This window comes from Sphingomonas sp. RIT328, assembly GCF_000632225.1.
GTDB classification, from domain to species: domain Bacteria; phylum Pseudomonadota; class Alphaproteobacteria; order Sphingomonadales; family Sphingomonadaceae; genus Sphingomonas; species Sphingomonas kyungheensis.
On the sequence record NZ_JFYV01000034.1, the window covers coordinates 57,672 to 114,329 of the forward strand.

49 protein-coding genes and 1 tRNA gene (2 of these 50 running past the window's edge) are annotated in these 56,658 nt (G+C 69.9%); 18 read left to right on the forward strand and 32 right to left on the reverse strand.

The window, feature by feature from the left end:
* The 3 genes in view from BW41_RS14240 to fliS are tightly spaced (at most 49 nt apart) and all read left to right on the forward strand, a layout consistent with a single transcriptional unit that may run on beyond the window.
* On the forward strand, positions 1-411 hold the 3' end of the coding sequence (locus BW41_RS14240; RefSeq protein ID WP_037535178.1) for an EscU/YscU/HrcU family type III secretion system export apparatus switch protein. 729 nt of this gene lie to the left of the window's left edge; 411 of the gene's 1,140 nt are visible here — the last part of the coding sequence; the start codon falls outside the window, past its left edge; it ends in the stop codon at positions 409-411.
* Between the two features lie 49 nt (positions 412-460).
* Complete coding sequence (gene fliD, locus BW41_RS14245) at positions 461-1,960, forward strand: flagellar filament capping protein FliD (RefSeq protein WP_037535179.1); 1,500 nt, start codon at positions 461-463, stop codon at positions 1,958-1,960.
* Position 1,961: 1 nt separating this feature from the next.
* On the forward strand, positions 1,962-2,360 hold the full coding sequence (fliS, locus tag BW41_RS14250; protein ID WP_037535180.1) for a flagellar export chaperone FliS: 399 nt from the start codon (positions 1,962-1,964) through the stop codon (positions 2,358-2,360).
* A gap of 12 nt (positions 2,361-2,372) precedes the next feature.
* Here fliS and BW41_RS14255 read toward each other — a convergent pair whose 3' ends face one another.
* Positions 2,373-3,224 carry a LysR family transcriptional regulator gene (locus tag BW41_RS14255; protein WP_037535181.1) on the reverse strand — a complete coding sequence of 284 codons (852 nt, stop codon included), beginning with the start codon at positions 3,222-3,224 and terminating at the stop codon, positions 2,373-2,375.
* A 104-nt stretch (positions 3,225-3,328) separates the two neighbouring features.
* Between BW41_RS14255 and BW41_RS14260 the strand changes: the two genes are divergently transcribed.
* The gene (locus tag BW41_RS14260; protein WP_152542324.1) at positions 3,329-3,979 is read left to right on the forward strand and encodes a hypothetical protein; all 651 of its coding nucleotides are present in this window, start codon (positions 3,329-3,331) and stop codon (positions 3,977-3,979) included.
* On the opposite strand, the gene BW41_RS14265 is transcribed toward BW41_RS14260, so the two are convergent.
* Genes BW41_RS14265 through argH form a run of 5 tightly spaced genes read right to left on the reverse strand, consistent with a single transcriptional unit; the run spans position 3,946 to position 8,569 of the window.
* Positions 3,946-4,899, reverse strand: a complete 954-nt coding sequence (locus BW41_RS14265; protein ID WP_037535182.1) for a CorA family divalent cation transporter — start codon at positions 4,897-4,899, stop codon at positions 3,946-3,948. The genes BW41_RS14260 and BW41_RS14265 overlap by 34 nt on opposite strands.
* Positions 4,896-5,660, reverse strand: a complete 765-nt coding sequence (locus BW41_RS14270; RefSeq protein WP_037535183.1) for a precorrin-2 dehydrogenase/sirohydrochlorin ferrochelatase family protein — start codon at positions 5,658-5,660, stop codon at positions 4,896-4,898. The genes BW41_RS14265 and BW41_RS14270 overlap by 4 nt, the downstream gene beginning before the upstream one ends.
* Positions 5,657-6,934: a diaminopimelate decarboxylase gene (gene lysA / locus BW41_RS14275; RefSeq protein WP_037535184.1), complete on the reverse strand. Its 1,278-nt coding sequence runs from the start codon at positions 6,932-6,934 to the stop codon at positions 5,657-5,659. Before lysA ends, BW41_RS14270 begins: the two co-directional genes overlap by 4 nt.
* A gap of 22 nt (positions 6,935-6,956) precedes the next feature.
* The gene (locus tag BW41_RS14280) at positions 6,957-7,205 is read right to left on the reverse strand and encodes a hypothetical protein (RefSeq protein ID WP_037535185.1); all 249 of its coding nucleotides are present in this window, start codon (positions 7,203-7,205) and stop codon (positions 6,957-6,959) included.
* The gene (argH, locus tag BW41_RS14285) at positions 7,202-8,569 is read right to left on the reverse strand and encodes an argininosuccinate lyase (RefSeq protein ID WP_081793126.1); all 1,368 of its coding nucleotides are present in this window, start codon (positions 8,567-8,569) and stop codon (positions 7,202-7,204) included. The genes BW41_RS14280 and argH overlap by 4 nt, the downstream gene beginning before the upstream one ends.
* A 16-nt stretch (positions 8,570-8,585) precedes the next feature.
* On the opposite strand from argH, the gene BW41_RS14290 reads away from it, so the two are divergent.
* Positions 8,586-9,179: a TlpA family protein disulfide reductase gene (locus tag BW41_RS14290; RefSeq protein ID WP_037535186.1), complete on the forward strand. Its 594-nt coding sequence runs from the start codon at positions 8,586-8,588 to the stop codon at positions 9,177-9,179.
* A 292-nt stretch (positions 9,180-9,471) separates the two neighbouring features.
* On the opposite strand, the gene BW41_RS14295 is transcribed toward BW41_RS14290, so the two are convergent.
* From BW41_RS14295 to BW41_RS14305, 3 genes are all read right to left on the reverse strand, one after another.
* Entirely contained in the window at positions 9,472-10,029 is a 558-nt protein-coding gene (locus tag BW41_RS14295) for an isochorismatase family protein (protein ID WP_037535187.1), read from the reverse strand.
* Between the two features lie 7 nt (positions 10,030-10,036).
* Positions 10,037-10,861, reverse strand: coding sequence for a DUF429 domain-containing protein (locus BW41_RS14300; RefSeq protein ID WP_235199778.1), 825 nt, complete (start codon positions 10,859-10,861; stop codon positions 10,037-10,039).
* 47 nt (positions 10,862-10,908) lie between these two features.
* Positions 10,909-10,982 (reverse strand) — tRNA-Gln (locus BW41_RS14305).
* A 174-nt stretch (positions 10,983-11,156) separates the two neighbouring features.
* Between BW41_RS14305 and BW41_RS14310 the strand changes: the two genes are divergently transcribed.
* Both BW41_RS14310 and BW41_RS14315 read left to right on the forward strand, forming a co-directional pair.
* Entirely contained in the window at positions 11,157-12,179 is a 1,023-nt protein-coding gene (locus tag BW41_RS14310; protein WP_037535188.1) for a Ppx/GppA phosphatase family protein, read from the forward strand.
* Positions 12,180-12,192: 13 nt separating this feature from the next.
* Complete coding sequence (locus BW41_RS14315) at positions 12,193-12,879, forward strand: RlmE family RNA methyltransferase (RefSeq protein WP_037535189.1); 687 nt, start codon at positions 12,193-12,195, stop codon at positions 12,877-12,879.
* Between the two features lie 518 nt (positions 12,880-13,397).
* Here BW41_RS14315 and rpoZ read toward each other — a convergent pair.
* Positions 13,398-13,742, reverse strand: a complete 345-nt coding sequence (gene rpoZ, locus BW41_RS14320) for a DNA-directed RNA polymerase subunit omega (protein WP_037535190.1) — start codon at positions 13,740-13,742, stop codon at positions 13,398-13,400.
* A gap of 123 nt (positions 13,743-13,865) precedes the next feature.
* Between rpoZ and BW41_RS14325 the strand changes: the two genes are divergently transcribed.
* Positions 13,866-15,035: a phospholipase D-like domain-containing protein gene (locus tag BW41_RS14325; protein ID WP_037535191.1), complete on the forward strand. Its 1,170-nt coding sequence runs from the start codon at positions 13,866-13,868 to the stop codon at positions 15,033-15,035.
* Between the two features lie 9 nt (positions 15,036-15,044).
* On the opposite strand, the gene BW41_RS14330 is transcribed toward BW41_RS14325, so the two are convergent.
* Both BW41_RS14330 and BW41_RS14335 read right to left on the reverse strand, forming a co-directional pair.
* Positions 15,045-15,530, reverse strand: a complete 486-nt coding sequence (locus tag BW41_RS14330; RefSeq protein ID WP_037535192.1) for a MarR family winged helix-turn-helix transcriptional regulator — start codon at positions 15,528-15,530, stop codon at positions 15,045-15,047.
* Positions 15,531-15,620: 90 nt separating this feature from the next.
* Positions 15,621-16,232 (reverse strand): class I SAM-dependent methyltransferase, encoded by a 612-nt coding sequence (locus BW41_RS14335; RefSeq protein WP_037535324.1) that lies wholly within the window; start codon positions 16,230-16,232, stop codon positions 15,621-15,623.
* 185 nt (positions 16,233-16,417) lie between these two features.
* Between BW41_RS14335 and BW41_RS14340 the strand changes: the two genes are divergently transcribed.
* The gene (locus BW41_RS14340) at positions 16,418-16,741 is read left to right on the forward strand and encodes an antibiotic biosynthesis monooxygenase family protein (protein ID WP_037535325.1); all 324 of its coding nucleotides are present in this window, start codon (positions 16,418-16,420) and stop codon (positions 16,739-16,741) included.
* Between the two features lie 317 nt (positions 16,742-17,058).
* Here BW41_RS14340 and BW41_RS14345 read toward each other — a convergent pair whose 3' ends face one another.
* Positions 17,059-19,350, reverse strand: coding sequence for a CDC48 family AAA ATPase (locus BW41_RS14345; protein WP_037535193.1), 2,292 nt, complete (start codon positions 19,348-19,350; stop codon positions 17,059-17,061).
* A gap of 255 nt (positions 19,351-19,605) precedes the next feature.
* Here BW41_RS14345 and BW41_RS14350 point away from each other — a divergent pair, with 255 nt between their 5' ends.
* The gene (locus tag BW41_RS14350; RefSeq protein ID WP_037535194.1) at positions 19,606-20,493 is read left to right on the forward strand and encodes a LysR substrate-binding domain-containing protein; all 888 of its coding nucleotides are present in this window, start codon (positions 19,606-19,608) and stop codon (positions 20,491-20,493) included.
* A 135-nt stretch (positions 20,494-20,628) separates the two neighbouring features.
* On the opposite strand, the gene BW41_RS14355 is transcribed toward BW41_RS14350, so the two are convergent.
* A complete protein-coding gene (locus BW41_RS14355; protein ID WP_037535195.1) occupies positions 20,629-21,087 on the reverse strand; it encodes a peptidylprolyl isomerase in 459 nt (152 codons plus the stop codon).
* A 124-nt stretch (positions 21,088-21,211) separates the two neighbouring features.
* Here BW41_RS14355 and mgtE point away from each other — a divergent pair, with 124 nt between their 5' ends.
* Both mgtE and BW41_RS14365 read left to right on the forward strand, forming a co-directional pair.
* Entirely contained in the window at positions 21,212-22,615 is a 1,404-nt protein-coding gene (gene mgtE, locus BW41_RS14360; protein ID WP_037535196.1) for a magnesium transporter, read from the forward strand.
* Positions 22,616-22,631: 16 nt separating this feature from the next.
* Positions 22,632-23,033: a DUF1489 family protein gene (locus BW41_RS14365; protein WP_037535197.1), complete on the forward strand. Its 402-nt coding sequence runs from the start codon at positions 22,632-22,634 to the stop codon at positions 23,031-23,033.
* A 10-nt stretch (positions 23,034-23,043) separates the two neighbouring features.
* Here BW41_RS14365 and BW41_RS14370 read toward each other — a convergent pair whose 3' ends face one another.
* From BW41_RS14370 to BW41_RS14395, 6 genes are all read right to left on the reverse strand, one after another.
* Positions 23,044-23,736, reverse strand: a complete 693-nt coding sequence (locus BW41_RS14370; protein ID WP_037535198.1) for a GIN domain-containing protein — start codon at positions 23,734-23,736, stop codon at positions 23,044-23,046.
* A gap of 37 nt (positions 23,737-23,773) precedes the next feature.
* The gene (locus BW41_RS14375; RefSeq protein ID WP_037535199.1) at positions 23,774-24,493 is read right to left on the reverse strand and encodes a head GIN domain-containing protein; all 720 of its coding nucleotides are present in this window, start codon (positions 24,491-24,493) and stop codon (positions 23,774-23,776) included.
* 153 nt (positions 24,494-24,646) lie between these two features.
* The gene (locus BW41_RS14380; protein WP_037535326.1) at positions 24,647-25,180 is read right to left on the reverse strand and encodes a CarD family transcriptional regulator; all 534 of its coding nucleotides are present in this window, start codon (positions 25,178-25,180) and stop codon (positions 24,647-24,649) included.
* A 214-nt stretch (positions 25,181-25,394) separates the two neighbouring features.
* Positions 25,395-25,736 (reverse strand): ferredoxin FdxA, encoded by a 342-nt coding sequence (gene fdxA, locus BW41_RS14385; RefSeq protein ID WP_037535200.1) that lies wholly within the window; start codon positions 25,734-25,736, stop codon positions 25,395-25,397.
* A 91-nt stretch (positions 25,737-25,827) separates the two neighbouring features.
* The gene (locus BW41_RS14390; protein WP_037535201.1) at positions 25,828-26,118 is read right to left on the reverse strand and encodes an RNA-binding S4 domain-containing protein; all 291 of its coding nucleotides are present in this window, start codon (positions 26,116-26,118) and stop codon (positions 25,828-25,830) included.
* Complete coding sequence (locus BW41_RS14395; RefSeq protein WP_037535202.1) at positions 26,111-28,591, reverse strand: helicase-related protein; 2,481 nt, start codon at positions 28,589-28,591, stop codon at positions 26,111-26,113. The genes BW41_RS14390 and BW41_RS14395 overlap by 8 nt, the downstream gene beginning before the upstream one ends.
* A gap of 210 nt (positions 28,592-28,801) precedes the next feature.
* On the opposite strand from BW41_RS14395, the gene BW41_RS14400 reads away from it, so the two are divergent.
* Complete coding sequence (locus BW41_RS14400; RefSeq protein WP_037535203.1) at positions 28,802-30,271, forward strand: M23 family metallopeptidase; 1,470 nt, start codon at positions 28,802-28,804, stop codon at positions 30,269-30,271.
* 15 nt (positions 30,272-30,286) lie between these two features.
* On the opposite strand, the gene BW41_RS14405 is transcribed toward BW41_RS14400, so the two are convergent.
* The 8 genes from BW41_RS14405 to pdxH form a co-directional block, all read right to left on the reverse strand.
* A complete protein-coding gene (locus BW41_RS14405) occupies positions 30,287-31,969 on the reverse strand; it encodes an ATP-binding protein (protein WP_037535204.1) in 1,683 nt (560 codons plus the stop codon).
* Positions 31,970-32,037: 68 nt separating this feature from the next.
* The gene (locus BW41_RS14410) at positions 32,038-32,760 is read right to left on the reverse strand and encodes a TIGR02186 family protein (protein ID WP_051583523.1); all 723 of its coding nucleotides are present in this window, start codon (positions 32,758-32,760) and stop codon (positions 32,038-32,040) included.
* Between the two features lie 32 nt (positions 32,761-32,792).
* Entirely contained in the window at positions 32,793-33,707 is a 915-nt protein-coding gene (locus BW41_RS14415; protein WP_037535206.1) for a sulfite exporter TauE/SafE family protein, read from the reverse strand.
* Between the two features lie 101 nt (positions 33,708-33,808).
* A complete protein-coding gene (locus BW41_RS20650) occupies positions 33,809-34,885 on the reverse strand; it encodes a hypothetical protein (RefSeq protein ID WP_235199779.1) in 1,077 nt (358 codons plus the stop codon).
* A gap of 14 nt (positions 34,886-34,899) precedes the next feature.
* Entirely contained in the window at positions 34,900-36,261 is a 1,362-nt protein-coding gene (locus BW41_RS14425; RefSeq protein ID WP_327195599.1) for a glycosyl transferase family protein, read from the reverse strand.
* 183 nt (positions 36,262-36,444) lie between these two features.
* A complete protein-coding gene (locus tag BW41_RS14430; protein ID WP_037535207.1) occupies positions 36,445-37,242 on the reverse strand; it encodes a PhzF family phenazine biosynthesis protein in 798 nt (265 codons plus the stop codon).
* 23 nt (positions 37,243-37,265) lie between these two features.
* Complete coding sequence (locus BW41_RS14435) at positions 37,266-38,213, reverse strand: cation diffusion facilitator family transporter (protein WP_037535208.1); 948 nt, start codon at positions 38,211-38,213, stop codon at positions 37,266-37,268.
* On the reverse strand, positions 38,210-38,800 hold the full coding sequence (gene pdxH / locus BW41_RS14440; protein ID WP_037535209.1) for a pyridoxamine 5'-phosphate oxidase: 591 nt from the start codon (positions 38,798-38,800) through the stop codon (positions 38,210-38,212). The genes BW41_RS14435 and pdxH overlap by 4 nt, the downstream gene beginning before the upstream one ends.
* Positions 38,801-38,917: 117 nt before the next feature.
* On the opposite strand from pdxH, the gene ku reads away from it, so the two are divergent.
* Positions 38,918-39,769 (forward strand): non-homologous end joining protein Ku, encoded by an 852-nt coding sequence (ku, locus tag BW41_RS14445; protein ID WP_037535210.1) that lies wholly within the window; start codon positions 38,918-38,920, stop codon positions 39,767-39,769.
* 15 nt (positions 39,770-39,784) lie between these two features.
* Positions 39,785-42,364, forward strand: a complete 2,580-nt coding sequence (ligD, locus tag BW41_RS14450) for a DNA ligase D (RefSeq protein ID WP_037535211.1) — start codon at positions 39,785-39,787, stop codon at positions 42,362-42,364.
* Positions 42,365-42,562: 198 nt separating this feature from the next.
* Here ligD and BW41_RS14455 read toward each other — a convergent pair whose 3' ends face one another.
* The 3 genes from BW41_RS14455 to BW41_RS14465 form a co-directional block, all read right to left on the reverse strand.
* Positions 42,563-43,441: a transglutaminase family protein gene (locus tag BW41_RS14455; protein ID WP_037535329.1), complete on the reverse strand. Its 879-nt coding sequence runs from the start codon at positions 43,439-43,441 to the stop codon at positions 42,563-42,565.
* Between the two features lie 23 nt (positions 43,442-43,464).
* Positions 43,465-45,936: a circularly permuted type 2 ATP-grasp protein gene (locus tag BW41_RS14460; protein ID WP_037535212.1), complete on the reverse strand. Its 2,472-nt coding sequence runs from the start codon at positions 45,934-45,936 to the stop codon at positions 43,465-43,467.
* Positions 45,937-46,027: 91 nt separating this feature from the next.
* A complete protein-coding gene (locus BW41_RS14465) occupies positions 46,028-47,101 on the reverse strand; it encodes a LacI family DNA-binding transcriptional regulator (RefSeq protein ID WP_037535213.1) in 1,074 nt (357 codons plus the stop codon).
* A gap of 210 nt (positions 47,102-47,311) precedes the next feature.
* Here BW41_RS14465 and BW41_RS21285 point away from each other — a divergent pair, with 210 nt between their 5' ends.
* The 3 genes from BW41_RS21285 (at position 47,312) to pbpC (ending at position 56,057) form a co-directional block, all read left to right on the forward strand.
* Positions 47,312-47,578 carry a hypothetical protein gene (locus tag BW41_RS21285; RefSeq protein ID WP_153810806.1) on the forward strand — a complete coding sequence of 89 codons (267 nt, stop codon included), beginning with the start codon at positions 47,312-47,314 and terminating at the stop codon, positions 47,576-47,578.
* A 137-nt stretch (positions 47,579-47,715) separates the two neighbouring features.
* The gene (locus BW41_RS14475) at positions 47,716-53,445 is read left to right on the forward strand and encodes an alpha-2-macroglobulin family protein (protein WP_037535214.1); all 5,730 of its coding nucleotides are present in this window, start codon (positions 47,716-47,718) and stop codon (positions 53,443-53,445) included.
* Between the two features lie 491 nt (positions 53,446-53,936).
* On the forward strand, positions 53,937-56,057 hold the full coding sequence (gene pbpC, locus BW41_RS14480) for a penicillin-binding protein 1C (protein WP_037535215.1): 2,121 nt from the start codon (positions 53,937-53,939) through the stop codon (positions 56,055-56,057).
* Positions 56,058-56,245: 188 nt separating this feature from the next.
* On the opposite strand, the gene BW41_RS14485 is transcribed toward pbpC, so the two are convergent.
* Positions 56,246-56,658, reverse strand: the 3' portion of a protein-coding gene (locus BW41_RS14485) for an outer membrane protein assembly factor BamE (protein ID WP_051583524.1). 82 nt of this gene lie beyond the right edge of the window; only the last 413 of its 495 coding nucleotides appear in the window; the start codon falls outside the window, past its right edge — the gene reads right to left on this strand; its stop codon occupies positions 56,246-56,248.

A 56,658-nucleotide genomic window follows, 5' to 3' on the forward strand; every position in this document is an offset into this window, starting at 1 on the left:
ATGCAGCGCGCGCTGGCGAGCGGCGGCGTGCGCAAGGCGGTGGCGGAGGCGCATGTCGTGCTGACCAACCCGACGCATTTCGCGGTCGCGCTGCGCTATGATCGCGGTCAGGACCAGGTGCCGGTGGTCGTCGCCAAGGGCCGCGGCGCGATCGCACTGGCGATCCGCGAGGCGGCGGGTGAGATGCGCGTGCCGGTGCTCGAATATCCGATGCTCGCCCGCGCGGTCTATTACACCAGCCGCGAAGGCCAGGAGGTGCGCGACGACCTCTATGTCGCGATCGCCACCGTCCTCGCCTTCGTCTTCAACGTCAACGCCGCGGCGCGCGGCATCGTCCAGCCGCCGATCGACGTGCCGGAAGGCGCCCGCTTCGACGAACACGGCATCAAGATAACCGGCAACAAAGCCTAAACGTCCGGCGGCGGCGGCCGTTATCAGAGATAAAGCGCGGAGTGCGACGATGACCACCACCACTGCCACCACGACGTCGACCAGCACCGCCACCACCACCGCGACGAGCAGCGCCAGCGTCACCAAGACCGCCGCGCAGCAGGTGCTCACCTCGCTCGACACCGGATCGGGCGTCGACACCGCCTCGCTCGTCACCGCGCTGGTCCAGGCGCAGTTCGCCGCCAAGAACGCCTCGATCACCAGCCGCAACACCGCGCTGACCGCCCAGATCTCGGCCGCGGGCACGCTCAAGAGCACGATCAGCAATTTCGCCACCGCGCTCGGCACGCTCAGCACCGGCGGCACGCTGCAGACGCAGCCGGTCAGCTCCAATGCGACCGCGCTCGGCGTCTCGGCGATCAGCGGCGCCAAGGTCGGCGACCTCAGCACCAGCGTCACCGTCAGCGCGCTCGCCTCGGCGCAGGGCGCGCGGTCCGCCGCGGTCGCCGATCGCACCGCGACGATCGCCACCGGCAAGCTGACGCTCCAGCTCGGCAGCGCCACCTACAACAGCGCCGGCACCGCGATGACCGGCTTCACCGCGGGCAGCGGCGCGGCGGTCTCGATCGACGTCACCGACGGCAGCCTCAACGGCATCGCCAGCGCGATCAACGCCGCCAAGGCCGGCGTCACCGCCAGCATCATCACCGATGCCGACGGCAAGGCGGTGCTGTCGCTCAAGGGCACCACCGGCACCGACCAGGCCTTCACCCTCACCGCAGACGATTCGTCCAGCGCGCTCAGCCAGTTCAACGTCGGCCCGAACAGCGGCATGACGCTGACCGGCACCGCCGCCAATGCGCAGCTGACGGTCGACGGCGTCGCGGTGCAGCGCAGCAGCAACACCATCTCCGACCTGGTCAGCGGCGTGAAGCTCCAGCTCAACGCGGTGACCGGCGGCCCGGTCGCGCTGTCGAGCACGCGGCCGACGAGCGCGGTCGCCCAGGCGGTGGCGGATTTCGTCGACACCTACAATCAGGTCTATGCCAGCGCCAAGGGGCTGACCGATGCGAGCACCGGCGACCTCAAGAGCGACACCGCCGCCAAGACGATGGTGCGCTCGCTCCAGTCGCTGACCACCAAGACGCTGGTGTCCAACCCGGGCACCAACGCACCGACGACGCTGGCGCAGATCGGCGTCTCGACCAATCGCGACGGATCGCTGTCGGTCGATACGGCAACGCTCAACAAGATGATGGCCGCCTATCCGGACGAGGTCGAGGCGATGTTCGCGCCGACGACCGGCAATGCCATCGGCCTGTCGAGCACGCTCAACGGCATCTCGCTCGCCGCGGCGAGTAGCATCACCGGGCTCGGCGCCTCGACCACCCGCTATACCAAGGCGCAGACCGATCTCACCGACGAACAGGCGAAGATCACGACGCTGTCGGATGCGATGTCGACCCGGCTGACCCAGCAATTCTCGACGATGAACAGCAAGGTCGCGGCCTACAAATCGACCCAGACGTTCCTCGAAAACCAGATCAAGGCGTGGAATTCGGACAAGTAAGATGGCGTACGCAACGGCTCTTCGCGGCGATCCCTACGCCACCTATCGCCAGATCGACGTCGTCGGCCGCACCGCCGAGGCGCAGGGGCCCGGCCTCGTCCAGCTCCTGTACGAGGAACTGGTGTCGGCGCTGCGCGCGGCGGCCTGGGCGGTCGAGCATAACCAGCTGCGCACCAAGAGCGAGCGCGTGACGCGCGCCACCGCCATCCTGTTCGCGCTTGAATCCGGCCTCGACTTCGAGCGCGGCGGCGAGGTGTCGACGACGCTGGCGCGGCTCTATGCCGGTATCCGCCAGACGGTGATCGCCGCCTCGGTCGGCTACGATCCCGCGCCGTTCCGCGCCGCCGCCAACAGCCTCAGCGAGATCGCCGAAGCGTGGCGCACCGCGCGCGCGGCGTGAGAACGCGGTTGGTCAACGGTTCGATACGACGTGATTGGTCATGCAACGCCGGATGTCGTCGGCAATCGCCGTCGCCGCCGGGGTCGCGCCGCGGTTGACCAGCACGAATTGCGCAGGGGGCAGTGCCGGCAAACCGTCGACCTCGCGCAGATCGGCTGCCCGGCAGGCCGATCGCGTCATCGGCATGATCCCCAGCCCGGCGGCGACCGCCATCAACAGGCCCTCCCCGCTCGGACTCTGGCAGGCGATCCGCCAGCGTCGGTCGGCCCGCGCCAGCGCCTCGATCGCCGCGGCACGATAGGGGCAGGCGTCGGGATAGACCGCCAGCGACAGGATGGGTTGCGTCGCGTCGACGTGCGCCGCCGCCGCCCAGACGAGCGGTTCCGACCATAACGCCTCGCCGCGCGGGTCGCTGCCGCAGCGGCTGCCGAGCACGACATCGAGTCCGCCCTGATCGACCAGGTCGAGCAGATCCCCCATCAGGCCGATCTGCAACGCGACTTCGACCCCGTCGTGCGACGTGCCGAAACGCCGCAGGCATTCGATCAGCGGCCCCTTCGCCATCCCTTCGCTCGCTCCGACGCGGATTCGGCCGCGCAGGTGGCGGCGGGCGTCGAGACTGAGGCGCGCCTCGGCAGTCAGCGCCAGGATACTGCGCGCATAGCCAGCCAGCTGCCGTCCCGCCGCTGTCGGCACCACCGTCCGCGTCGTCCGGTCGAACAGCCGATGGCCGACATCCGCTTCCAGTCTCCGCAAATGGGCACTCACCGCGGATTGGGTCAGGTGCAATGTCGCAGCGGCCTGCGTGAAGCTGCCGGTATCGGTGACGGTGAGGAAGCTTCGGAGGAGGACCGGATCGAGCATCGATCGATCATAAACCGCACTGAATGGCGCTAGCAATCGTCGTTAGTTTGCTGAATGCCGGCCATGCATAGCGTCCGGCATTCCGATACCGGATGAGGTGCAGCATGCCCGCTCCCGCCAATGCCGCCCACGCCCCCGTCATCCGATCAGGGGGATGGCGATTGACCGGCATCGTCACAGCAGTCGTCCTCGCGTCAGCCTTGGTCCTGATCGTCGGGATCGGCGGCAGCATGGGCGCGCGCTCCGCCCTCCGCATGACCGCGCGTGCCTCGCTCGTCCTGTTCCTCAGCGCCTTCACCGCATCGGCGCTCCATCGCCTTCGGCCCATGTCGCTATCGCGCTGGCTGATGCGGAACCGTCGCTACCTGGGCGTTGCCTTCGCCGGATCGCACCTCGTCCATGCGCTGGCGATCGGGGCCTCTATCCGGGCCGATGCCGATGCGTTCTACGCTTCGCAGCAGCCGTCGGGCTATATGCTCAACGGCATCGGCTATGCCTTCATCCTCGCCATGGCGGCTACGTCGTTCCGCGCCTCGGCGCGCATGATCGGGACGACTGTGTGGCGGTGGCTGCACTGGGTCGGCGGCTATTACATCTGGTTCGCCTTCGCCAAATCCTATGTCCCCCGCGCCCTCCACGATGGCTTTTACCTACCCTTCGCCGCGGCGCTGTGTCTCGCCTTGGCCTTGCGCCTGTCTGCGGCGATCCGGACGGCACGCCCCTATTTCTGGAACCAGTGGCGGTGCGCGAAATAGCCGAGCACCGTCGCGGCGATCGCGGCGCAAAGCCCCATGATCGCATCGAACGCCCAGGGCTCCTGCGCGTAGGGCAGGTCGGCGACGTTCATGCCGTAGACGCCGGTGATGAAGGTCAGCGGCAGGAAGATCATTGCGATGATCGAGATGATCAGCGAGCGGCTGTCGATCTGTTCGCTGCGCAGGTCGGTGAGCGCCTCGTGCATCAGCGAGGCGCGCTCGCGGATCGATTCCACCTCCTCGGTCATCCGCGCCGCGCGATCGGCGGCGGCGGCGAGGTGGCGACGATCGTCCTCGGCGAGCCACGCGCCGGGCAGCGCCGCCAGCTTTTCGAGCGCGGCGCGCTGCGGGCTGAGGAAGCGGCGGTAGCCGATCGCGGTGACGCGCACCCGCGTCACCACCCGGCGCAGGTCGAAGACGCGATTGGCGTCGAGCCGCTCCTCGCAATCGTCGAGCTCGTCGCCGAGGTCGGCGACATGCGGATCGAGGTCGGTGGTGATCGCGGTCGCCACCGCGGCGATGAAGTCGCCGGGGTCGACGATCGTGCCAGCCGCGATCTGCGTCTCGACGTCGGCGATGCCGATCAGCGGCCGCCGCGTCACCGAATAGACGCGCCCCTTGATCGCCCAGATCCGCACGGAGGCGAGCGGATCGCCGCTCGCCATCTCCTCCGACGACCGGCCGCGCAGGTTGAGCAGCGCGCCATCGGCAAAGGCTTCGCAGCGCGGCCGCGTCTCCGAAGCGGTGAGCGCGTCGACGACGTAATCATCGAGTTTGGCGGCATCGCGCAGCCAGGCCTGCGCCTCCGCCTCGTTGCTGGTGAGATGCACCCAGACGAAATCGGCGGTGCAGGCGAGCGCCTCCTTGACCGCGACGCGCTCGACCGCGCCGCCGGTCACGCGATAGCCGAATCCGCTCATGCCATCACCAATTCGACGGTCAGCCCCTCGCCCGCCGCCGCCGCGGGCCAGGCCTCGCGCGCCGCATCGGCACGGGCGCGGTCGAGGATCGCGGCGGGCACGCCGGGATGGTGGATGACGCGATCGGCATTGGCGAGCGCACGCGCCTGCCGCAACGTCAGATCGTCGGGATCGGGCGAGCCGAGCGTGATGCGGACATGGCCGCGGCCGCGCGGCTGGTCCGCGGCGAGCCAGCCGTCGACATCGACGTCCGCGACAGCGCCGAGCGGATCGAGCGGGCCACCCGCCGCCATCGCCGCGCCGAGCGCGCGTCGCCGCTCGCCGCCATCGGGGTAGCGCGCGCGCAACGCCGGCCGCGCCGCATGCAGCCGGGTGGCGAGCGCGCCGAGCCCGGCGGGCAGCCATGCCTCGAGCCGCTGGCGCAGCGCCGCCGCCAGCCCCGCCGACACGCCGCCGGTGCCGATCGCGACGAGGACCGGATCGCGATCGACGATCGCGGGCGTGGTGAAATCGCACAATTCGGGCCGGTCGACCGCGTTGACGAGGATGCCGCGCGCCCTGAGCCGCCCGACCGCCGCCACCGCCGCATCCTCCTCCTCGATCGCGACCACCGCCAGCGCCGCATCGACCTCCTCGCCGACGATCACCGCGCCGGCGCGGTCGAGCAGCCGCCGCTTGGCCTCGGCCGGCTCGCCGGTGCCGAGCAGGATCACCGGACGGCCCGCCAGCCGCACGAACAGCGGCAGGCTGTGCAGCGTCACGCCGGATCGCGTCCCGGCATCAGCCAGTCGGGGACGCGCTCGGCGGCGAGGATCGTCTCCGCGGCGATCCGGTCGGCGACCACCGCGAACCGGTTGCCGTCGACCAGCACCTCGGGCACCAGCGCGCGGCTGTTGTAGGTCGACGCCATCGTCGCGCCATAGGCGCCCGCTGTGCGGAACACTGCAAGGTCGCCGCTCACCACCGCATCGATGTCGCGCCCCATCGCGAAGGTATCGCCGCTCTCGCAGACCGGCCCGGCGATATTGGCCGTCATCCGCTCGCCGCTCGGCGCGACCGCGTCGAAATCGTGCCAGGCATCGTAAAGCGCGGGGCGGGCGAGGTCGTTCATCGCCGCATCGACGATGACATAGGGATTGGTGACGCCCGGCTTGACCCAGATCACCTCGGTGAGCAGCACGCCGGCATTGCCGGCGATGACCCGGCCGGGCTCGAACATCAGCTCGACGTCCCAGCCTTCCGTCACCCGCGCGACCATCGCGCCGTAATCGGCCGGGCTCGGCAGCGTGTCGCCGGCCTTGTACGGCACGCCGAGCCCGCCGCCGAGATCGACATGGGTGATGCGATGCCCCGCCGCGCGCAGCTCGGCGACGAGCACGCCGATGCGGCGATAGGCTTCCTCGAGCCGCGACAGATCGGCGAGCTGGCTGCCGATGTGGCAGGCGACACCGCGCAGATCGAGCCCGTCGAGCGGCGCGAGCCGTGCGAACATCGCCGCCGCCTGGTCGATCGGCACGCCGAACTTGTTCTCGGCGCGCCCGGTCGAGATCTTGGCATGCGTGCCGGCGTCGACATCGGGATTGACGCGCAGCACCGCCGGCGCGCGCTTGCCCTTGGCATGGGCGAGCCGCGCGAGGACGACGCCTTCCTCCTCCAGCTCGAGGTTGAACTGGCCGATGCCCTCGTCGAGCCCGCGCGACAGCTCGGCCCGGGTCTTGCCGACGCCCGAGAAGACGATGTCCGCCGCCGGTATGCCGGCGGCCAGCGCGCGCGCCATCTCGCCGCCCGACACGACGTCGGCGCCATAGCCTTCCTCGGCGAGCAGGCGCAGCACCGCGACATTGGGATTGGCCTTGATCGCATACGCCAGGTGGATGCGGCCGAGCGGCTTCAGCCCCTCGCGAAACACCTGCGCGTGGCGGCGGAAGGTCGCGGTGGAATAGACATAGACCGGCGTCCCCACCTCATCGGCGATACGGGTCAGCGGCACGTCCTCGCAGTGCAGGATGCCGTCGCGGTGGTCGAAATGGTTCATCGGGCGTGGATCGATTCGAATGTTAGTTGGGCGGCAGATCGAAATCGTCGGCGCGCCGCTGTTCGGAATTGCGCAGCAGCTCGTCGCTGCGCTGCGGTCGCTGCTGCGTCGTCGGCGTGATCAGCTGCGCCGGCGTCGGCGTCGCCTTGGCGCCGTAAGGCGCGACCGGCAGCGGCCGGCCCGGCGCGGGCTGCAATTCCTTGGCGGCGCCGCAGCCGGCGAGCACCAGCAGCAGCGAGACGACGGGGACGAAGGCGATCGGACGTTTCATCGCAGACTCTCCCGCGCCGCGGCGATCGCGGCGCGCACATTGGCGGGCGCGGTGCCGCCGAAGCTCGTCCGGCTGGCGACCGAGGCATCGACCGACAGCACGTCGTACAGGCTCTGGTTGACGCGGGGATCGATCGCCTCGAACTCGGCATAGGGCAGTTCGTCGAGCCGCACGCCCAGCTCCTCGGCGCGCTTGACCGCGCGGCCGGTGACGTGATGCGCCTCGCGGAACGGCAGCCCCGCCTCGCGCACCAGCCAGTCGGCGAAATCGGTCGCGGTCGCGAAGCCGCTCTCGGCGAGGCCGCGCATCCGGTCGGTGCGGAAGGTCGCGCTGGCGATCATCCCGGTCATCGCCGCGATCGACAGGCCGAGCAGGTCATGGCATTCGAACACCGGCGGCTTGTCGTCCTGCATGTCCTTCGAATAGGCGAGCGGCAGGCCCTTCATCGTCACCATCAGGCTGGTCATGCAGCCCATGATCCGCCCGGCATGGCCGCGCACCAGCTCGGCGGCATCGGGATTGCGCTTCTGCGGCATGATCGAGCTGCCCGTCGACCATTGATCCGAGAGGGCGACGAAGCCGAACGGCTGCGACGCCCACAGCACGAATTCCTCGGCGAGCCGCGACAGATGCAGCGCGGTCTGTGTCGCCGCGGTGAGATAGTCGAGCGCGAAGTCGCGGTCGCTCACCGCATCGAGGCTGTTGCGCGTCGGCCCGTCGAAGCCGAGCGCGGCGGCGGTCATCGCGCGGTCGAGCGGAAAGCTCGTCCCCGCGAGCGCCGCCGAGCCGAGCGGGCAGAGGTTCATCCGCGCGCGGGCATCGCGGAAGCGCGACACGTCGCGCGCGATCATCTCGACATAGGCCATCAGATGATGGCCCAGCGTCACCGGCTGCGCGGATTGCAGATGGGTGAAGCCCGGCATCACCGCATCGGCATGCACCTCGGCGCGGGTCAGCAAGGCGTCGGTCAGCGCGGCGAGCGCGCCGAGCACCTGATCGATCGCGTCGCGCACCCACAGGCGGAAATCGGTCGCGACCTGATCGTTGCGCGAGCGTGCGGTGTGCAGCCGCCCGGCGACCGGGCCGATCAGCGCGGCGAGCTTCGCCTCGGTCTGCATATGGATGTCTTCGAGCGCGAGATCCTCGGCAACGCCGTTCGCCTCGTAATCCGCGGCGACCGCGTCCAGCCCGGCGTCGATCGCCGCGGCATCCTCGGCCGCGACGATGCCCTGCTGCGCGAGCATCGCGACATGCGCCTTCGATCCGGCGATATCCTGTCGCCACATCCGCTTGTCGAACGGGATTGACGCGTTAATCTCCCGCATCACCGCGGCGGGCCCTTCGGCGAACCTGCCGCCCCACATCGAATTGGAACCGCTCATGCTCCCGGCCTCTTCCACGCGCGTCGCGATCGTCTGTCTCCTGGCGCTCACCGCCGCGGGCTGCGATAGGCAAAGCACGTCCTCCGGGCAAGCGAACGCGCAAGCCGATGCGACCACCGTATCGCCCGACGAGGCGACCGGCACCAGTTCCGGCGCGGCAATCGGCCTCGATCGCAGCCACAAGGGCACCGCGGCGCCGACCACCCCCTTCACCGATGCCGCGGGCAAGCCGGTGACGCTCGCCGCCTTCCGCGGCCAGCCGGTGCTGGTCAATCTGTGGGCGACCTGGTGCGGCCCCTGCGTCGCCGAGCTGCCGACGCTCGAGGCGCTGGCGAAGAGCGGCCATATCCGCATCGCCGCGATCAGCCAGGACAGCGCCGCCGGCGCCGACGTTCCCGCCTTCCTCAAGGCGCATGGCGCACCGACGCTCGTCCCCTATCACGACAAGGCGATGGCGCTGGCGACGGGCTGGGGCGCGACGCTGCCGACGACGGTGCTGTTCGACGCTGCGGGCAAGGAGGTGTGGCGCTGGAACGGCGGCAACGACTGGAACAGCGCCGCGGCGGCCAAGCTGATCGCCGAGGCGGGGTGAGCCTGATTCGCGGGATGGTGATTGCGTGGGCAGGCGGGCGTGCCCTCGAATGCAATCCGGCCGGGGAAGGTTGAGGCTCGCTGCCCGCCATCACGTCCGGGCTGGAAAGGCGCGGCTCTGCAGGTGATGTCTCCCTGGGGAGGGGTGCGCTTCGCCACGCTCAGCGCGAACGGCAATTATATCGGGATCGGCCATCCCCCCGCCGTTAGTCCTGAGCTCGTCGAAGGGCGGGGTTCCGCAGGTTGACTTGCGAGGGACCCACTCGGCGACCCGATATGCGCTTCCAACGCGATCAGCTGAGGGTGACCGTCTCCAGTTTCACCACCCGCGCGATCTGCGGCAGGATCTCCCGCACCGCAAAGTCGTGCAGCTCGGCCGAGCGCGACGTGCTCGCATCCTCGACGACGACCACGTCATAGGACAATTCCCACGCGACGCGCGCCGTCGACTCGACGCCGAAATTCGTCGCGATGCCGGCGATCACCACCGTCTTCACGCCGCGGCGGCGCAGCAGCAGATCAAGGTCGGTGCCGGTAAAGGCACCCCAATGATGCTTGAGCACGACGAGGTCGCCGTCCTGCCGCAGCCCGTCGACCAAGGCGCTGAACGCCGGCGGCGTCCCCTCGGCCGGCAGGCGGGGCTGGTCGACATTGAGGCTCGGCATCGTCTCGGGCGTGACGCCGACGTGGACGAGCACCACCGGCGCGCCCGCCTTGCGGAACCGCGCGGCGAGCGTCTTGCCCGCGGCGACGACGGCGTCGGCGCTGTGCGGCCCCTTGTCGCCGGCAACGATGCCGTCTTGCAGGTCGATGAGGATCAGGGCGGTGGAGCGGGGATCGAAGGTCGGCATGTCGCGCTCAACCGGCCGCGCCCGCCGCGGTTCCCGGCGAGTCGCAGGGCGAGAGGGCGCGCGGCACCCAGATCGCCGAATCGTCGTCGCCATAGGCCTCCGCCTGCCCGTCGAGCGCAGTGACGCCGACCCAGGCGCAGACGATCGCGTCGAGCATGTCCTCATGCGCCTTGGCGTCGATGCCCGAAGGGCGGTCGGCAAGCGGCGGCAGGCGGTCGGCAAGCCCGTCGAACCGCGTCGCGAGCAGCGCCGCGATCCGCCGCCATTCGGCGTGGAGCAACCCGCGCCGCACCGCGAGCGGTTCGCCCGGCCAGTATTTGGCGCTGTTGCCCGCCTTGTACGGCAGGCGCCGCGCGCCACCGGCGAGCCGCACGAGCGCCGGATGCGGATAGACCTCGATCAGGCCGCCCGCCGGCGCATCCTGCATCCGCAGCGGATATCCCGCCGCAGCGAAGCCGGCCCGCAGCCTGTCGCTCAACGCGCCCGGCCGTTCCGCGCTCGGCGAATGGGTCGCGCAATGCCAGGCGCCGAACGCCCGCGCGATCGCGTTATCCGACGGCCTTCGCGCGGTGATCGGCGTCAGCGCCAGCGGCATGTCGATCGCGACCAGTCCGACCGGCGCTCCCGCCAGCCGCTGCGCCGCATCGAGCAGCGCCGGCACGTCGGGCACCGCCCCGGTCGGGGCGCCGTCCAGCGTCTCGCCATGCGCCAGCGCCAGGAAATGCGCATAGGACGGCGCCACCGCCCGCAACGTCCACCGCCCCGCCTGCCGCACGGCGAGCGCGACGCCGCTCGGCCGCGTCGCCGTCCACGCCGCGTCGATGCCGAGCACGACATCCATGATCACAGGAGATGGGAAACCGCCGGAACGGCGAAAACTGGATGCCCGACAAGGATTCGAACCTTGATTGACGGAGTCAGAGTCCGCTCTCTTACCATTAGAGGATCGGGCAATCGCAGGCGGCGCGTTTAGGGCGGGGGTGGAGGGCTGTCAACGGCTATCGCGCCTCGACTTGTCGCAAGGCCTTTGCCGCGCTACCTAGGGGGCAAGCACCGAGCGGGTATCGTCCCGCGACGGCAGTATAAAATAGAAAGTCACCACGGCTATGGGGGATCGATCCGCCCGAATGCCGTACCGGCAGGACACCCCTGCCCGTCCGGCGCCGAGCCGGCCGCCCCGCGGCCGCTGGTCCGATGCGCAGGCCTTCGCCGCGCTGGATCTCGGCACCAACAATTGCCGCCTGCTCATCGCGCGCCCGCAGGGCGACGGGTTCGCGGTGGTCGACGCCTTCTCGCGTATCGTCCGCCTCGGCGAGGGACTCGCCGCGACCGGGCGGCTCAGCGATACCGCGATCGAGCGGACGATCGCCGCGCTGCGCGTCTGCGCCGACAAATTGAAGCGCCGCAACGTCACGCTGGCGCGTTCGGTAGCGACCGAGGCGTGCCGTCGCGCTGCCAATGGTACCGACTTCATCGCGCGGGCCTATGCGGAGACCGGCATCCACCTCGACATCATCTCGGCCGAGGAAGAGGCGCGGCTCGCGGTGCTCGGCTGCCATGCGCTGATCGAGCCGGGCGACGACCCGGCGCTGATCTTCGACATCGGCGGCGGCTCGACCGAACTCGTGCTGATCGACACCAAGCCGGGCGAGATGCCGCGCGTGCTTGACTGGCATTCGGCGCCATGGGGCGTGGTGTCGCTCACCGAACATGCCGGCGGCGGCGACGGCGAGCCGGGCCGCCTCGCCGCTTACGTGCGGATGCGCGAGATCGTCGCGGACAGCGTCGCCGATTTCGCCCGCCGCCTGCCGCGCGACGTCGCGCGGCCGCGGCTGCTCGGCACCAGCGGCACGGTGACGACGCTCGGCAGCGTCCACCTCGGCCTCAGCCATTATGATCGCGCGCAGGTCGACGGGCTGATCGTGCCGGCGGAGGCGATGCGGCGGATCAGCACCGACCTGTCGCGCAAATCGGTGCGCGAACGCGCGCAGCTCGCCTGTATCGGGTCGGAACGCGCGGATCTCGTCGTCGCCGGCTGCGCGATCCTCGAGACGATCCTCGATCTCTGGCCGGCCGAGCGGCTCGGCATCGCCGATCGCGGCATCCGCGAAGGCATTTTGCGACGTTTGATGGGAAGCCCCAGACCATGACGAGGATCAGGCGATGAGCCGGGATGGCGGCGGCCTGCGCACACGGGTCAAGACGGCGCGCGGCCGCACCGCGCAATCGACGCGCTGGCTCGAACGCCAGCTCAACGACCCCTATGTCAAACGGGCCAAGGCGGAAGGCTATCGCAGCCGCGCTGCCTACAAGCTGATCGAGCTCGACGAACGGTTCGGCATCATCCGCGGGTCGAAGCGGGTCGTCGACCTCGGCATCGCGCCGGGCGGCTGGAGCCAGGTGATCCGCCGGCGGCTGCCCAAGGCGGCGGTGGTCGGCATCGACCTGCTGCCCGTCGACCCGATCGACGGCGTGACGATCTTCGAGATGGACTTCATGGACGATGCCGCGCCGGGCAGACTGATCGAAGCGCTCGGCGGCGCACCCGATCTGGTGCTGTCGGACATGGCGGCCAACACCGTCGGTCATCCGCAGACCGACGCGCTGCGCACGATGGCGCTGGTCGAGACCGCGCTCGCCTTCGCGGTCGAGGTGCTGGAGAAGGGCGGGACCTTCGTCTCGAAGGTCTTCGCCGGCGGCGCCGACCAGCAATTGGTAGCCGAGATGAAGCGCAACTTCGCCACCGTGAAGCACGCCAAGCCGCCGTCGAGCCGCAAGGGCTCGGTCGAGTGGTTCGTCGTCGCGCAGGGGTTCAAGGGCAGGGATCGGCCAGCGGATCAGCCTCGCTGATCCGCGTCGCGGGCCGATCCCCGGCCAGCGTCGCGGCACGCGACGAATGACGGCGCGGCTTTGCCGCGGCGGGATCGGGACGCCACGCCGCGTCCGCACCTCACGCCGCTTCCTCTGTCGTCATTCCCGCGCGGGCGAGGTTTCAGACGCGCACGTTCCGGCCCGAGCCGGAGCGTGTAAAATCCGCGCCTGCGCGAGACCTCTGCGGAACGTCCTTCGTCATGACGGACCTGTTCCGGCATCCACTGCCCCGCAAGAGCTTAAGCTTTTGATTTTGCTGCACTGTGGACCACGGACCAAGTCCGGGGTGACCGCGCCTTTTGGGCGGGGCCGAGGCTTTCGCGGAGGCTCCGCCTGCGCGGGGATGACAATGGGGTGAGGCAGCCACCCTCTCTTCAGAGAACCAACCACAACCGCGCCCAAACGCAAACGACGCGGCAAGGCCGCGTCGTCCGTCATATTATGCCGGCAATCGGGTCGTGACGCGGGTCAGACAAGCCAATCCGCCGACCGATTGATCAGCCGTCGTAGTCGGCGCCGAGATTCTGGTTGCGCGGCGGCGCAGCGGCGGTCAGGCGCAGCGCTTCGGCGGAGGCCGTGAGCGAGCCGACCGCATCGACCTCGTCATCGTCGTCGATCTGGACGCGCTGCAGGCTGTTGACCACCGCCTCTTCGAGCGAATCGGGGCGGACCATCTCGTCGGCGATCTCGCGCAGCGCGACGACCGGATTCTTGTCGCGATCGCGGTCGAGCAGCAGCTCGGCGCCGCCCGAAATCTGCCGCGCGCGCTGCGCCGCGAACAGCACGAGGTCGAAGCGGTTGGGGATCTTGTCGACGCAATCCTCGACAGTGACGCGCGCCATGGACGCTTTCCTTCGCAAATACCGATGCAGTGAAGGGAGACGACTAGGCCGCCGCGCGTGCCAAGTCAAGAAATGCGCTCACCCGCGCTTGTGCGACGCCCGCGAGCCGGCCACAGACGGGTGATGGCCGATCCCGCTCCCCAGCCGACGTTCACCGTCGACGGCAACCGGCTGACGCTGCTCGACACCGGCCCGCGCCGGCTCGACGCGCTGCTCGCGCTGATCGACGGCGCCCGGCACGACCTGCGCATTCTCTACTACATCTATGCCGACGACGCGACCGGACGGCGCGTCAATGCCGCACTGGTCGCCGCGGCGGAGCGCGGCGTCGCCACCGCGCTGATCGTCGACGGCTTCGGCAGCGAAGGGCATGACGCCTTCTATGCGCCGCTGCGCGCGGCGGGGATCTCCGTGTGCCGCTTCTCGCCGCGCTTCGGGCGACGCTACCTGCTGCGCAACCATCAGAAGCTCGCGCTCGCCGACGCAAGCACCGCGGCGCAGCGGATCATCGTCGGCGGCTTCAACGTCGAGGACGATTATTTCGGCACCCCCGCCGACGCGGCATGGCGCGACCTCGGCCTGCTCGTCGAGGGGCCGGCGGCGGGGCGGCTCGCCGGCTATTTCGACGCACTGCACGACTGGACCCGGCAGCCCAAGGGCAAGATCCGCCGGCTCAACGCCGCCCTGTCGCGCTGGAGCGAGACGCGCGGGGCGACGCGCTGGCTGATCGGCGGGCCGACGCGGCGGCTGTCGCCCTGGGCGCGGGCGGTGCGCGACGACCTGCGCCGCGGCAAGCGGATCGACATCATCGCTGCCTATTTCACCCCCTCGCCCACCATCCTGCGCCGGCTCGACAAGGCGGGGCGGCGCAAGGCGAAGGTGCGCATCGTCACCGCCGCCAAGTCGGACAACAATGCGACGATCGCCGCCGCACGCTTCACCTATGCCGGCCTGCTGCGCCGGGGCGTGCAAGTGTTCGAATATCAGCCGACCAAGCTGCACACCAAATTATACGTGATCGACGATGCGGTGCACGTCGGCTCGGCCAATTTCGACATGCGCAGCCTGTTCATCAACATGGAGCTGATGTTCCGGGTCGAGGATCGCGCCTTTGCCGATCACGTCCGCGGCTATGTCGACGGTGAGATCGCCCGGTCGCAACCGATCACGCCAAGCTGGTATCGCGCGCATACCGGGCCGATCCAGCGCATCCGCCAGTTCTTCGCCTATCTGCTGATCGCGGTGGTCGATCCCGGCCTGTCGCGCGGGCTCAACTTCGGGATCGACGACTGAGCGCGAACCTCAGCGTCCCAGCGCGTTGACGTCGGCGCGGGCGGATTCGGGGATCAGCGCCTCGAGCACCGACCAATAGCCGGCCACCGCCTCCTGCCCCGCGCAGGAATAGGCCGACGCCATCCGCTCGCGCTGCTCTTCGTACAGCGCGAGTTCGAGCGCCGCGCCGCTGTCGGTGAGGCGGAGCAGGCGGTGGCGGCGATCGAGGTCGCCGTGCCGCATCTGGACGAGATCGCGGTCGACCAGATCCTTCATCACCCGCCCGAGCGATTGCTTGGTGACGCCGAGCAGGTTGAGCAGCTCGCCGACGGTGATGTCGGGCTTGCGGCCGATGAAGTACATGGCGCGATGGTGCGCGCGCCCCAGGCCGATCTCCGCCAGCTTCTCGTCGGCGCTGCGGACGAAGCGCGACTGGGCGAAGATCATCAATTCCATGCCCCGCCGAATCGCGGCATCATGCAGAAACAGCGCAGACGAGAGCTTGGGTGCGTCCATAACGGACGGGCTATCTTAACCTGCGATGAAAGGAAAGCCGATTCGTACCCGCCAGCGATGTTAAATATCGATTTTACTGGTAGATTTGGATCATTCCTTCCAAGCCCAGTAAAGCTGGGCCGGCGGCACGTTCCACCATTCCATATCGTGGTCGATCGCATCGAAATGCGGGGTGAGGTAATCCTTCACCTTCGGCGAGAATTGATAGACCAGAAACGCGCCGCCGGTGCGGATGACGCGGTGCGTCGCCGCGGCGATCGCCGGGCCGACGCCGGCGGGCAGCGTCGAAAAGGGCAGGCCCGACAGGACATAATCGGCATGGTCATGACCGTGGTCGCGAACGATCTGCTCGACGTCCGCTGCCGAACCCTCAACCGCGACGAAGCGCGAATCGGTGATGGTGTGATCGAGGTAGCGGATGAAATCGGCGTTGGTGTCGATCGCGATCAGCGTCGCATCCGGCGCCATCCGTTCGAGGATCGGCCGGCAGAAGGTGCCGACGCCGGGGCCGTATTCGACGAACAGCTTGCACGCGCTCCAGTCGACCCGGCTCAGCATCTTGCGGATCAGACGGTCCGACGACGGGATGATCGAACCCACCATCACCGGATGTTTGAGAAACCCCTGGAAGAACATCGAGACCGGACTCGGCACGCCGGCAGGACGGGAATTGCGCCGTGCGGCGGTGGTCGGACTGGGCATCATAATCCTGTCGTGTTCGTGATCGGCCCGCGTTCGACCCGCGGGTGACACCCCGTGCCACGTTTCCCGAACGCGTTTCAAGACACAGGGTTGCGTTTGCGCGACGCTTCACCGCAGCCGGCGCGCTTGTCCGGCGTCCCCGCCGGCCTAGAATGGACCGCGCCGAGGACGTCGGAGGAGCAGCGATGACGACGCGGGACGCGGGCACGATGGTGGTGATCTTCGTATCGCAGCGCACCGGCGCCGATCCGGCCGGCTATGACGCCGCGGCAGCGCGGATGGACGCGCTCGCCGCCGCGCAACCCGGCTATCGCGGCGTCGACAGCGTGCGCGACGTGGCCGGGCTCGGCATTACGGTGAGCTATTGGGCGGACGCGGTGACCGCCGCGGCGTGGCGCGACCATCCGGAGCATGTCGCGATCCGCGAGCAGGGCCGGGCCGTGTGGTACGACTGGTACACGGTCACCGTGAGCGAGACGACGCGCGCGTACCGCTGGACGCGCGGTTGAGCCGACGGGCGGCCGTCATGACGATTTCGGCGCAGCAATGCTGCCGTGGGCATGGCTAAGGTATTGTCAGGCCAGCGCGGATGACGTCCGCGCAACGGCCGGCGCGGCGCTTGGGAAGAGCGGCGCTTCGACAGGCTGAGCGCGAACGGGGGTGGGGGTGGCCGCTTTCCTCCCCCCTGCCCCTGACTTCTTCCGTTAGTCCTGACTCCTCGTTGGCCCTGAGTTCGATGAAGGGCGGGGTTCTGCGAGCGAGCACCCGCCCGTAGACAGGTGCCCTTCCCACTCACTCCGCTCGCGCAAGCAGAGGCGCAAGGCGATCAATGGTCCGCCTTGCCGCCGCGGCTCTGCAGCTGGCCGGGCGAGATGAAGCCGATCGGCTGGATCGCCGCGGCGTCCTGCTTCAGCCGGGCGGCGATCTGTTCGTAATCCTTCTCCATCTCGGGCGTGACGCTGGCGCGCGATTCGGTCAGCGCCGCGTCGAAGTCGGCCATCGTCACCGCGGTCGACTGCAACGAGCGGCGCAGCGCGACGAGGCCGGCGCGGCGCACCACGTCTTCCAGATCCGCGCCGGTGAAGCGGTCGGTCCGCCGCGCCACCGCGTCGAGGTCGACATCGTCGGCGAGCGGCATCTTCTGCGTCTGGATCGCGAGGATGCGCCGCCGCCCGTCGCTGTCAGGCACGCCGACATAGACAAGCTCGTCGAACCGCCCTGGCCGCAGCAGCGCCGGATCGATCAGATTGGGCCGGTTCGTCGCGCCGATCACCACCACCGATTGCAGCTCCTCCAGCCCGTCCATCTCGGCGAGGATGGTGTTGACGACACGCTCGGTCACCTGCGGCTCACCCGCGCCGGACCCGCGTGCCGGCACCAGGCTGTCGAGCTCGTCGATGAAGATCACGCAAGGCGCGACCTGGCGCGCACGCTGGAACAGCCGGGTGATCTGCTGCTCGCTCTCGCCATACCATTTGCTCAGCAGGTCGGAGGATTTGGTGGCGATGAAATTCGCCTCCGCCTCGCGCGCCACCGCCTTGGCGAGCAGCGTCTTGCCGGTGCCCGGCGGACCGTAGAGCAGGAAGCCCTTGGCCGGACGGATGCCGAGCCGGCGGAAGGCGTCGGGATCCTTGAGCGGCAGTTCCACCCCCTCCTTGAGCCGGACCTGCGCGGCGTCGAGCCCGCCGACATCGTCCCAGCGGACGCGCGGCGCCTCGACCATCACCTCGCGCATCGCCGACGGCTGGACGCGCTTCAACGCGCCGAGGAAATCCTCGCGCGTCACCGACAGGGTATCGAGCACCTCCGGCGGCACCGTCCGTTCCTCGAGGTTGAGCCGCGGCATGATCCGCCGCACCGCCTCGATCGCCGCCTCGCGGGTCAGCGCGGCGAGATCGGCGCCGACGAAACCGTAGGTGGTCCGCGCCAGCTCGGCGAGGTCGACCTTGTCGCCGAGCGGCATGCCGCGGGTGTGGATGCCGAGGATCTCGCGCCGGCCGCGCTCGTCGGGCACGCCGACGACGATCTCGCGATCGAACCGGCCCGGCCGGCGCAGCGCCTCGTCGATCGCCTCGGGCCGGTTGGTCGCGGCGATGACGACCAGATTGGCGCGTGATTCGAGCCCGTCCATCAGCGTCAGCAATTGCGCGACGACGCGCTTCTCCGCCTCGCCCTGGACGTTGCCGCGCTTGGGCGCGATCGAATCGATCTCGTCGATGAAGACGATAGAAGGCGCCGACTTGGCCGCCTCCTCGAAGATCTCGCGCAGCCGCCCTTCGGACTCGCCATAGGCCGAGCCCATGATTTCGGGGCCGTTGATCAGGAAGAAGCTCGCATCGGATTCGTTGGCGACGGCGCGCGCCAGCCGCGTCTTGCCGGTGCCGGGCGGGCCGTAGAGCAGCAGCCCCTTGGGCGGCTCGACGCCGAGCCGTTCGAACAATTCGGGATAGCGCAGCGGCAGCTCGACCATCTCGCGCAGCTGGTCGATCGTCGTCGCCATGCCGCCGATATCGTCATAGGTGACGTCGGCGCGGCGCTGCGTCGGCTCCTCATATTCGGGGCGCAGCTCGATCTCGGTATTCTCGTCGATATGGACGATGCCCTTGGGGCTCGCCGCGACGACCGCGAGGCGGATCTCCTGCAAGGCATAAGCGGGGGCGTTCATGAACTGCTGGATGCCCGGCGGCATGTTGCCGACGCGCTGGTGCCCGGCGGTGGCGACGACATCGCCCTGGCAGAGCGGGCGGCCGAAGAAGGTGCGCTTGAGCGCCTGCGGCTGGCCCTGCAGCCGCAGATTCTGCTGCGCCGGCGCGAAGACGACGCGCGTCGCGGGCTTCGATTCGACCTTGCGCACCTCGACGAAGTCGCCCGCGCCGACGCCGGCATTGGCGCGTTGCAGACCGTCGATGCGCAGCACCTCGATCCCCTCGTCCTCGCTATACGGCCCCACCGCCCGCGCCGGCGTCGACTGTTTGCCGACGATCTCGATCACGTCGCCTTCGCCGACACCGAGCGCCGCCATCAGGCTGCGCGGCAGATGCGCCAGACCACGGCCCGAATCTTCGGGACGGCTGTTCGCCACCTGGATCTTGCGGGTGGGGGTATCGCTATCGGCCATGCAGCTGGAATCCTCGAAACGGCGTCGAGGGTGGCAGATAGGAGCGAGGGAGCGTACGCGCTACCGGCGGCAAAGCCAAAAAAAGGGCCAGCCCCGAAGGGCCGGCCCGTGAAAGTTTTTAGGAGAGGATGCCTGAAAGGCCCGTCCCTTTTGTCCGCCGACACTTTATGTTGCAACTGCGAAAAGAGACGGTACGATTGCAGAAGTTGCACTCGTTGGCGTAAGGCGCGTCGGCGAGGCAGGGAGAGGATCGTCATGCGCAGACTGCCGCCGCTCGGCGCGATCGAGGCTTTCGTTCAGGTCGCGCGGCTCGGCTCGGTCAAGGCCGCCGCGACCGAACTCGCCTTGTCGGCGCCGGCGCTGAGCCGCCGCGTCCAGTCGCTCGAACGCTTCATCGACCGGCCGCTGTTCGAGCGCCGCCACCAGGCGATGGTGCTCAACGCCGATGGCGAGCGACTGCTCGGACAGATCGCGCCGGTGCTCGACAGCCTGTCGGACGCGGTCGAGGGGATGACCGGGACGATCGAGGTATTGCGGCTGCGGCTCGGCATCCTGCCGCTGTTCGCCTCGCAGCGGCTGTTCCCGCGGCTGGGCGAGCTGCGGGCGGCGCATCCCGAACTGCACCTCGACATCGATACCGCCGGCCACGGCATCGCCCGGCTCGGCGAAGGGCTCGATGCGGTGATCGCCCTGTCGCGCGAGATCGATCCGACGCTCTACGCCAAGCGGCTCGATCGCAACTCGGTCTATGTGATCGGCGCGCGCACCCTGCTCGACGGCCCCGATCCGGTCAGGCGGCCCGAGCAGCTTGCCGGGCTGACCGCGCTGATCCATCGCGAGATGCCCGACAATTTCACCGCCTGGCGCGATGCGGCGAAGATCGATCCGGGCATCGAGCCGCTGGCGATCGACTATTTCGATTCGGGCGCGCTGATGCTGGAGGCGGCGGCGCAGGGCCTCGGCGTCGCCTTCATGCACGAGAGCCATTTCCAGGAAGCCCGCGACCCGCGGCTGGTGCGCCTGTTCGATATCGTCGTCGAAAGCCCGTACAGCTATTGGTTCGTCTGCCGCCCGCGGGCGCTGCACCAGCGCCCGGTGCGCATGTTCCACGACTGGCTGATCAAGACGCTGGGCGAGGTATGATCCTCCCCGGCACGGGTAGGTGGCAGCGCGCCGGCGCTGACGGAGGGGGGCTTCCACGAACGCCTCGCTCGCGGAAGTCCCCCTCCACCACGGCCTGCGGCCGCGGTCCCTCTCCCCGGTGCTAGGGAGGAGTGATTACGCCGCCCGTGCCTTGACGATCTTGCCCGGCTCGCGCGGCGGCTCGCCCTTTGGCAGCGCGTCGATCAGCTCCATGCCGTCGGTCACTTCGCCCCAGACGGTGTACTGGTTGTCGAGGAAGCGCGCGTCGTCGAAGACGATGAAGAACTGGCTGTTCGCCGAATTGGGATCGCTGGTCCGCGCCATCGAGCAGATGCCGCGCACGTGCGGCTCCTTGTTGAACTCCTGCTTGAGGTTCGGCTTGGTCGAACCGCCGGTGCCGTCGCCACGGCCGCCGTCGCCGCCCTGCGCCATGAAGCCGGGAATGACGCGGTGGAACGGCACGCCGTCATAAAAGCCCTCATTGGCCAGTTCCGCGATCCGCGCGACGTGGTTCGGCGCCAGATCGGGCCGCAGCTTGATCGTAACGTCGCCGTCGGCCAGCGTCAGCGTCAGTGTAGTGTAGGTATCGGCCATGGTTCTTCCTCTTATGGTTGACACGCAGGTAGTATCGCTGACGCCCGGAGGCAAATCCGCAAGGGTGGCCAATACGGTCGCGGCGCGATAGAGCGCAGGCGAACAACGCCGGGCGGAGGCTGCGATGAGCGAGATCGAACTTCCCGAGCCGCCGGTCGTCGAGCAGGACGAACTCGACGAGGACGATCGCCTCCGTCCCGAATTCGTCGACGCGGTGCTGGAAGCGGTCGCCGACGGCGACGACGAGGCGGCGCGTGTGCTGGTCGAACCGCTCCACCCCGCCGACATCGCCGACCTGTTCGAGCTGACCCCGCACGAGGATCGCGGGCCGCTCGCCAAGGCGCTGAAAGACCTGCTCGACGCCGACGTCTTCGCGGAGATGAACGATTACGTCCGCGAGGACCTGATCGACGCGCTGACGCCGACCCAGGTCGCCGACCTCGCCTCCGAGCTCGATACCGACGATGCGGTCGCGATCATCGAGGACATGGACGAGGCCGAGCAGCGCGCGGTGCTGCGCGCGCTCGACCCCGACGATCGCGCCGCGATCGAGGAAGCGCTCTCCTATCCCGAGGAATCCGCCGGCCGGCTGATGCAGCGCGAGCTGATCGCGGTGCCCGATCACTGGACGGTCGGCGACGCGATCGAATTCCTGCGCGGCCATGACGAACTCACCACCGATTTCTGGGAGATCTTCGTCGTCGATGCGGGGCATCACCCGGTCGGCACCTGCCAATTGTCGTGGATCCTGCGCACGCCGGGCAGCATCGCCATCGCCGACGTGATGAAGCGCGAACAGACGCTGATCCCGGTCGACATGGATCAGGAAGAGGTGGCGCTGCGCTTCCAGAAATATGCGCTGATCTCCGCCGCGGTGGTCGATGCCTCCAACCGGCTGGTCGGCATGATCACCGTCGACGACATCGTCCATATCATCCAGGCGGAAGCGAGCGAGGATACGCTGCTGCTGTCGGGCGCAGGCGACGGCGACATCAACGAACCGCTCCGCCTGACCGTGCGCACGCGGCTGATGTGGCTGGTCGTCAATCTCGGCACGGCGATGATCGCTTCGTCGGTGGTCGGGCTGTTCCAGAGCACGATCGCCGCCTTCGCGACGCTGGCGGTGCTGATGCCGATCGTCTCCGGCATGGGCGGCAATGCCGGCACGCAGACGCTCGCCGTCGTCGTCCGCGCGATCGCCACCAACCAGCTCACCGATTCGAACACGCGCTGGATGGTGTTGCGCGAATTGCGCATCGCGGCCGCCAACGGCCTCGCGCTCGGCGTGCTGATCGGGCTTGGCACCTTCATCATCTTCGGGCGCACCGATCTCGCGCTGGTCATCGCCGCGGCGATGTTCACCAACAACATCACCGCCGGCCTTGGCGGCGTGCTGGTGCCGGTGACGCTCGACCGGATGAACGTCGATCCCGCGGTGTCCTCGGCGGTGTTCGTGACGACGCTGACCGATACGATGGGCTTCTTCTCGTTCCTCGGCCTTGCCACCTTGTGGGGACTGCACGCCTGACCCACATCCCAAGGCCATGTTGCACCTGACGAAAGTGGCCTTCGGCGCGACCAGCGTCGAACATCTCGCCGAGCGGTTGACGCTGCGCGCCGCCGATGGGCCGGTGTTCCTCACCACCCGCTACCTGCCCAAGCGGCACGAGGAGGTCGCCGGGGTCGGATCGCTGTTCTGGATCCTCAAGCACCAGCTCGTCGCCCGTTCCGCGATCACCGGCTTCGGCGAGGCGGAGGGCGGCCGCGTCGCGATCCATATCGATCCCGCCCTGGTGCTGGTGCAGACCCGCCCCAAGCGCGCGCATCAGGGCTGGCGCTATCTCGAGGCGGCGGATGCGCCGCTCGACCTCGGCGGCGAGACGGACGGGCTGGCGGCGATGCCGCCGGCGCTGATCGGCCGGCTGGCGGAACTCGCGCTGATCTGAGCCGGGTCGCCTATTCCCCCGTGCCGCACGTCACCGGCGCGCCGGCGCTGGCGACGACGCGGCATTTCGGCCGCCCGGCGACGCTCACCGTCCCCAGACCGTTGCTCGCGACCAAAGCGGTGTAGCGCGCCTGCGCGCGTACCGTGCCCGGTCCGTCGAGATGGACGGTGAGGTCGTTGGTCGCCAACGCCGCGGCCTCGATCGTCCCCGTCCCGCTCGCCACCAGCCGCGCATCGGTGGCGCGTCCGGCGAGCGTGATCTTGCCGTCGCCGGCGAGCTGCACGCCGAGCTGGTCCGCCTCCACCGCGGCGACCGCGAGCGTCGCCGTCCCCGCCGCGGACAGGTCGACACGGGCACCCTTGAGCTGCGCGATCGTCACCACGCTGCCGCCGATCACGGTCAGGGCGGCGAGGCGCGGCGTGGTCAGGCGGATGCGCAGCGGCGCCGTCGCCGCCTGCCGCTGTTCGCCCCAGCGTGTCGCATTGGTCTGGCGGATGGTCAGCGTCGTGCCGTCGGCGTGGAGGTCGACGGCGCCGATCGCCGCGCGGTCACCCTCCACCGTCGCGGCGGGGGCACCGGTGGCGATCGTCACCGCAAAGCTGCCGTTGATCCGCACACGCTCGAAGCTGCCGAGCGCAACGTCGCGCTGCTCGGCGGCAGCGGCGGTGGGAAGCAGGGCGAGCGCGGCGAGCAGGCGGATCATCGGCCGGAGCCTCGCATCCGCCGCGCCTCGGGGCAAGTCAGCCGCCGCAGCGGACCGAACCGGTGCCGTGATTGCTGACGGTGCAGCGCGCGCTCGCGCCGAGATCGACATCGCCGGTGCCGCTGATCGCGACCTGTGCCGGTCCGTCGACCGCGGCGCGCACGTCGCCCATACCGGCGACAGAGACATCGGCGCGTGCGACGCGCAGCCCCGCGGCGTCGACGCTGCCGGTCCCCGCCACCGCGACGTGCAGCATCTTGACCGCACCGCCGGCGCGTACGTCACCCGTGCCGGTGATCGACAGATCCGCCGTGTCGACGGTGAGCGCGGCGATGTTGAGGTCGCCCGATCCGCTTACCTCAGCCTTGAAGCCGGCGCCGGTGATCCGGTCGACCGCCACCGTCGCGGTGCCGGTGACGCGCGCTTCGGCGAGGCGCGGCAGCGTCACGAACACCTTCACCGCGCGGTGGCGGCCCCAGCCGATGCCGCGCTTGCGTCCGATCGTCAGCGTCCCGTCGCTTTCGGCGATGCGCAGCGTATCGAGCTCGTCCGCCGGCCCCTCGGCGCGCACCGAAAAGCCATTGCCGAGCCGCACGTCGACGTCGTCGCTGCCGGTGACGTCGATCCGCGAGAAGCCCTGGGCCGGATAGGTCCGGCTCGGCCCGCTGCCCTTGGCGGCGAGCGCGGCGCCATCGTCATATCCCATCGAGCAACCGACCAGCATCATCGCTGCCATCGCCATCGATATGTTGCGCATCGCCCGTCCCTCCTTGTGTATTGCATCAATAATACACTATCAGCGGATAGGCAAGCGCCGGTGCGAGCCGCCCCATCGTCATGCGACCGTCTCGCCCAAAAAAAGGGCGGCCCCGCAGGACCGCCCCCTCGTCATCAGCGAAGTTACCAGCGGTTACGCCGGCACCTTCTCCTTGTTGTAGATCGCCGCGGCGGCGCGGAGGATGTCGAGGATCTTCTCCTGCGCCTTGGGCTCGTCGATCTCTTCCATCGCGGCGAGTTCGCGGGCGAGACGGCTGCACGCCGCTTCGAAGATCTGCCGCTCCGAATAGCTCTGCTCGGGCTGGTCGTCGGCACGGAACAGGTCGCGGACCACTTCGGCGATCGACGCGAGGTCGCCCGAATTGATCTTCGCCTCATATTCCTGAGCGCGGCGCGACCACATCGTGCGCTTGACCTTGGGCTTGCCCTTCAGGGTCTCCATCGCCTCGCGCATCGTCTTGTCGGACGACAATTTGCGCATGCCGACCGATTCGGCCTTGTTGGTGGGGACGCGCAGCGTCATCCGCTCTTTCTCGAAGCGCAGCACGTACAGTTCGAGACTGCACCCGGCGATCTCCTGCTTTTGCAGCTCGATCACACGGCCGACGCCATGCTTCGGATAAACAACGTAATCACCGACATCGAAGGACAATGCCTTGGCAGCCATGAACGGGCCTTTCTGGATCACATCCGTCGCCGGGATCATCCGGGGCGGGGACCGCCGGGCCGGATCGCGAGGATGGTTGGTACGAGTGTCTCCTGACGGGCAGGACTCATCATGCCCGTCGTGGACACTTTTAACACAGTCGCAACAAAATTACCAGCGCCGTTAAGCCAGTCGCGCTGACTTACCGCCAAGACCGCCGACGTGATTCGCCCGCTCAGTCGCCCGCGCCGGGCTCCGGCGAGAAGAATTGCTCGTATTTGTTCTCGACCCCCCTCATCGCATCCGCGTCGGGCGGCGTCTGGTCGAGCTTGCGCGTGACGTTGGGCCATTGCGCCGAAAAGGTGGTGTTGAGCTCCAGCCATTGTTCCAGCCCGCTCTCGGTATCGGGCAGGATCGCCTCGGCCGGGCATTCGGGCTCGCACACGCCGCAGTCGATGCACTCGCTGGGGTTGATGACGAGCATGTTCTCGCCTTCATAGAAGCAGTCGACCGGACACACCTCGACGCAGTCCATATACTTGCAGCGGATGCAGGCATCGGTGACGACGTAGGTCATTCTGGTTCCTTGCGGCCCTGCGGCCACGATGATGCGGCGAGGGAAAGACGGGTGATGAACGCGAGGCTGCTATGCCGCGTTCCCGCCGACGTCAATCGATGCCGTTCGCCGTCGATACGTTTGCTACCAGCTCCTGATAGCATCCCTGTGCCTCCGGTGCCGGTCCGCGCCGGGTCGGCAGCGCCTCGACGCGGAGTACGCGCACCCGGTCGTGCAACGCGAAGGTGAGGATATTGCCGACGCGCACCGGGGCGGCGCTGCGTTCGATCCGCCGTCCGTCGATGCGCAACCGGCCGTCGCAGGCGAGCGCCTGCGCGATGCTGCGCGTCTTGGCGAGACGCACGAACCACAGGAACATGTCGATCCGCATCGTGTCAGCCATGGCCGCTCCACGCCGCCAGCGCGGCGAAGGCGCCGGTCGGCGACGGTGCGGGTCGTTCGGCACGCCGCGGCGGCCGGCGGCCGCGCCACACCCAGGCGGGCGGCGCATCCTCGCGCGCGGGGACGGTGCGGAAGCCGAGTTCGGCCATCAGCCGCTCGAATGTCGCCGGCGCGATCCCCATCGAGGTGGCGAGCGCAGGATCGGGCGCGAACGGCTTGCGCCCCTGCCGCGCGTCATGCGCGCTGCGCGCGATCCGTTCGACGAGGTCGACGCGCACCGCCTGCGCGGCGAGCGGGCGGAAGCCGGTGGCGAGCTGCGCGCCGAGGCCGCCGCGCGGCAACACCGTCGCCCCCTCGCGCGGCAGCACCGTGCCCCGGCCGCGCACGCCGAGCAGCGCCTGCCGCCAGCGCGCCGCCGCCGGCTTGAGCAGCCGCGGATCGAACAGGTCGAGCGTGCCGATGGTGATGCCGATGCGGCGCAACCGCTTGCGCTCGTCCGCGGTCAGCGCGTCGACCGGTTCGTAGATCGCCAGCCGCGGCACCAGCCCGCCCGCCGCCTCCAGCTCGCCGGCGACGACGCGCAGCGACGGCGTCGCCTGCGGATCGCGCGCCGCCTCGGCCAGCGCGACCAGCGCCGGGACATGGCGGTCGAACATCGCCGCGAGCCAGCGCGCGAGCCGCGCCGCCACCGCCTCGCGCAGCGGCTTGGCGAGGCAGTCGAGATCCCGGTCGAGCCGCAGCTGCGGTCGCGCCAGCGACGGCCCCGGCAGCAGCTGCGCGACGCGATGGCCGTTCCACAGCAACGCATCGCCCTCGATCGCCAAGGCCGCATCCTCCGCGGCGACCAGCGCCTCGCCACGCCGCCGCCGCTCACCGCTGAGATGGCGCTCCGCCGCGGCGAGCAGCAGCCGGCGGTCGGTCGCGCGCGCCTGCGGGTCGACGGTAAAGCGGAAGCCGTCGAGCCGGCCGATCGCATGATCCTCGACCAGCACCTCGCCCTCGGCGCCGATCACCACCGGCAGCAGCGAGGCGTCCGCGCCGATCTGGCGGATCAGCGCGGTGGTGCGCTTGTCGACGAAGCGCTGCGTCAGGCTGGCGTGGAGCCCGTCGGACAGCCGCTCCTCGATCGCCTGCGTCCGTTCCGCCCCCGCGGCGGGATCGGCGAGCCAGTCGGCGCGCTGCGCGATATAGGCCCAGCTGCGGATCGCCGCGATCCGCCCGGCGATCGTCTCGACATCGCCGGCGATCGTATCGAGCCGCGTCACCTCGTCGGCGAACCACTGGTTGGGGACGACGCCGCGGCCTTCGGAGAGATAGCCGAACACGCGGCTGACGAAGCGGGTGTGCGGATCGAGCCCGAGCTTGCGGAAATCCGGCAGGCCGCACGCCGCCCACAGCCGCTTGACCATCGCCGGCGACCGCGCGCGCTCGCGCACCCACGGTTCGTCGGCAAGCCGCTTGAGCACCGCGAGATCGGTCGATTGCGGCGCGGCGAGCAGCACGCCGGGCTCGGGCCGCCGTTCGAGGCTGGCGATCAGCGCATCGATGCTGGCGTAATCGGGCTCGCCGTTGCGCCAGTAGAGCTGCTCGATGCGCGGGAAGCGATGTTCCTCGATCGCGAACACCTCTTCGGGGAGGAAGGCACCCGGCCCTTCCTCGGTGACCCCGCCGAAGGTGCCGTCGCGCTGGTGCCGCCCGGCGCGCCCGGCGATCTGCGCCATCTCGGCGACGGTCAGCCGGCGGCTGCGGCGACCGTCGAACTTGCTGAGCCCGGCGAAGGCGACGTGCGCGACGTCCATGTTGAGGCCCATGCCGATCGCATCGGTGGCGACGAGATAATCGACCTCGCCCGCCTGGAACATCGCCACCTGCGCGTTGCGCGTGCGCGGCGAGAGCGCCCCCATCACCACCGCCGCGCCGCCGCGCAGCCGGCGCAGCATCTCGGCGACGGCATAGACTTCCTCGGCGCTGAACGCGACGATCGCCGAGCGTTTGGGCAGGCGGCTGATCTTCTTGGCGCCGGCATAGGTAAGCTTGGAGAAGCGCGGACGGACGATGATCTCGGCATCCGGCACCAGCGTGCGGATCATCGGCCGCAGCGCTTCCGAGCCGAGGATCATCGTCTCCTCGCGTCCGCGCCGGCGCAGCAGCCGGTCGGTGAAGACATGGCCGCGCTCGGCATCGGTGCCGAGCTGCGCCTCGTCGAGCGCGACGAAGGCGGCGTCATGTTCCGGCATCGATTCGACGGTGCACAGGTGCCAGCGCGCGTTGGGCGGGACGATCTTCTCCTCGCCGGTGACCAGCGCGACGCTGTCCGCGCCCTTCAGCTTGACGACGCGGTCATAGACCTCGCGCGCGAGCAGCCGCAGCGGGAAGCCCATGATCCCGCTCGAATGCGCGCACATCCGTTCGACGGCGAGATGGGTCTTGCCCGTGTTAGTCGGTCCGAGGACCGCGGTGACCGCCGCTTTCATAAGGGTAACATCGTGCCTCCCGACCGATCGCGCAATGAGGCAAAACGACCGCAGCGACCAAGCCGCCGCCCGCCCCCGGACCGCCGCGCCCGCACCACCGTCCGTCGCAGCCGCCGCCGGTTAATTTGACTTTCAACAATGCGCCTTACAGGCAGCGTCGACGCGCCGGGGGGTGATCGGCGACACCGTAGCTGAGATGAGGCGCGCTTCGTGTTTCTGCGCAACGACCAGGGTTTCGAATCCGCCGGGGGCACCGCCGCCCGGCCGTTCGGCCGTGCGCTCGCGGTGCCGCGGCGAATCGGGACGATCGAGCGGCTGCGGCGGCTCGACTGGGCACCCGATCTCGGCGCCGACATCGGCAGCCGCGACTGGTGGCGCGGCCTCGCCACGCTCGGCACGCTGCTCGGCACGGTATGGCTGCTCGCCCCCGGCCTCGCGCCGTTGCCGGGCGCGGTCGCGCCGCCGCTCGACGGCGTCGCCTATGAGGAAGCGCGCACGCAGGCGATCGCCCCGCTCGCCTGGGGTGGCGACACCGGGCGGCGGATGGCGGCGAACGATCTGGTCGCGCCGCTCGCCGAGGCGCCCGAACGCCCGCGGATCGAACTCAGCGCGACGCTCGGCGAGGGCGACGATCTCGACCATGTGCTGATGCGCGCCGGCGTCGGCCGCAAGGACGCGCAGGCGGCGGCGGGTCTCGTCGCGCAGGCGGTGACGCTCGGCGATATCCAGCCGGGCACCCGGCTCGCGCTGACGCTCGGCGCGCGGCCGACCAAGACGGTGGCGCGGCCGCTCGAAAAGCTCAGCCTGCGCGCGCGCTTCGACCTCGCGCTCAGCCTCGACCGCACCGCCGCCGGGCTGGCGATGACGCGCCAGCCGATCGCCGTTGACACCACGCCGCTGCGCATCCAGGGCCTCGTCGGGTCGAGCCTCTACCGGTCGGCACGGGCCGCGGGCGCACCGGCGCGGATCGTCGAAAGCTATATCAAGGCGCTGGCGACACGCCTGTCGATCGGCCGCGACGTTAGCGCCGCCGACGGGTTCGACCTCATCATCGAACAGCAGCGTGCCGCGACCGGCGAAGTCCAGCTCGGCGATCTGCTGTTCGCCGGCATCGATCAGGACCGGCGCAAGCTCGAGCTGGTCCGCTGGGACGACGACGGCCGGCCGGGCTGGTTCGACCTGCGTGGCCAGGGCGAGCGGCGCGGCGGCAGCATGGGCATGCCGGTGGCGGGCCGGATCACCTCCTCCTTCGGCTTCCGCATGCATCCGCTGCTCGGCTATCTCAAGATGCACAAGGGGCTCGACATCGGCGCGCCTTATGGTTCGCCGATCTTCGCCGCGCTCGACGGCGTCGTGCAGGGCGCGGGGCGCGCCGGCGGCTACGGCAATTTCGTCAAGCTGGTCCATGGCGGCGGCCTGGCGAGCGGTTACGGCCATATGAGCCGGATCGCGGTGACGCGCGGCCAGCACGTCCGTCAGGGTCAGGTGATCGGCTATGTCGGCTCGACCGGCCTGTCGACCGGCCCGCATCTCCATTGGGAAGTGTGGCGCAACGGCCAGACGATCAACCCGCGCTCGATCGCCGTCACCCAGGTCGACGCGCTGTCTGGCAGCGCGCTAAGCCGCTTCAAGACACGCGCGGCGAGCCTGCTCGCCGTCCGGCCCGGCCGCACCGGCTAGCCGCGGGCGGCGCGCTTACCGCCCCTGCGCGCGCCAGCGCAGCACGGTGCGCTGGATGATCGCCTCCTCGCCGCCGACATCGCGCCACAGCGTCGAGAACAGGGGATCGCCCGAGGCCGGCCGCTTGCCCTCTTCGAGCGCGTCGAAGCTGACCCGGATCGGCACCGCGACGCCCTCGCCGCAGATGATGCATTCACGGTTGCGCAGCGCGGGGATCGAATCGAGGAACCCGCGCGCGCCCTCCGGCATCGCGGCGCGCACGAACGCCTGGTCGCGCTCGTTGTTGAGCCGCATCGCGATGATCGTGCCGCATTGCGACAGCACGCCCTCTTCGAGGTCGGACGGCCGCTGCGTGATCAGGCCGAGGCTGACGCCATATTTGCGCCCTTCCTTGGCGATCCGGCTGAGGATCCGCCCGACCGAGGCCCCCCGCCCCTCGCCGCGCGCATCGCTGGGGATGTAGCGGTGCGCCTCTTCGCAGACGAGCAGGATCGGCCGCTTGGGCTCGTTGCGCGACCAGATCGCGAAGTCGAACGTCATCCGGCTGAGCACCGCCACCACCACCGAGGTGATCTCGGACGGCACGCCCGACACGTCGATGATCGAGATCGGCTTGCCGTCGCCCGGCATGCGGAAGACGCGGGCGAGGAAGTCGCCCATCGTATCGGCGACGAGCATGCCGGAGAACATGAAGCTGTAGCGCGGATCGGCCTTGATCTCGTCGATCTTCGCCTTGAGCCGCAGATAGGGCGAGGTATCGCCGGCGCGGTCCATCTTGCCCATCTCGGCCGCGAGGATCGCGGTCAGGTCGCTGAGCAGATAGGGGATCGGCGCATCGACGGTGAGCTTGGCGATCTCCTGCCCCAGCCGGTTCTTGGCGCGCGCCATCAGCAGGCATTTGGCGAGGATGTCGCGATCGACCGAGCGGTCGCCGCCGGTGCCGGTGACGAAGACCTCGCAATGTTCCTCGAGGTTCATCAGCCAATAGGGCATCGCCAGATTGTTGACGTCGTAGATCGCGCCATTGCCGCGGAACGCCGCGGCATATTCGCCGTGCGGATCGATCATCACGACATGGCCCTGCGGCGCGAGCTCGCAGATGCGGTGGAGGATCAGCGCCGCCGCGGTCGACTTGCCGGTGCCGGTCGAGCCGACCAGCGCGAAATGCTTGCCGAGCATCGCGTCGACGTAGAGCGACGCATGGACCGACCGCGTCGGATAGACGGTGCCGACGCGGATATGCGGCTGGTCCGCCGCCGAATAGATCTGTTCGAGGTCGCGGGTGGTGATCGCGAACACCTCGCAGCCGGGGATCGGATAGCGGGTGACGCCGCGGCGGAAGCTGTAGAGCTTGCCGGTCAGCCGCTCCTCGTCGCCCTCGCCGAGGAAATCGATATCGGCGGCGACCCAGTCGTTGCCGGTGCCTTCGAGCACCAGGCTGCGAATATTGGCGATCAGCCACGCGCCGCCGACGCGCATCTTGATTTGGCCGCCGACCTGGCCCGCGGTGGCGACGACCGGATCGGCATCCTGCGCGATCAGTTCGAGCGCGTTACGGTCGAACAGCACGCGGCTGCCGCCGCCGGCGACCGCGAGCACGCAGCCGATCGGCATCGGCATGCCCCCCGCCGCCACCGGCGCGGCGGCGGCTAGAGGTGTCGCGCCGGCGAAAACGCCCGGCCCCGGCATGTCGGTCATCACGGCTGCTTCCTGCTTATTACCGGCGGATGCTAGCCGATGGCCGTTAAGATACCGTCATCAGCGACTTAGAACCGCCGTGCGATCCACCCCGCGGCGAGGCCCAGCCCGACCGACAGCGCCACTGCGGCGAGGCCGTAAAGGATCGCCTGCCGCTCCGCCGCGCGTGCGACGAAGCGTTCGAAGCCCGATTTGCGGATGTCGATCTCGCGCACCGCGGCGGCGAGCACGCGGCCGTCACGGATCAGGAAGGTCTCGGCGGTGAACCGCCCGACCGGCACGCGCGCGGGGATGGTCAGCCGCGCCCGGTACAGCACGCCGGCGCTGATCTCGACCGCATGCGGCGCCTCGAGATACAGGCCGGCGCGGCGCTTGAGGTCGACGAGGCCGCGCTGGAATCCCTGTTCGACGCCGGTCGCGGTGTTCGACCCCGGCGACAATTGCAGGCTGTCGAGCCCCAGTTCGTAGATCGCGCGGGTGCGCGCGTCGACGATCCGCCCGATCGGCCGCGACGAGGCGAGCGCGTAGAAGCTCGGCACCGAACTGTAGCGCTGATGCTCGGCATTGACCCAGATGCCGGCGACCTTCTTCTTCTCGCGCACCAGCACCGGCTGCGTCGGCCCCTTGACGACGACGACGATATCGGTCGGCGCCTCGCCCTGCGGCAGCCGCCCGCCGGGATAGAGGATCGCGCCGAACAGCAGCAGTTCGGCGCCGGTGAAGCTGTAGGCGATCTCGATATCGCGCTGCGACACGTCGGGGACGAGCACCGGCTTGGGCGCCTGTGCCATCAGCAGCGGCACGAGCAGCGGCAGCGCGCGCCTCACGTCAGCTCGACCGTGAAGATCTCCTCGGGCCGCCAGACGAGGCCGAGCAGGATCCGCAGCCCGACGAGCAGCACCATGATCGCCAGCGCGAGGCGGAGATATTCGGGCTTCACCTTGGTGGCGAAGCGCGCGCCCAATTGCGCACCGATCACCGAGCCGATCAGCAGCAGCCCGGCGAGGACGATGTCGACCGCCTTGGTGGTCATCGCATGGACCATCGTCGCCACCGCGGTGACGAACAAGGTCTGGAACAGCGAGGTGCCGACGACGACGCTGGTCGCCATGCCGAGCAGGTAGATCATCGCCGGCACGAGGATGAAGCCGCCGCCGATGCCGAGCAGGATGGTGAGGATGCCGGTACCGAAGCCGAGCAGCAACGGCGCGAGCGGCGAGATATACAGGCCCGAGGCGTAGAATCGCGTGCGCAGCGGCAGCGCGGCGACGAGCTGATGATGGCGGCGCTTGCGCGGCTTGACCGGGCGGCGGCCGCTGGCGACACTGATCGCGCCGATCGACTCGCGCGCCATCAGCGTGCCGATCGAACCGAGCATCAGAACGTAGACGACGCCGATCACCGTATCGATCTGGCCGCTCGCCTGCAGCAGCCGGAAGATCCACGCGCCGGCGAAGCTGCCTAGGATCCCCCCGGCAACGAGCACCCCGCCCATCTTGGTATCGACGCCGCGGCGATGGAAATGCGCGATCACCCCCGACACGCTCGCGCCGGTCACCTGGCTCGCCGAGGAGGCGGCGGCGACGGTCGGCGGGATGCCGTAGATGATCAGCAGCGGCGTGGTGAGGAAACCGCCGCCGACCCCGAACATCCCCGACAGCAGGCCGACACCGCCGCCGAGCAGGATGATGACGAGCGCATTGACCGACAGATTGGCGATGGGAAGATAGACGTCCACGCCGCGCTTTATAGCCGGTGCGCGGGCGCGGACCATCACAAGTTGCTTGCGGGTGACCGCCTCTGCCCGAAAGCGTGCCCGTCATCACCGGCGCCATCCGGTCACATGTCGTGCGCGAGGGAGAGTGCCGGTCCCGAACCCGGCCGGGCACGTCCGGCGACCCGCTGCCGCCAATCGGCGAGGAGGCGCAGCGGGCGCGGACCGCGGCCGATGGTAAGCCCGATCGTCGGGCCGATATCGAAGCGCGAGAGGCGCGGCTGCGCACCGCCCCATGCTCCGATCCCCCCGTCGAGTGCCAGCCGGTCGATCCCGGCGAGCCGGCGGCTCGCGCGCACCGCACCGTCGGCGAACAGCCCACCGCCGCGCCGGGCGACGCCGCCCGCCTGCCCATAGGCCTCGACAGTCAGCCCATGAAATACCGGCGCTGGTCCATATCCTCCGACAACACCAAGCATCGGCCCGCTTCGACCGCCATCGAGCGCAATCCGCTCCTCGGTAAGGATATGGATCGGTGCCAGTGTGGGTTGCCAGTCGAGCCCGATCGCGGCTTCCGCGCCTCGCCCAGCGAGCGGCGTGGACAGCCTCGCCGACGCAGCGAGACGGTGTGCCTCGTCAACCCCATAGGTGATCCGCACGCCAGCCTGCGATCCGCCCAATTGCCCTGTCGAGGCATCCGACCGATCGCCGTCGCGCAAGACGATCCAGCTACCGCCGCCCAATCGATGAGGTCTTGCCGCCGGAAGCCGATAACCGGTGACGATGAGCGGCACCGCGTCGGTTTGTGACGGCGCCACCTCTGCGGTCGCAGCGCTCGGACGGTCTTCACCGGAAGTCACAGGAAAGCTTGGCAACGGTCCAGCTCGCCACTTTGGTCCGGGCAGACTGCCAACCTTTGCCCGACAGTACCGGACGGTGCGGCCGCGGGCCATGCGGCTCGGCGGAACGTCCTGTGTTGGCGAAGAGTCCGATGCCACCAGAACGGCCGACGCCGATGCCGTCACGTGCTGCGATCTTGGCGACGCCGGATCGCGCCCGATCAGATGCCGCTGTCCCGTCTGCCCGTGCCGGCCGACTGCCGCCGTCACCGTCGCCGTTACGGACATCGATCTGCGCATCTGCCCGGCATCGGTCAGGCGCATGGCGAGCCAAAAGGCGAGGACCACCATCAGGAAGCGCAAGGGGCGCCCCCTGGTCAACGCGTCGTCTCCGCGTTCGGAAAACGATGCGCCGTCTTGTCCCAAACCGGCGCGGCACCGCGCAGCCATTGCAGATAGCGGTGCAGTGCGATCCAGGATGCGGCGAGCGCGACGGCATTGCCGATCAGAAAGCGTGGTGCTGCCCAGCACCCCTCACGCCAGCCGTAGGCGCTTGCCGTGCAGGCCATCCTTACGGCAAACCGCCAGACCAGCAGCGAAACCGTCGCCCACCACAGCCAACCGGCAAGGTGGCGGCCGCCGTCCGGTCTGGCGGTGACCCAATGGACGCCTGCCGTCACCGACATCAATAGTATCGCCGCGTAAGCGGCGGTAAGCACGATGATCGCAATCGGCGCCCGCCGGTCGCGCATCCGCATCCAGTGATCGGCTACCGCCCATGGTCTGCCCCAGCCGACGCGGTCCCAGCCGGCCAAGGCGATCCCCATCATCCACCGCGCCTTCTGTCGCGCCGCCGCCCAGAAACGATCGGGAAAATAGGCTCGCACCGCGATCAGGCTGCCGTCGGTCGGATCGCGCAGCCGGGCGAAACAGACGCCGCGGCCCGAAGCGGATACCCGCAGCCCGAGCTCATAATCTTCGGTGAGGCTCGTCGGATCGAATGGCCGCCCGCCGCACGCATCGGCGATCTCTACGACGGTTGCGCTCCTTATTGCACAGCCGGTGCCGGCGAGCGGCACCGGTGCACCGAGCAGCGCACGTATCGGCTGGTGGATGCCGTGGGCATAGGCGAATTCGTCCGCATAATGGCCGGACACCCACCAGCTGCAGCGGATTAGCGGCAGTACCGGCAATTGCACCACCGCGTGATGCGGCAGCAACGCGCGGAAGACGCGCCACTCGGCGGCGTGAACGACATCCTCGGCGTCGTGGATGATGATCGCTTCGGTCTGTCGGCCCGTCGCGGCGTCGTCACGACAAAGCGCCGACCACAGGCTGTTGAGACAATCGGCCTTGGTCGTCGGCCCCGGTCGCGGTCCGACGATGACACGAATTCGTGTATCCTGCTCGGCCGCCCGCTCCGCCGCGGCGATGGTTTCCGGATCGTTGGGATAGACGCCGACGAAAATGCGGCAAGCGGGATCGTCGAGCCTTGCCGCGGTCGTCGCGAGCATCGCACCGATGACCGCTGCTTCGTGCCAAGCGGCGACGAACACCGCCATCGTCATCGACGCCGGCTGGGGGAATGACACGTCCACCGCATGCTCCTGCGCGAAGCCTTGCTTTAGCCGCCACAGGAGGAAGCAGAGGTCGACGGCGAGATCATCGATCCCGCCGATCAGCAGACCGGTCGCCGCGAACAGCAGCACCTCGCGCACCGCGCCATCCAGACTGGCCAACAGGAAATCCAAAGCCCCCGCCCCACGATTCCGTGGCGGAATATCCGTAACGGACATGTCTCTGGCAAGTAGGATCGGGCAACCCGCTCATCCGGCAGGCTTCAGCGAAATAGAAAGCGGCCGATCGCGTCGCCTTCTACATTGGCCCGAATCGGCAGGACGCAGGCACTGCCGCGCGACTCATCACGGCAACAGGAACGTCCCCTCGATCACCGTCACGCACGCCCCGCCCAGCACGACGCGGTCCGCCTCCAGCCGGCAGGTCAGCGCGCCGCCGCGCGCGCTCGCCTGATAGGCGGTGAAGCGGTCGGTGCCGAGCCGGTCGGCCCAATAGGGCACGATCACCGCATGCGCCGATCCCGTCACCGGGTCTTCGTCCACACCCGCGCCGGGCGCGAACATGCGGCTGACGACATCGGCGGTCTGCCCGCGCGCGGTGACGATCGCCTGATGGTCCCCCGTCGCGGCGAGCGCGCGCAGGTCGGGGCGGACTTCGCGCACCGCCGCCTCGGATTCGAGCACGATCACGCCATAGCCGCCCTCGCGCCACAGCGTCTCGACCACGCCGTCGACGCCGAGCGCCGCGACCACCTCGGGCAGAGGCTTGGGCTCGGGCTTCCACGCCGGCAGCGCCAGCGCATAGCCGACGCCGTCACGCGCGACGGTGAGCACGCCCGCCTGCCGGGTGCGGAAGCGCACCGCATCGCCGTCACCGCCCGACGACAGCACGAAATGCCCGCTCGCCAGCGTCGCATGACCGCACAGCCGCACCTCCGCGCCCGGCGTGAACCAGCGCAGCTCGAAATCCGCCGCGCCGCTCGTGTCCGGCACCAGAAAGGCGGTTTCCGACAGATTGTTCTCCGCGGCGATGGCGAGCAGCACGTCGTCGGCGAGCCACGCGGACAGCGGCATCACCGCGGCCGGATTGCCGCCGAACGGCGTCGCCGAAAAGGCGTCGATCTGCGCAAACGGGATTCGCATCGCTGGGGCTTTCGGGCAGGAGGTCAGAGGCGCTTGCTGAACCAGTGCGGCGTCACGTCCGCCTCGACCAGCGGATTGTCGGTATCGACATGGCCTTCGGGATCGAGATGGATCAGCACCTCGACCTTGGGGAAGGTGCTGCGCAGGGTACGTTCGACCGATTCGACGATGTCATGCGCCGCGCCGACGGTGAGGTCGCGATCCACCTCCATATGGAATTGCGCGAAATCGTGGCTGCCCGAGCGGCGGGTGCGGAAGTCGTGGATGCCCTTGAGCCCCGGCTGGCGTGCCGCGACGTCGAGGAAGGCGGCGCGCTCGTCGTCGGGCCATTCCTTGTCCATCAGCTGGTCGATCGCGTTGGACGAGGCCTGGAAGGCGCCCCAGGCGAGCCACAGGGCGATGGCGATGCCGAGCACCGGGTCCGCCTTGTGCCAGCCGAGATACTGGTCGAGCACCAGCGCGACGATCACCGATCCGTTGAGCAGCACGTCCGACTGGTAATGGACATTGTCCGCCATGATCGCGACCGATCCGGTCTGGCGGATGATGCGGCGCTGATACCAGAGCAGCACGATGGTCGCGCCGATCGCGACGATCGACACGCCGATGCCGAATTCGGCGTCGGCGGTCGGGCCGTTCTCCGACAGCGCGGCGATCGCGCGCCAGGCGATGCCTGCGGCCGAGGCGGTGATCAGCGCGACCTGGAACAGCGCGGCGAGCGCCTCCGCCTTGCCGTGGCCGAAGCGATGGTCGTGGTCGGCGGGCGTCGCGGCGAGGCGCACGCCGTACAGGGTGACGAGGCTGGCGAGCAGGTCGAGCGCGGTGTCGGCGAGACTGCCAAGCATCGCCACCGATCCGGTATGCCAGGCGGCGAAGCCCTTGAGCGCGAGCAGCGAGCAGGCCATCGCCACGCTGGCGAGCGCGGCCCGGGTGGCAAGCGGCAGCAGCTGGCGCTGTTCGTCACGGGTCATGGAAACAACAGTCCTTCGGTCCAGCCGTCGGCGGCTCCCTCGGCGGTGCGGGTGAACAGGCGTCGTTCGTGCAGGCGGTGCGCGCGATCCTGCCAGAATTCGATCCGGTGCGGCGTGACGCGATAGCCGCCCCATTGCGGCGGACGCGGTACGTCGCTGCCGGCGAACCGCCGCTCCATCTCGGCAAAGCGCGCCTCGAAGGTCGCGCGGCTGTCGAGGGCACGCGACTGGTCGGAGGCCCAGGCGCCGAGCTGCGAATCACGGCTGCGACTGGCGAAATAGGCGTCCGATTCCGCATCGCTGACGCGGCTGACGGCTCCTTCGATGCGGATCTGCCGGCGCAGCGACTTCCAGTGGAACAGCAGCGCCGCCTTGGGCACCGCTGCGATCTCCGCCGCCTTGCGGCCTTCGCGATTGGTGTAGAAGACGAAACCGTCGCGGCCATGGCCCTTCAGCAGCACCATGCGCACCGCGGGCTGCCCTGCGGCATCGACGGTGGCGAGCGCCATCGCGTTGGAATCGTTGATCTCACTTTCGCGTGCCTCGGCGTACCAGGACTCGAACAGGGCGAAGGGGTCGTCAGCCATTCCCGGCTCTTAGCGCATGTTGGCCGATCGCGGAACCGGGCGCCGGGGACTTGCCCGCCGCGGAACGACTCCGCCGCCCGCGAATTGAATCGCTCCCGCAATAATAAGGCCTCGCTCATGCCCGCACGCGCCTATTGGCAAGGTCAGATCCGCCTGGCGCTGGTGTCGATCCCGGTCGAGATCTACGCGGCGACGAAGAGCGGCGCCGCGGTCGCGTTCAAGCAGATCCACGAGCCGACCGGCCAGCCGATCCATTACGAGAAGATCGTCACCGGCGTCGGCCCGGTCGACACCGACGAGATCATGAAGGGCTATGAGGTGTCGAAGGGCGAATTCGTCCTGCTCGAACAGGACGAGATCGACGCGGTCAAGCTCGAGTCGAAGAAGACGCTCGAACTGACGCAGTTCGTCGACGCGAGCGAGATCGACGTGCTCTATTACGAAAAGCCCTATTTCGTCGTTCCCGCCGACGACCTCGCCGAGGAAGCGTTCATCGTGCTGCGCGAGGCGCTGCGCCGCACCAAGAAGGTCGGGCTCGGCCAGCTGGCGATGCGGGGGCGCGAATATGTCGTCAGCCTCAAGCCCTGCGGGCGCGGGCTGGTGCTCGAAACCCTGCGCTACGCCGACGAGGTCAACAAGGCGCAGAGCTATTTCCGCGATATCCCGCAGGGCAAGCCCGATCCCGAACTGCTCGACCTCGCCGAGGCGTTGATCGACAAGAAGAGCGCCGCCTTCGATCCGCAGGAATTCCACGACCGCTATGTCGATGCGCTCAAGGACCTCGTCGAGCGCAAGCGCAAGGCAAAGGGCGCCAAGGTGATCGAGGACAAGGACGAAGGCGGCAAGACGTCGAGCAACGTCGTCGACCTGATGGCCGCGCTCAAGAAATCGATGGAAGCGGGCAAGGCGAAGCCCGCCGCCGCGAAGAAGGCGCCGGCGAAGAAGACTCCGGCCAAGAAACGTGCATAAGGCGACGCCACGGCGATGAGCGACCCCCTCGAACGCTACAACGCCAAGCGCGACTTCGCCAAGACCGCAGAGCCGGCCGGCACGCTCGCGCCCGGCCACGGCAACAGCTTCATCGTCCAGAAGCATGATGCCACCCGCCTGCACTGGGATTTCCGGCTGGAGGTCGACGGCGTGCTCAAGAGCTGGGCGGTGACGCGCGGCCCCAGCCTCGATCCCGACGAGAAGCGGCTGGCGGTCCGCACCGAGGATCATCCGCTCTCCTATGCGACGTTCGAGGGGACGATCCCCGCCGGCGAATATGGCGGCGGCACGGTGATGCTGTGGGATCGCGGCACCTGGGCGCCGGTGAAGGGTAAATCGGCCAAGGATATCGACAAGGGTCATCTCCACTTCACGCTCGACGGCGAGCGGATGAAGGGCGAATGGCTGCTGATCCGGCTCAAGCCGCGCGGCAAGGAGAAGCGCGAGAACTGGCTGCTGCGCAAGATCGACGATGCCTATGCCGGCGGCACCGACACATTGGTCGAGGAGGCTCTGACCAGCGTCGCCACCGGCCGGACGATGGCCGAGATCGCCGAGGGCAAGGCTCGCAAATCCTCCCCGGCACGGGGAGGGGGACCAGCGAAGCTGGTGGAGGGGGGTGGCCGCACGCGCAGCGCCCGCGGCGCCCCCCCCTCCACCACGGCGCAGAAGCGCCGCGGTTCCCAGCGAGGGGTCGGATCGTCCCCCGGACGATCCTCGACCACGCGGGGCGTGGTCGACCCGTCGCTCCGTGCCGGAAAGGATTTCCCGGCGTTCCGCGAGCCGCAGCTCTGCACCCTGGTCGACCACGTCCCGACCGGCAGCGGCTGGCTGCACGAGGTCAAATATGACGGCTATCGCGCGCTGGTCGCGATCGCCGGCGGCCAGGCGAAGGTCTATACCCGCAGCGGGCTCGACTGGACCGACACATTCGCCGCGATCGCCGATGCGGCGGCCGAGCTGCCGGTCGACAGCGCGTTGATCGATGGCGAGATCGTCGCCTTCAAGGACGGCAAGCCCGATTTCTCGACGCTCAAGGACGCGATCGCCAGCGGCGGCGACATGACGCTGTGCGCCTTCGACCTGCTCGCGCTCAACGGCGAGGACCTCACCCCGCTGACCACGATCGAGCGCAAGGACCGGCTGCGCGCGATCCTCCGCGACGGCCCGCGCCTGCAATATGCCGATCACGTGCTCGGCTCGGGCGAGGAGCTGTATGCGGCGATGTGCCGCGAGGGGCTGGAAGGCGTCGTCTCGAAACGCGCCGACGCGCCTTATGCAGGCAAGCGCAACCGCACCTGGCTGAAGGCGAAATGCACGCTGCGGCAGGAGTTCGTCATCATCGGCTGGACGCCGTCCGACAAGAAGCGCGGCTTCAAGTCGCTGCTGCTCGGCGTCCATGAGGACGGCGGCTGGCGCTATGCCGGCAAGGTCGGCACCGGCTTCGACCAGGCGCGGATGGACGATCTCATCGACCGGTTCGCCGATCTCGCCGCCGAGGCGCCGCCGGTCGCCGCCGCCGACCTCAAACCGTTCCGGGCGGCGCTGCGCGGCGCGCGCTGGCTGCGCCCCGAGCTGGTCGCCGAGGTCGCCTTCGCCGAGGTGACGCCCGACAAGGTACTGCGCCACGCCAGTTTCCTCGGCCTGCGCGAAGACAAGGCGGCGAGCGCGGTGGTCGCCGAGCGGCCGGAACCCGCGCCGGATGCGCCAGAGGTGCATATCAAGGTGAGCAGCCGCGACCGCGTCATCTTCCCCGACAGCGACGTCACCAAGGGCGAACTCGCCGATTATTATGCCGCGATCGCGCCGGTGATGCTGCCCTGGGCGGGGCGCCGGCCGGTCAGCCTCGTCCGCTGTCCGCAGGGCCGCGCCAAGCAGTGCTTCTTCCAGAAGCATGACGCGGGCAGCTTCGGCGACACCGTCCACCATGTCGACGTCACCGAGAAGGACGGTTCGGTCCAGCCCTATCTCTACGTCGACGATGCCGACGGGCTGGTCGCCTGCGTGCAGATGGGGACGATCGAATTCCACGGCTGGGGATCGCGGATCGACGCGATCGAAAAGCCCGACCGGCTGGTGATCGATCTCGATCCCGACGAGGGGCTCGACTTCGAAGACACCAAGCGCGCGGCCGACCATGTCAGCGCGCAGCTCGCCGAACTGGGGCTGGTCAGCTTCCCGCTGCTGTCGGGCGGCAAGGGCGTCCACGTCGTCGTGCCGCTGACGCCGCAGGCGGAATGGCCCGCGGTCAAGGATTTCGCCGACCGCTTCGCCCGCGCGCTCGCCGCGGCCGAACCCGACCGGTTCGTCGCGGTGATGACCAAGGCCAAGCGCAAGGGCAAGATCTTCATCGACTATCTGCGCAACCAGCGCGGCAGCACCGCGATCATGCCCTATTCGGCGCGCGCACGCGCCGGCGCTCCGGTCGCCGCGCCGGTGTCGTGGACCGAATTGCGCGATCTCGACACCGCGGCGCGATGGGGCGTGCGCGACCTGGACGCGCTGATCGCCCGCGCATCGTCGCGCGCGCTCGCCGGCTGGGGCGTGGCGGAGCAGGTGCTGCCGGATCTGTGATGCTGGGGGCGAGGCAAGCGCGTCCCCTCACAAGCGGCCATTCGCCTGCGGACACCTGCCCTTCGACAGGCTCAGGGCCAACGGTGGGGAGCAGCGAGAGCGGGGGGAAGCGACGGTCCCCTCCCCCGTGCGCGCTGAGCCTGCCGGAGCGCACCTCTCCTCAAGCGAAGGCTCGCGCCCGCGCCCCCGAAGTCGCGTTCACCCCAAAGGCGCGACGTCGACGCTCACCGCCATGCTCTGCGCCTGCGAGCCGAGCACGACGCCGTCGACCGGGGCGATCTCGGCATAATCGCGGCCGACCGCCATGACGATATGGTCGCCCGCCATCCAGATGCCGTTGGTGGGGTCGAGCCCGACCCAGCCATGCACCGGCCCGCACCACAGCAGCACCCAGGCGTGGGTGGCGTCGGCGCCGACGAGCCGCGGCTGGCCGGCGGGCGGGATGGTGCGGATATAGCCGCTGGCATAGGCCGCGGGCAGGCCGGCGGCGCGCAACCCGGTGATCATGATCTGCGCGAAATCCTGGCAGACGCCCTTGCGCTGGGCGAAGGCCTCGTGCGGCGGCGTGTCGACCAGCGTGGCGGTCGCATCGAAGGTGAAGTCGCGCTGGATGCGGCGGGCAAGCGCGATCCCCGCCGCCAGCGCGCCCTGCGCCGGATCGAGGTCGGCGGCGCAATAATCGGCGATCTGGTGGTCGAGCGGGATCAGCGGCGAGGGGAAGAGATAATTGGCCGGTCCCGCTGCCGACAGGTCGCGGCTGGCACGCGCCAGCGCGGCGATCTCGCCCAGCGTCGGGTCGTCCGCCGCGGGCACCGGCACCAGCCGGTCGACGCGCATCCGCGACCGGCTCTCGATCGTCAGGCTGCGCACCGGCGTGTCGATCATCAGCCGCGTGACATGCGCCAGCCCTGCCTCGGCGCGCGCCGGGCTCAGCCGCCCGGCCGGCTCGACGGTGAGCGCATAATCCTCGAGCGTCTGCCCCGGCCAGTCGATCGGCTTGAGCCGCAGGTTGCAGCGCGCGAACTTGACGTTGCCGCCGTAATCGAAGCGGGTGATGTGGCGGATGTCGTAGCGCATCGCGCCGATGAGGCCTCCGTCGGTCACGCGAGCGTCAGTCCGCCGGCGCGGAGCGGTTCGGCGCCCTGCAGGAAATAGCGGCGCGCGACGCTTTCCGACAATTGCGTCAGCCGCTGCTCGATGTCGCCGAGCTGTTCGGCGGTGAGCGTCGCCGCGCCGGTCATCGCCAGCGCCGCGGCGAGGGTGCGGCCGTGCACCTGCTGCGGCTCGGGCATGCCGTCGTCGCTCAGCACGGGCAGGTCGCGCAGCCGTTCGTTGATCCGCTCGGCCTGGAAGGCGAGGCTGCGCGGATTGCCGGGGTCGAGCGCGACCAGATCGACCACCGGCACCCGCGCGATACCGGTGAGATAGCGCTGGCGATAGCTGATCTGGCTGTCGGCGAGGTCGAGCAGCGTCGATAGGTCGTCCGCGGTCGCACCGGCCATGCCGAACAGGCGCAGCGCGCGCGTCATCGCGATGCCACGCTCGACGCGGCGGCCGAGGTCGTGGAACCGCCACGCCGCGGTCCGCCCCATATGCTCCGCCGACAGGCCGGCGATCGCGACATAGCGGCGTTGCAGCGATCCGGCGCGATCGAGCATGCCGCGATGACTCGGGAAGGGCGCTTCGAGCAGCCGCACCATGTCCGCCGACAGCCGGTCGCGCGACCCTTCGCCGATGCCGCGGGCGAGCCGGTTGATCGTCGCGACCGAATGGCGGCTCTCGTCCTCCATCGCCGTGCGCGCGAGGGCGGTGAGGTCGCCGCGCTTGAGCGAGGGCGGCTGCGCCGCGGCATCGCCGGCGACGATCATCCCGACCAGCTTGCCGAGCGTCGCCGCGGGCAGCGACGCGCCGGCATCCGCCGCGATCGAATGGCCGAGCATCACGCGGATCGCCGCGAGCAGCGCCTCGCCGCGCTCCAGATACCGGCCGAGCCAGTAGAAATTGTCGGCGACGCGGCTCGGCAACGTGCCGGGATTGCGGCGGACGTGCGGCGAATCCGGTGCCGGCAGCAGCGACACCGGCTCGACGCTGTCGGCGCCGTGGACGCACACGTCGGCGGACCAGGTGCCCTCGCCGAGCACGCTCGCGCGCGGATCGGTCGCCTCGCCGATCCGGGCGAAGCCGCCGGGCAGCACCGTCCATTCACCGCGTTCGTCGCGGGCGGCGAAGACGCGCAGCGTGAACGGGCGCGGCTCGAGCCGGTCGCCGATCACCACCGGCATGGTCGACAGGCGGACGATCTCCTGCCCGACATAATCCTGCGGCCGTCGCGCCATGTCGGCACGCAAGGCGGCGCGCTGTCCGGCATCCAGCTCGCTGCCGGGGACGATCCGCCCGCCGGGCAGGCCGAGCGGCACCGGGCCGAACGCCGGACCGATCAGCAGCCGGTCGAGATCCTCCTCGACGCGCGCGCATTCGTCGGGCTGGCCGCACCACCAGGTGGCGATATTGGGCAGGTGCAGGCTCTCGCCGCACAATCGCGTCGCGAGCTGCGGCAGGAAGGCGCCGAACGCCGGCGCCTCCAGCACCCCTGCCCCCGGCGCGTTGGAGAGCAGGACGTTGCCCGCGGCATAGGCGTCGATCAGCCCGGGCACGCCGATCTGCGAATGCGAATCGAACGCCAGCGGATCGAGCAGCCGCGGATCGACCCGCCGCCACAGGGCATCGATCCGCTTGAGCCCGCCGATCGTGCGCACGTAGAGCTGGTTTTCGAGCGCGGCGAGATCGGCGCCCTCGACCAGCAGCAGGCCGAGATAGCGCGCGAGATGCGCCTGCTCGGGATAGCTCGGGTTGAACCGCCCCGGCGTCATCAGGCCGATGCGCGGGTCGCTGCGCCGGCACATCGCGGCGATGCCGGCGCGGAAGGCGGCGAAAAAGGGCGCGTGGCGCTGGACGTTGATCCGCCCCTGCAGGCCGCCGAGCGTGCGGCTCACCGCCAGCCGGTTCTCCAGCGCATAGCCGGCGCCGGCGGGCGCGCGCAGGTGATCGCCGAGCACACGCCATTCGCCGGTCGGCCCGCGGCCGAGGTCGATTGCGATGAAATGCAGGTGGCGGCCGCCGGGTGGCTCCAGCCCGACCATCGGCCGCAGGAAATAGGGGCTGCCGGTGACCAGCGCGGCGGGGATCAGCCCGCGCTCGACGAGCCGGCCGGGGCCGTAGAGGTCGGCGATCACCGTCTCGAGCAGCGCCGCGCGCTGGGTGACGCCGCGGACGATCTGCGCCCATTCCCCTGCCTCGATCAGCAGTGGCACCGGCGAGACCGGCCAGGGCCGCTCGTCCGCCTCGCCGATGACGCGAAAGCCCATGCCGATGTCGGCGGCGTGGCGGCGGACGCGCTCGCGGACATGGTCGAGATCGTCGGAAGCGACGATCGCCAGTTCCTCGAACATCGCCGTCCAGGCGGGATCGTCGCTGCCGCACAGCACGTCGCCGGCGGTGGCGCGCGTGCAATAATCGCTGATCCAGTGCCGGGCGTGCGCCGTCGCATCCAGGGGTAAGGCCTGCGTCGCCATAGCCTAACGTGTCACCTCATCCGCCCGGCCGGCACCGTCTACATGTCAGGCGCCGAGCGCAACCCTTTACGGACGGTGAGCGGCCCCGCGCCTACAGGCTGGCGCGCGGCCGGCGGCGGGGCGGCGCATCCGACTGGCGACGGATCAGCGTATAGTCGAGCACCTGATGGCGCGGCGCGTCGCCGCCACGCTGGCGGCGGATCGTGCCGACCAGCAGCGCCACCGCGGCGCGCGCCATGTCGGCGATCGGCTGGTGGATCGTCGTCAGTTCGGGCCAGATCGCGGTCGACAATGTCGTGTCGTCGAAGCCGCAGACGGTGAGGTCGCCCGGCACGTCGAGCCCGTGGCGGTGCGCGACCGCGACCGTCGCCGCCGCCATATCGTCGTTGGACGAGACGATCGCGGTCGGCGGATCGCTGAGGCAGAGCAATTGCTCCGCCGCATCGAGCCCCGACAGATAGGTGAACAGGCCATCGACGATCAGCGCGGGATCGATCGCGATCCCCGCCTCCGCCAGCGCAGCGCGATAGCCTTCCAGCCGCTGGGCGCTCGCCGACAGATTGGGCGCGCCCTTGATGAAGCCGATGCGGCGATGGCCGAGATCCATGACGTGCCGCGTCATCACCGCCGCGGCGGCGCAATCGTCGATGCGGATCGCCATCTGGCTTTCGGCGGGCTGGCCCGTCGCCACCGCGACGCTCGGCACGTTGGCGGCGTCGAGCAACGCGAGCAGCGCGGGCGCCTCGCACAGGGGCGGCGGCAGCAGGATGCCGTCGATGCCGCCGTCGATCAGATGCTGCGCCACCTCCAGCTCATGATCGCCGAGATCGCATTTCTCGACGATGATCTGCACGTCGCTGCGGCTCGCCTGATCGAGGCTGCCGAGCAGGAATTCGCTGAGGAAGCCGGCGCTGGGGTTGCTGTAGAGCAGCCCGACCCGCGACGGCCCCGCCCCGGCGAGGCTGCGCGCGGCGGGATTGGGCGCATAATTGAGCGCGGAGATCGCGTCATTGACCCGATCGCGCGTCGCGGGGCGGACGTTGGTCTCGCCGTTGATGACGCGCGACACGGTCATCGGCGAGACGCCGGCGCGTTTGGCGACGTCGCTGATCGTCGGCGCGGAACCCGTCCGGCGGGAGGAACGGGGCGAAGGGGCTAGGGTCATGACGCGCGCGGAACAATCCGTTGGAGACGATGCGCACGCATGGACGCCTGCGGCCGATCCGGCAAGAGCGGCGAAACGGGTGCCTGTCCCACCTTCATCCCCGCGACGATTTGACTTGCATCGACGCACCCCTCCGAACAACAACCGCGACGCCGATGACGTTCGCCAGTTCTCGATAAGTTACCGTTTAAAGACAAGGGAGTTAACACCATGACTATGATCTCTCGCCTATTTGCCGCAGCCGCCGGAACCGCGCTGCTCGCCGCCCCCGTCGCCGCGGCGGCCGCTCCGGCGACGACCACCGCCAATCCCGCCGCAAGCCTGTCGATCAGCCGCGCCGCCGCCCCGGCCGGCGCCAAGAGCCAGCTCGGCGCGTCGATTCCCGGCACGACGCTGATCAGTATCGGCGTTCTCGCCGCGCTCGTCGTCGGCGTGCTCGTCGCCACCGGTGGCAGCGACAATTCCGACAGCAACTGATCGCTGAGCCGCGTCGCGAAGGCCCCGTCGCCCACCGGTGACGGGGCCTTCGCTGGTTTTGCCGGCCGCGCCGCGCCCACTGGATTCGCACCCCCGCGGGACCTATCGTGCCGACCGGGCAGACTCGGGGGCGGCGGATGCGCGGGGCGATGCGGTGGGCGGTGCTGGCATTGGCGCTCGCGCCGGTGGCGGCGTTCGGCGACAACAGTCCGCAGGTGGTGCTCGCCCAGCCCGGGAGCGGCGGCCAGGGCGGCGCGGTCGAACGCTATACGATCCGCTTCAACCAGCCGATGGTGCCGCTCGGCGATCCGCGCGCCGCGGCCCCCTTCACCACCGCCTGCGCCGGCACCGGGCGCTGGGTCGATCCGCAGACCTGGGTGTTCGACTTCGCCGCGCCGCTCGCCGGCGAGACGCAATGCGCGTTCGAGGCCGCCAAGCACGTGCGCAGCGTCGCCGGCTACGACCTCAAGGGCCGCAGCCGCTTCACCGTCGCGGCGGGCGGCCCGCGCGCGATCGCGGTGCTGCCGGCGGGCGACGACGACACGATCGAGGAGGATCAGGTCTTCCTCGTCGCCGCGCCCGTCGCGCCGACACGCGCCTCGGTTGCCGCCAACGCCTATTGCGCGGTCGACGGGCTCGGCGAAAAGATCCCGGTCGACGTGCTGGGCCGCGACGTGCCGGCGACGCTGCTCGGCGCGCTCGGCACGCAGCCATGGTCGGTGCGCAATTTCCTGGCGGACGCCGGTCTGCCCGAAGCGATCCCCGCCACGCCCGCCGACCGGCAGGCGCTCTACGCCAATGTCACAGCGCTGAAATGCCGTCGGTCGCTGCCGCCCGGCCGCGACGTCGCGCTGGTCTGGCCGAAGGGCATCGCCTCCGCATCGGGCAAACTCGCCGGCAGCGACCAACGGTTCGACTATAGCGTCCGCAAGCCGTTCGCCGCGCGGTTCGAATGCAGCCGCACCAACCCGCAGGCGGGGTGCAGCCCGGTCCAGCCTGCTTATGTCCGCTTCACCGCGCCGGTCGCGATGCGCCAGGCGGCGGCGATCCGGCTGACGCTCGCCGACGGCGGGCAGATCGCGCCGACCTTCACCGACGATGAGCGCAAGACGGCGACCATCTCGGATGTCAGCTTCAAGGCGCCGCTGCCCCATGACAGCGCGGCGAAGCTCAGCCTGCCCGCCGGCCTGACCGACGAGAGCGGGCGCGCGCTGACCAATGCCGAACGCTTCCCGCTCGACGTCCGCTTCGACGCCGCGCCGCCGCTGGTCAAATTCGCCGCCGGCTTCGGCATCCTCGAAGCCCGGCAGGGCGGCGTGCTGCCCGTCACCGTCCGCAACGTCGAACCCGATCTGCAGGGCCGCAACCTCGCGATCGGCGGCCGCACGCTCAAGGTCGCCGATTCGGACGGCGCCGTCGCCGAGTGGCTGCGCACCGTCGATGCCGCGGCGGACACCAACATCGAGGAGGTGAAGCGCGGCGACGAGGTGGTGCGGCGGATCAACCATACCGGTGACCGCTCGATCCTCGGCGATCAGGGCGCGGGCCTGCGGCTCGGCCTTCCCGGCAAGGGGCGCGATTTCGAGGTCGTCGGCATCCCGCTCGGCAAGCCCGGCTTCTACGTCGTCGAACTCGCCAGCCCCGCGCTCGGCCGGTCGCTGCTCGGCCGCAACGCGCCGCGCTATGTCGCCAGCGCCGCGCTCGTCACCAACATGGCGGTTCATTTCAAATGGGGGCGCGAGCGCAGCCTCGTCTGGGTGACCGCGCTCGATACCGGCAAGCCGGTCGCCGACGCGACCGTGCAGATCAGCGACAGCTGCACCGGCCGCGCGCTCGCCCGCGGTGCGACCGATCGCAGCGGCGGCGTGATGATCCCCGCCGGCCTGCCGCAGCCGGAGACCTATGGTAGTTGCGCCGCCGGCAGCGCGTCGCATCCGCTGATGGTGTCGGCGCGCGCCGGTGACGATTACAGCTTCGCGCTGACCAGCTGGAGCGAGGGCATCCGCCCGTTCGATTTCGAACTGCCCTATGGCTATTCGGCCCCCGCCGACACCTTCCACACCGTGTTCGACCGCGCGCTCGTCCGCCAGGGCGAGACGATCCACATGAAGCATATCGTCCGCCGCGCGAGCGGCGCCGGCTTCGCGATCCCCGCCGGCTTCACCGGCACATTGCGCCTGTCGCACCGCGGATCGGACACGGCGTTCGACCTGCCGCTGACGATCGACGCGCACGGCAATGGCGAGACGAGCTGGACCGCACCGCAGGGCGCGCCGATGGGCGATTACGACCTGCGCATCGTCCGCGGCGACGACGTCACCTACACCGACCAGTCGTTCAAGGTCGACGAATACAAATTGCCGACGATGCGCGCGAGCGTCGCCGGCCCCAGGACCGCGGCGGTGCGACCCCGGTCGCTGCCGCTCGATCTCTATGTCGGCTATCTGTCGGGCGGCGGCGCGGGCCATCTGCCGGTCGACGTGCGCGTCGGCTGGTTCGCGCGCGCCACCGCGCCGGAGGGCTATGACGGCTTCACCTTCGGCGGCGCCCGCGTCGAGGAGGGCGTCAAGCCGCTCAACGGCGATGGCGACGACCAGCCGACGCCGCTGCCGCCGACGCAGACGCTCCCCGTCACGCTCGGCGCGGACGGCACCGCGCGCACCAGCGTCGACGTTCCGGCGCTCGACGGGCTCGCCGACATGCGCGTCGAGATGGACTATCAGGACGCCAATGGCGAGATGCTCACCGCCAGCCGCACGGTGCCGATCTACCCCTCGGCGGTGCAGCTGGGGGTGAAGACCGACGGCTGGCTGATGAAGCAGGACGATCTGCGGCTGCGCTTCGTCGCGCTCGACACCGCGGGCAAGCCGCTCGCCGGTCAGAAGATCAGCGTCGCGCTCTACAGCCGCCAGATCCTCACCGCGCGACGGCGGCTGATCGGCGGCTTCTACGCCTATGACAATCAGATGCGCACGTCGCGCCTCGCCGCCACCTGCACCGCGACCAGCAATGCGCAGGGGCTGGCGCAATGCAGCGTCGCGGCCGGGGTGTCGGGCGAGGTCTATGTCGTCGCCACCACCACCGATGCCGACGGCAATGTCGCGCGCGCGGTGCGATCGGTGTGGCTGGCGGGCGACGATGCCTGGTGGTTCGGCGGCGACAATGGCGACCGGATGGACGTCGTCCCCGAACGCACCGCCTATCAGGCGGGCGAGACCGCGCGCTTCCAGGTACGCATGCCGTTCCGCAGCGCCACCGCGCTCGTCACCGTCGAGCGCGAAGGCGTGCTGTCGAGCTTCGCCACCGAATTGAGCGGTACCGATCCCGTCGTCGAGGTGCCGATGCCGGGCAGCTATGCGCCCGACATCTACGTCTCGGTGCTGGCGGTGCGCGGGCGGATCGAAAGCGGCTGGACGAGCTGGTTGCGCGGCATCGGCACCGCGCTCGGGCTGGTCAAGGCCGAGCCCGCGCCGGCGCCGACCGCTTTGGTCGATCTCTCCAAGCCCGCCTACCGGCTCGGCATCGCCCGGGTGAAGGTCGGCTGGGAGGGTCATCGGCTTGCGGTCGCGGTGCAGGCGGATCACGACCGCTTCGCACCCCGCGGCACCGCCCAGGTCGCGCTGCAGGTGCGCCGCCCCGACGGCAGCGCCGCGGCCGGTGCCGACGTCGCCTTCGTCGCGGTCGACGAGGCGCTGCTCCAGCTCGCACCCAACGACAGCTGGGACGTGCTCACCGCGATGATGGGCGATCGCCCGCTGTCGGTGCTCACCGCGACCGCGCAGATGCAGGTGGTCGGCAAGCGGCATTATGGTCGCAAGGCGGTGGAGGCCGGCGGCGGTGGCGGCGGCGATGCCGCGGCGATCAACCGCGAGAATTTCAAGCCGGTGCTGCTGTGGCGCGGCCATGTCGCGCTCGATGCGGCGGGACGGGCGCGGCTGTCGGTGCCGCTGTCGGACGCGCTCTCCTCGTTCAAGCTGGTCGCGATCGCCACCGAAGGCGACGGCCTGTTCGGCACCGGCAGCACCGCGATCCGCACCGCGCAGGATCTGTCGGTCTATGCCGGCCTGCCGCCGCTGGTGCGCAGCGGCGATGTCTATGCGGCGGGCTTCACGCTGCGCAACGGCAGCGACCGGCCGATGACCGTCACCGCCACGGTCGATCTGCTGCCGCGCATCGCACAGGGCCGGCCGCTTACCGTCACCATCCCGGCGGGCGGCGCGGGGCGGGGGGGGGGAACCCCCCCCGCGCCGCCCGCCGCCGGAACGCTGCGCTGGCAGGTCACCGCGCGCAGCCGGGACGGCAAGGCGACCGATCGCCTCACCGCGACGCAGGAGGTCGTGCCCGCGGTGCCGGTCGAGACCTGGGCGGCGGCGCTGACCCGTGTCGGCGACACGACGCTGCCGATCGCGCCGCCGGCCGGCGCGCTGCCCGGCCGCGGCTCGGTCGACGTGCAACTGACCGACACGCTGGCGCCGCCGCTCGCCGGCGTGCAGCGCTACATGACCGACTATCCGTACAATTGCTTCGAGCAGCAATTGAGCCGCATCGTCGCGCTCGGCGACACGCGCCGCTGGGCGGCGCTGGCGGGGGCGATCCCGACCTATCAGGCATCGGACGGGCTGCTGCGCTACTGGCCACGCGAGACGCTCGACGGGTCGGAGGCGCTCACCGCTTATGTGCTGTCGCTGACCAGCGAGGCGGGCCTGCCGCTGCCCGCGGCGCCGCGCGCGCGGATGATCGAGGGGCTGAAGGCGGTGCTCGACGGCCGCGTCCGCCATGAAAGCTACGGCGATCCCCGTCAGCAGAAGCTCGCCGCCTTCGCCGCGCTCGCCCACGCCGGTGCGGCGACGCCGGCGATGCTCGGCCAGATCGGCCTGCCCGCGCAGGATATGCCGACCGCGTTGCTCGCCGATTATATCGCCGCGCTCGATCGCGTGCCGCTCGCCAATGCCGCGGCGCTGCGCGCACAGGCGGAAGGCGTGCTGCGCAGCCGGCTGGTCTATGACGGCACCCGGCTCGACCTCAGCGATGCGGCCGCCTCGCCCTGGTGGCTGATGTCGTCGGGCGACGAGGCGTCGATCAAGGCGCTGCTCGTCACGCTCGGCCGCCCCGGCTGGCAGGACGAGGCGGCGAAGATGATGGTCGGCGTCGCGCTGCGCCAGGCGCGCGGCCATTGGGACACGACCACCGCCAATGCCTGGGGCGCGGTGGCGGTGCGCAAGTTCGCCGGCCTCTATCCGGCGCAGGCGATCGCCGGCACCACCAAACTCCAGCTCGGCGCCACCATTGTCAGCCGCGCCTGGCCGCTCGCCGCCGAGGCGCGCGCCGTCAGCCTGCCGCTACCCGCGACGACCACCCCGCTGCTGCTCCGCCAGAGCGGCGGCGCCGGGCCGTGGGCGACCGTGTCGATGCGCGCCGCGGTGCCGCTGACCGCGCCGCTCTCCGCCGGCTATCGCGCCAGCCGCACGGTGACGCCGGTGCAGGTCCGCACCAGGGGGCAACTGACCCGCGGCGACGTGCTGCGCGTGACGATCACCGTCGATGCCAGCGCCGAGCGCAACTGGGTGGTGGTCAACGATCCGATCCCCGCCGGCGCGACGATCATCGGCGATCTCGCCAATCAGTCGCAGCTGCTCGGCGAGGGCGGCAGCGACGCGGGGGTGCGCCCCGCCTATGTCGAGCGCGGCAACGACAGCTGGCGCGGCTTCTTCGCCTGGGTGCCGCGCGGCCGGTTCACGGTGAGCTATGCGCTGCGGCTCAACGGCGCCGGGCGCTTCAGCCTGCCGCCGACCCGCGTCGAGGCGATGTATTCCCCCGCGATCCGCGCGCAACTGCCGAATGCGCCGGTGACGGTGGTGCAGCGGTGAGGCGGGACGGCGAGGTGGGTGGCGGGGCTGGCGTGACAAAGCGTCCGTGTGGATGCCGCCTCCCCTTTGCCGTCGTCTTCGACGTAGCCGATACCGTTGCGAAGACGCACCGCTTTTCATCCCACCCCGGCGAAGGCCGGGGTCCCGTTCGATGAGGTCTCGCACGAAGTCACGACGGTCGTCCAACTGGCCCCCGGCCTCCGCCGGGGTGGTTCGGAGCCTTTGCGGATCGGTGGATGCCGCAACGAGTCCGGCATGACGATGGGGGTTCCTTGCAGATGTCGTCAAAGCCGGTTGTGGACGGCTGGGCGACACGATGGCCTGTGGCCCCTGCCGCTCTGGGCTCCTGCTTCCGCAGGAGCATTGCGGCGATCGCTACGGTCGGCGTACGGTCACGGGAGCCTCGCGGGCGTCACCGAACCTCTGCATCGCACCAGGCCCCGCCGCCTTCAAGCCGCCCACCGCCGACCGCACCCACCGGCACGCCGCGCATGGCACCCGCGATAACCCCCCGCCGCATCATGGCCGGCGTCGCCCTTGTCGCCGTCACCGGCGGTGCGCTCGATTACGCGACGCTCCCCCCGCTGCTCCCTACCTACCAACAGGTCCGCGCGCACTGGCGGCCCTCCGAAGCCTGGCTCTACGATCGCCACGGCCGGCTGATCGACAGCGCCCGCGTCGATTTCGCCGTGCGCCGGCTCGCCTGGACGCCGCTCGCCGCCGTCTCGCCCGCGGCGCGCGATGCGATCGTCGCGGCGGAGGATCATCGCTTCCGCGATCATGCCGGCGTCGACTGGCTGGCGCTCGGCGCCGCGGCGCGTGACCGGATCGAGCAACGCAAGGCTCGCGGTGCCTCGACGCTCTCGATGCAGCTCACCGCCTTCCTCTCGCCCGCGCTCGCCCGACCCGGCGCGCGCGGCTGGCGCGACAAGCTCCGCCAGCTGCGCGCCGCGCGCGCGCTCGAGGCGCGGTGGAGCAAGGACCAGATCCTCGAAGCCTATCTCAATCTCGCCGGCTATCGGGGCGAGGCGCAGGGGATCGGCGCCGCCGCGCTCGGCCTGTTCGGCAAGACCCCCGCGAGCCTGAGCCGCGACGACGGCCTGCTGCTCGCCGCCCTGCTCCCCGATCCGCGTGCCGACGCGCCGACGATCGCCCGCCGCGCCTGCGCGCTCGCCGGCCCCGGCGACTGTACGCGCTTCCCCGCCGCCGCCGCGGCGATGCTCGGCCCGGCGCGCAGCCTCGCGCTCGATCCCGGCCTCGCGCCGCACCTCGCCGACCGGCTGCTGGTCAGGCCCGGGCTGCGCATCACCACGACGCTCGATGCGGATATCCAGCGGCTTGCCGCCGCGGCGCTGCGCCGGCAGTTGCTCGGGCTGGGCGGCACCCGCGCGCGCGATGGGGCGGTGGTGGTGGTCGACAATGCCAGCGGCGCGGTGCTCGCCTATGTCGGCGGCATCGGCGGCGCCTCGACCGCGCCGGCGGTCGACAATGCCAATGCCTATCGGCAGGCGGGATCGACGCTCAAGCCCTTCCTCTACGCGCAGGCGATCGAGCGCAGATATCTCACCGCCGCCTCGATCCTCGACGATTCGCCGGTGCAGCTCGACACCGCCTCCGGCCTGTACGTGCCGCAGAATTACGATCGCGGCTTCAAGGGGCCGGTGTCGGCGCGCACCGCGCTCGCCGGTTCGCTCAACGTGCCGGCGGTGCGCACGCTGCTGCTCGTCGGCGTCGAACCGTTCCGCGACCGGCTGTGGGACCTCGGCTATCGCGGGCTGGTCGAGGACGGCGCCTATTACGGCTTCTCGCTGGCGCTGGGATCGGCGGAGGTGACGCTGCTCGAACAGGCCGCCGCCTATCGCGCGCTCGCCAACCATGGCCGCTGGAGCCCGCTGCGGCTGACCCGCGATCAGCCCGCGACGCCGCCGCGCGCCATCGTCAGCCCGGCGGCGGCGTGGATCGTCGACGACGTCATCGCCGATCCCAATGCGCGCGCCGCCACCTTCGGGCTCGATTCGGCGCTGCGCCTGCCCTTCTGGGCGGCGGTGAAGACGGGCACGTCGAAGGCGATGCGCGACAATTGGTGCGTCGGCTTTTCCGACCGCTTCACCGTCGCGGTCTGGGTCGGCAATGCCGAGGGCGATCCGATGCGCGCCGTCTCCGGCACCAGCGGCGCGGCGCCGGTGTGGCGCGACGTGATGATGGCGCTGCACGCGCGCCTGCCGAGCCGCGAACCCGCCGCGCCCGCCGGCATCGTCGCGACCCGCGTCGCCTTCGCCGACGGGATCGAGGAACCGCGCCGCGACTATTTCCTCGCCGGCACGGCACAGACGCGGATCGCCGGCGTCCCTGCCGCGGCGCGCCGGCCGCGGATCACCAATCCGGTCTCCGGCAGCGTCTATGCGCTCGACCCGGACATTCCGATCGACCGGCAGCGGCTCGGCATCGCGATCAGCGGCGCGGCGATGGCGCATCGCCTGCTGCTCGACCGGCGCGATCTCGGCCCGGCCGATCATGCGCCGATGATCCTGCCCGGCCCGGGCCAGCACCGCCTGCGCCTCGTCGATCCCGCCGGCAAGGTGGTCGATCAGGTGGTGTTCACCGTCCGCTGACCGGGATCACAAAATTCCGTCGGATTAGGCCCGGATCGGCGAACCATTCGGGCGGCGGCGCGTTACCCGCCACTGATCCCTTTCCCCTTTCGGGATCAGTGCCGGTCCAAGCACGGCACGGTCGCGCCGATGCGTAGCAGGCGGCGCGGCCAACGTGCTGGGACGGACGCTCGTCGCGCCGCCGGAGCTTATGGCGTGTCGCGACCGCCGCCGGTGCCGCGGCCCGCGCCGCCGCCCGCACCCGCCGCGCCGACCGTGCCGATGTTGCCGAACAGATCTTCGAAGAAACCGCGCTTGCGACCCAGCGTCGGCGTGGTCTTGCCATAGGGATCGATGCTGGCGATCTGGTCGACGCCCGTGCGCGTCACCGAGGTCACCGTGCCCTTCGCGTCGAAGCTGATCTTGAGCGCGATCTGGTCCTTCGGCTTGGGCTTCTGGAAGTTGAGGTTGCGGCTGTCGCGCGCGACATAATACCAGTCCTGCGGCGCGAACTGGCTGGCGATCGTCGGCTGGCCCAGCGTGCTCGCCACCGACTGGCGGTTGTCGACGCCCGGCTGCACCGAATTCACCAGATCGGCGTCGATGATATAGCCCTGATGCG

Excerpts from the sequence above, each read along its gene's own strand:
- mgtE (WP_037535196.1), top strand. The coding sequence starts at position 21,212 with ATGAGCGAGATCGAACTTCCCGAGCCGCCGGTCGTCGAGCAGGACGAA.
- BW41_RS14435 (WP_037535208.1), bottom strand. The coding sequence starts at position 38,213 with ATGACCCGTGACGAACAGCGCCAGCTGCTGCCGCTTGCCACCCGGGCC.
- ku (WP_037535210.1), top strand. The coding sequence starts at position 38,918 with ATGCCCGCACGCGCCTATTGGCAAGGTCAGATCCGCCTGGCGCTGGTG.
- BW41_RS14365 (WP_037535197.1), top strand. The coding sequence starts at position 22,632 with ATGTTGCACCTGACGAAAGTGGCCTTCGGCGCGACCAGCGTCGAACAT.
- BW41_RS14430 (WP_037535207.1), bottom strand. The coding sequence starts at position 37,242 with ATGCGAATCCCGTTTGCGCAGATCGACGCCTTTTCGGCGACGCCGTTC.
- BW41_RS14315 (WP_037535189.1), top strand. The coding sequence starts at position 12,193 with ATGAGCCGGGATGGCGGCGGCCTGCGCACACGGGTCAAGACGGCGCGC.
- BW41_RS14335 (WP_037535324.1), bottom strand. The coding sequence starts at position 16,232 with ATGCCCAGTCCGACCACCGCCGCACGGCGCAATTCCCGTCCTGCCGGC.
- BW41_RS14475 (WP_037535214.1), top strand. The coding sequence starts at position 47,716 with ATGCGCGGGGCGATGCGGTGGGCGGTGCTGGCATTGGCGCTCGCGCCG.
- BW41_RS14465 (WP_037535213.1), bottom strand. The coding sequence starts at position 47,101 with ATGACCCTAGCCCCTTCGCCCCGTTCCTCCCGCCGGACGGGTTCCGCG.
- rpoZ (WP_037535190.1), bottom strand. The coding sequence starts at position 13,742 with ATGGCGCGCGTCACTGTCGAGGATTGCGTCGACAAGATCCCCAACCGC.
- BW41_RS14350 (WP_037535194.1), top strand. The coding sequence starts at position 19,606 with ATGCGCAGACTGCCGCCGCTCGGCGCGATCGAGGCTTTCGTTCAGGTC.
- lysA (WP_037535184.1), bottom strand. The coding sequence starts at position 6,934 with ATGAACCATTTCGACCACCGCGACGGCATCCTGCACTGCGAGGACGTG.
- BW41_RS14260 (WP_152542324.1), top strand. The coding sequence starts at position 3,329 with ATGCCCGCTCCCGCCAATGCCGCCCACGCCCCCGTCATCCGATCAGGG.
- fliS (WP_037535180.1), top strand. The coding sequence starts at position 1,962 with ATGGCGTACGCAACGGCTCTTCGCGGCGATCCCTACGCCACCTATCGC.
- fliD (WP_037535179.1), top strand. The coding sequence starts at position 461 with ATGACCACCACCACTGCCACCACGACGTCGACCAGCACCGCCACCACC.
- BW41_RS14355 (WP_037535195.1), bottom strand. The coding sequence starts at position 21,087 with ATGGCCGATACCTACACTACACTGACGCTGACGCTGGCCGACGGCGAC.
- pdxH (WP_037535209.1), bottom strand. The coding sequence starts at position 38,800 with ATGGCTGACGACCCCTTCGCCCTGTTCGAGTCCTGGTACGCCGAGGCA.
- BW41_RS14405 (WP_037535204.1), bottom strand. The coding sequence starts at position 31,969 with ATGACCGACATGCCGGGGCCGGGCGTTTTCGCCGGCGCGACACCTCTA.
- ligD (WP_037535211.1), top strand. The coding sequence starts at position 39,785 with ATGAGCGACCCCCTCGAACGCTACAACGCCAAGCGCGACTTCGCCAAG.
- BW41_RS14345 (WP_037535193.1), bottom strand. The coding sequence starts at position 19,350 with ATGGCCGATAGCGATACCCCCACCCGCAAGATCCAGGTGGCGAACAGC.
- BW41_RS14310 (WP_037535188.1), top strand. The coding sequence starts at position 11,157 with ATGCCGTACCGGCAGGACACCCCTGCCCGTCCGGCGCCGAGCCGGCCG.
- BW41_RS14280 (WP_037535185.1), bottom strand. The coding sequence starts at position 7,205 with ATGAAACGTCCGATCGCCTTCGTCCCCGTCGTCTCGCTGCTGCTGGTG.
- BW41_RS14295 (WP_037535187.1), bottom strand. The coding sequence starts at position 10,029 with ATGCCGACCTTCGATCCCCGCTCCACCGCCCTGATCCTCATCGACCTG.
- BW41_RS14375 (WP_037535199.1), bottom strand. The coding sequence starts at position 24,493 with ATGCGCAACATATCGATGGCGATGGCAGCGATGATGCTGGTCGGTTGC.
- BW41_RS14460 (WP_037535212.1), bottom strand. The coding sequence starts at position 45,936 with ATGGCGACGCAGGCCTTACCCCTGGATGCGACGGCGCACGCCCGGCAC.
- BW41_RS14290 (WP_037535186.1), top strand. The coding sequence starts at position 8,586 with ATGCTCCCGGCCTCTTCCACGCGCGTCGCGATCGTCTGTCTCCTGGCG.
- BW41_RS14255 (WP_037535181.1), bottom strand. The coding sequence starts at position 3,224 with ATGCTCGATCCGGTCCTCCTCCGAAGCTTCCTCACCGTCACCGATACC.
- BW41_RS14330 (WP_037535192.1), bottom strand. The coding sequence starts at position 15,530 with ATGGACGCACCCAAGCTCTCGTCTGCGCTGTTTCTGCATGATGCCGCG.
- BW41_RS21285 (WP_153810806.1), top strand. The coding sequence starts at position 47,312 with ATGACTATGATCTCTCGCCTATTTGCCGCAGCCGCCGGAACCGCGCTG.
- fdxA (WP_037535200.1), bottom strand. The coding sequence starts at position 25,736 with ATGACCTACGTCGTCACCGATGCCTGCATCCGCTGCAAGTATATGGAC.
- BW41_RS14380 (WP_037535326.1), bottom strand. The coding sequence starts at position 25,180 with ATGGCTGCCAAGGCATTGTCCTTCGATGTCGGTGATTACGTTGTTTAT.
- BW41_RS14340 (WP_037535325.1), top strand. The coding sequence starts at position 16,418 with ATGACGACGCGGGACGCGGGCACGATGGTGGTGATCTTCGTATCGCAG.
- pbpC (WP_037535215.1), top strand. The coding sequence starts at position 53,937 with ATGGCACCCGCGATAACCCCCCGCCGCATCATGGCCGGCGTCGCCCTT.
- BW41_RS14390 (WP_037535201.1), bottom strand. The coding sequence starts at position 26,118 with ATGGCTGACACGATGCGGATCGACATGTTCCTGTGGTTCGTGCGTCTC.
- BW41_RS14265 (WP_037535182.1), bottom strand. The coding sequence starts at position 4,899 with ATGAGCGGATTCGGCTATCGCGTGACCGGCGGCGCGGTCGAGCGCGTC.
- BW41_RS14370 (WP_037535198.1), bottom strand. The coding sequence starts at position 23,736 with ATGATCCGCCTGCTCGCCGCGCTCGCCCTGCTTCCCACCGCCGCTGCC.
- argH (WP_081793126.1), bottom strand. The coding sequence starts at position 8,569 with ATGTGGGGCGGCAGGTTCGCCGAAGGGCCCGCCGCGGTGATGCGGGAG.
- BW41_RS14455 (WP_037535329.1), bottom strand. The coding sequence starts at position 43,441 with ATGCGCTACGACATCCGCCACATCACCCGCTTCGATTACGGCGGCAAC.
- BW41_RS14410 (WP_051583523.1), bottom strand. The coding sequence starts at position 32,760 with ATGGCACAGGCGCCCAAGCCGGTGCTCGTCCCCGACGTGTCGCAGCGC.
- BW41_RS14395 (WP_037535202.1), bottom strand. The coding sequence starts at position 28,591 with ATGAAAGCGGCGGTCACCGCGGTCCTCGGACCGACTAACACGGGCAAG.
- BW41_RS14325 (WP_037535191.1), top strand. The coding sequence starts at position 13,866 with ATGGCCGATCCCGCTCCCCAGCCGACGTTCACCGTCGACGGCAACCGG.